Source organism: Streptomyces sp. NPDC052496, assembly GCF_040679095.1.
In the GTDB taxonomy this organism is placed as follows: Bacteria; Actinomycetota; Actinomycetes; order Streptomycetales; family Streptomycetaceae; genus Streptomyces.
Genome location: NZ_JBFAUH010000015.1, coordinates 1 through 57031, shown reverse-complemented (window position 1 = coordinate 57031; position 57031 = coordinate 1). Strand labels below are relative to the sequence as shown.

General features: G+C 72.2%; 53 protein-coding genes and 1 pseudogene (1 of these 54 cut by a window edge). 15 read left to right on the top strand and 39 right to left on the bottom strand.

Annotated elements, in window-relative coordinates:
- The 6 genes from pheS to infC form a co-directional block, all read right to left on the bottom strand.
- A protein-coding gene (pheS, locus tag AB0L45_RS20830) for a phenylalanine--tRNA ligase subunit alpha (protein WP_365841941.1) crosses the window boundary here: on the bottom strand, positions 1–124 show its 5' end (the start). It extends 1001 nt beyond the left edge of the window; only the first 124 of its 1125 coding nucleotides appear in the window; the start codon lies at positions 122–124; the stop codon falls past the left edge of the window.
- 141 nt (positions 125–265) lie between these two features.
- Positions 266–1399, bottom strand: coding sequence for a PAS domain-containing sensor histidine kinase (locus tag AB0L45_RS20825; protein WP_365841939.1), 1134 nt, complete (start codon positions 1397–1399; stop codon positions 266–268).
- A gap of 40 nt (positions 1400–1439) precedes the next feature.
- Entirely contained in the window at positions 1440–2294 is an 855-nt protein-coding gene (locus AB0L45_RS20820) for an RNA methyltransferase (RefSeq protein ID WP_365841937.1), read from the bottom strand.
- A 102-nt stretch (positions 2295–2396) separates the two neighbouring features.
- Positions 2397–2780, bottom strand: a complete 384-nt coding sequence (gene rplT / locus AB0L45_RS20815) for a 50S ribosomal protein L20 (protein WP_030017690.1) — start codon at positions 2778–2780, stop codon at positions 2397–2399.
- Positions 2781–2882: 102 nt separating this feature from the next.
- A complete protein-coding gene (gene rpmI / locus AB0L45_RS20810) occupies positions 2883–3077 on the bottom strand; it encodes a 50S ribosomal protein L35 (protein WP_030017691.1) in 195 nt (64 codons plus the stop codon).
- A 120-nt stretch (positions 3078–3197) separates the two neighbouring features.
- The gene (gene infC, locus AB0L45_RS20805; RefSeq protein WP_360135417.1) at positions 3198–3812 is read right to left on the bottom strand and encodes a translation initiation factor IF-3; all 615 of its coding nucleotides are present in this window, start codon (positions 3810–3812) and stop codon (positions 3198–3200) included.
- Between the two features lie 421 nt (positions 3813–4233).
- On the opposite strand from infC, the gene AB0L45_RS20800 reads away from it, so the two are divergent.
- Positions 4234–4632, top strand: coding sequence for a DUF1844 domain-containing protein (locus tag AB0L45_RS20800; RefSeq protein WP_365841934.1), 399 nt, complete (start codon positions 4234–4236; stop codon positions 4630–4632).
- A 107-nt stretch (positions 4633–4739) separates the two neighbouring features.
- Here the strand turns inward: AB0L45_RS20800 and AB0L45_RS20795 are convergent, their stop codons facing one another.
- From AB0L45_RS20795 to AB0L45_RS20780, 4 genes are all read right to left on the bottom strand, one after another.
- Positions 4740–5468, bottom strand: a complete 729-nt coding sequence (locus AB0L45_RS20795; protein WP_365841932.1) for an MIP family channel protein — start codon at positions 5466–5468, stop codon at positions 4740–4742.
- A gap of 123 nt (positions 5469–5591) precedes the next feature.
- On the bottom strand, positions 5592–6332 hold the full coding sequence (locus AB0L45_RS20790) for an SseB family protein (RefSeq protein WP_365841930.1): 741 nt from the start codon (positions 6330–6332) through the stop codon (positions 5592–5594).
- A 283-nt stretch (positions 6333–6615) separates the two neighbouring features.
- A complete protein-coding gene (mycP, locus tag AB0L45_RS20785) occupies positions 6616–7779 on the bottom strand; it encodes a type VII secretion-associated serine protease mycosin (protein WP_365841928.1) in 1164 nt (387 codons plus the stop codon).
- Positions 7776–9017: a hypothetical protein gene (locus AB0L45_RS20780; protein WP_365841926.1), complete on the bottom strand. Its 1242-nt coding sequence runs from the start codon at positions 9015–9017 to the stop codon at positions 7776–7778. The genes mycP and AB0L45_RS20780 overlap by 4 nt, the downstream gene beginning before the upstream one ends.
- Before the next feature lie 224 nt (positions 9018–9241).
- On the opposite strand from AB0L45_RS20780, the gene AB0L45_RS20775 reads away from it, so the two are divergent.
- Positions 9242–10459, top strand: coding sequence for an amino acid deaminase/aldolase (locus tag AB0L45_RS20775; protein WP_365841924.1), 1218 nt, complete (start codon positions 9242–9244; stop codon positions 10457–10459).
- Between the two features lie 18 nt (positions 10460–10477).
- Here AB0L45_RS20775 and AB0L45_RS20770 read toward each other — a convergent pair whose 3' ends face one another.
- The 4 genes from AB0L45_RS20770 to AB0L45_RS20755 all read right to left on the bottom strand — a co-directional run bounded on the left by AB0L45_RS20770 (position 10478) and on the right by AB0L45_RS20755 (position 15469).
- Complete coding sequence (locus AB0L45_RS20770; protein ID WP_365841922.1) at positions 10478–11779, bottom strand: haloacid dehalogenase-like hydrolase; 1302 nt, start codon at positions 11777–11779, stop codon at positions 10478–10480.
- A 129-nt stretch (positions 11780–11908) separates the two neighbouring features.
- Positions 11909–12721: a 3-oxoacyl-ACP reductase gene (locus tag AB0L45_RS20765; RefSeq protein WP_365841920.1), complete on the bottom strand. Its 813-nt coding sequence runs from the start codon at positions 12719–12721 to the stop codon at positions 11909–11911.
- Positions 12718–14088 carry an aldehyde dehydrogenase family protein gene (locus AB0L45_RS20760; RefSeq protein WP_365841918.1) on the bottom strand — a complete coding sequence of 457 codons (1371 nt, stop codon included), beginning with the start codon at positions 14086–14088 and terminating at the stop codon, positions 12718–12720. The genes AB0L45_RS20765 and AB0L45_RS20760 overlap by 4 nt, the downstream gene beginning before the upstream one ends.
- A 13-nt stretch (positions 14089–14101) precedes the next feature.
- On the bottom strand, positions 14102–15469 hold the full coding sequence (locus AB0L45_RS20755; protein ID WP_365841916.1) for a glutamine synthetase family protein: 1368 nt from the start codon (positions 15467–15469) through the stop codon (positions 14102–14104).
- A gap of 94 nt (positions 15470–15563) precedes the next feature.
- Here AB0L45_RS20755 and AB0L45_RS20750 point away from each other — a divergent pair, with 94 nt between their 5' ends.
- From AB0L45_RS20750 to AB0L45_RS20735, 4 genes are all read left to right on the top strand, one after another.
- A complete protein-coding gene (locus AB0L45_RS20750; RefSeq protein ID WP_365842228.1) occupies positions 15564–16310 on the top strand; it encodes an FCD domain-containing protein in 747 nt (248 codons plus the stop codon).
- A 112-nt stretch (positions 16311–16422) separates the two neighbouring features.
- On the top strand, positions 16423–17892 hold the full coding sequence (gene eat / locus AB0L45_RS20745; RefSeq protein WP_365841915.1) for an ethanolamine permease: 1470 nt from the start codon (positions 16423–16425) through the stop codon (positions 17890–17892).
- A 48-nt stretch (positions 17893–17940) separates the two neighbouring features.
- Positions 17941–18636 (top strand): gamma-glutamyl-gamma-aminobutyrate hydrolase family protein, encoded by a 696-nt coding sequence (locus tag AB0L45_RS20740; RefSeq protein WP_365841913.1) that lies wholly within the window; start codon positions 17941–17943, stop codon positions 18634–18636.
- Positions 18637–18829: 193 nt separating this feature from the next.
- A complete protein-coding gene (locus AB0L45_RS20735; RefSeq protein WP_365841911.1) occupies positions 18830–19360 on the top strand; it encodes a hypothetical protein in 531 nt (176 codons plus the stop codon).
- Between the two features lie 9 nt (positions 19361–19369).
- Here the strand turns inward: AB0L45_RS20735 and AB0L45_RS20730 are convergent, their stop codons facing one another.
- Complete coding sequence (locus AB0L45_RS20730) at positions 19370–20317, bottom strand: LysR family transcriptional regulator (protein ID WP_365841909.1); 948 nt, start codon at positions 20315–20317, stop codon at positions 19370–19372.
- A 70-nt stretch (positions 20318–20387) separates the two neighbouring features.
- On the opposite strand from AB0L45_RS20730, the gene AB0L45_RS20725 reads away from it, so the two are divergent.
- Positions 20388–21557 (top strand): TDT family transporter, encoded by a 1170-nt coding sequence (locus tag AB0L45_RS20725; RefSeq protein WP_365841907.1) that lies wholly within the window; start codon positions 20388–20390, stop codon positions 21555–21557.
- Here the strand turns inward: AB0L45_RS20725 and AB0L45_RS20720 are convergent.
- The 3 genes from AB0L45_RS20720 to AB0L45_RS20710 form a co-directional block, all read right to left on the bottom strand.
- Positions 21529–22272 (bottom strand): helical backbone metal receptor, encoded by a 744-nt coding sequence (locus tag AB0L45_RS20720; RefSeq protein WP_365841906.1) that lies wholly within the window; start codon positions 22270–22272, stop codon positions 21529–21531. The genes AB0L45_RS20725 and AB0L45_RS20720 overlap by 29 nt on opposite strands.
- A 101-nt stretch (positions 22273–22373) precedes the next feature.
- Positions 22374–24971, bottom strand: a complete 2598-nt coding sequence (locus tag AB0L45_RS20715; protein WP_365841904.1) for an ABC transporter permease/substrate binding protein — start codon at positions 24969–24971, stop codon at positions 22374–22376.
- Positions 24964–26265 carry a glycine betaine/L-proline ABC transporter ATP-binding protein gene (locus AB0L45_RS20710; protein ID WP_365841902.1) on the bottom strand — a complete coding sequence of 434 codons (1302 nt, stop codon included), beginning with the start codon at positions 26263–26265 and terminating at the stop codon, positions 24964–24966. The genes AB0L45_RS20715 and AB0L45_RS20710 overlap by 8 nt, the downstream gene beginning before the upstream one ends.
- A 255-nt stretch (positions 26266–26520) precedes the next feature.
- On the opposite strand from AB0L45_RS20710, the gene AB0L45_RS20705 reads away from it, so the two are divergent.
- Entirely contained in the window at positions 26521–27435 is a 915-nt protein-coding gene (locus AB0L45_RS20705; protein WP_365842226.1) for a 5'-3' exonuclease, read from the top strand.
- 48 nt (positions 27436–27483) lie between these two features.
- The gene (locus AB0L45_RS20700) at positions 27484–28341 is read left to right on the top strand and encodes a siderophore-interacting protein (protein ID WP_365841900.1); all 858 of its coding nucleotides are present in this window, start codon (positions 27484–27486) and stop codon (positions 28339–28341) included.
- 487 nt (positions 28342–28828) lie between these two features.
- Here the strand turns inward: AB0L45_RS20700 and AB0L45_RS20695 are convergent, their stop codons facing one another.
- The gene (locus tag AB0L45_RS20695) at positions 28829–30322 is read right to left on the bottom strand and encodes a PLP-dependent aminotransferase family protein (RefSeq protein ID WP_365841898.1); all 1494 of its coding nucleotides are present in this window, start codon (positions 30320–30322) and stop codon (positions 28829–28831) included.
- Positions 30323–30350: 28 nt separating this feature from the next.
- Here AB0L45_RS20695 and AB0L45_RS20690 point away from each other — a divergent pair, with 28 nt between their 5' ends.
- Positions 30351–31235 carry a methyltransferase domain-containing protein gene (locus tag AB0L45_RS20690; RefSeq protein ID WP_365841896.1) on the top strand — a complete coding sequence of 295 codons (885 nt, stop codon included), beginning with the start codon at positions 30351–30353 and terminating at the stop codon, positions 31233–31235.
- A 76-nt stretch (positions 31236–31311) separates the two neighbouring features.
- On the opposite strand, the gene AB0L45_RS20685 is transcribed toward AB0L45_RS20690, so the two are convergent.
- A complete protein-coding gene (locus AB0L45_RS20685; RefSeq protein ID WP_365841894.1) occupies positions 31312–34131 on the bottom strand; it encodes a DEAD/DEAH box helicase in 2820 nt (939 codons plus the stop codon).
- A 270-nt stretch (positions 34132–34401) separates the two neighbouring features.
- On the opposite strand from AB0L45_RS20685, the gene AB0L45_RS20680 reads away from it, so the two are divergent.
- The gene (locus tag AB0L45_RS20680) at positions 34402–34695 is read left to right on the top strand and encodes a hypothetical protein (RefSeq protein WP_365841892.1); all 294 of its coding nucleotides are present in this window, start codon (positions 34402–34404) and stop codon (positions 34693–34695) included.
- Between the two features lie 98 nt (positions 34696–34793).
- On the opposite strand, the gene tatC is transcribed toward AB0L45_RS20680, so the two are convergent.
- The 10 genes from tatC to AB0L45_RS20630 all read right to left on the bottom strand — a co-directional run bounded on the left by tatC (position 34794) and on the right by AB0L45_RS20630 (position 43267).
- Complete coding sequence (gene tatC, locus AB0L45_RS20675; RefSeq protein WP_365841890.1) at positions 34794–35768, bottom strand: twin-arginine translocase subunit TatC; 975 nt, start codon at positions 35766–35768, stop codon at positions 34794–34796.
- Positions 35769–35833: 65 nt separating this feature from the next.
- Entirely contained in the window at positions 35834–36127 is a 294-nt protein-coding gene (tatA, locus tag AB0L45_RS20670) for a Sec-independent protein translocase subunit TatA (protein ID WP_365841887.1), read from the bottom strand.
- 207 nt (positions 36128–36334) lie between these two features.
- Positions 36335–36535, bottom strand: coding sequence for a hypothetical protein (locus tag AB0L45_RS20665; RefSeq protein WP_365841885.1), 201 nt, complete (start codon positions 36533–36535; stop codon positions 36335–36337).
- Between the two features lie 95 nt (positions 36536–36630).
- Positions 36631–36867: a hypothetical protein gene (locus tag AB0L45_RS20660; protein ID WP_365841883.1), complete on the bottom strand. Its 237-nt coding sequence runs from the start codon at positions 36865–36867 to the stop codon at positions 36631–36633.
- Positions 36868–36889: 22 nt separating this feature from the next.
- On the bottom strand, positions 36890–37840 hold the full coding sequence (locus AB0L45_RS20655; RefSeq protein WP_365841881.1) for a WYL domain-containing protein: 951 nt from the start codon (positions 37838–37840) through the stop codon (positions 36890–36892).
- 21 nt (positions 37841–37861) lie between these two features.
- On the bottom strand, positions 37862–38851 hold the full coding sequence (locus AB0L45_RS20650; protein ID WP_365841879.1) for a WYL domain-containing protein: 990 nt from the start codon (positions 38849–38851) through the stop codon (positions 37862–37864).
- A gap of 162 nt (positions 38852–39013) precedes the next feature.
- Positions 39014–39388: an FKBP-type peptidyl-prolyl cis-trans isomerase gene (locus AB0L45_RS20645; RefSeq protein WP_365841877.1), complete on the bottom strand. Its 375-nt coding sequence runs from the start codon at positions 39386–39388 to the stop codon at positions 39014–39016.
- Positions 39389–39445: 57 nt separating this feature from the next.
- Positions 39446–40438 (bottom strand): FKBP-type peptidyl-prolyl cis-trans isomerase, encoded by a 993-nt coding sequence (locus AB0L45_RS20640; RefSeq protein ID WP_365841875.1) that lies wholly within the window; start codon positions 40436–40438, stop codon positions 39446–39448.
- 189 nt (positions 40439–40627) lie between these two features.
- The gene (pafA, locus tag AB0L45_RS20635; protein ID WP_030376106.1) at positions 40628–41989 is read right to left on the bottom strand and encodes a Pup--protein ligase; all 1362 of its coding nucleotides are present in this window, start codon (positions 41987–41989) and stop codon (positions 40628–40630) included.
- Positions 41990–41998: 9 nt separating this feature from the next.
- Positions 41999–43267 (bottom strand): MFS transporter, encoded by a 1269-nt coding sequence (locus tag AB0L45_RS20630; protein ID WP_365841873.1) that lies wholly within the window; start codon positions 43265–43267, stop codon positions 41999–42001.
- A 125-nt stretch (positions 43268–43392) separates the two neighbouring features.
- Between AB0L45_RS20630 and AB0L45_RS20625 the strand changes: the two genes are divergently transcribed.
- Positions 43393–44451 (top strand): LacI family DNA-binding transcriptional regulator, encoded by a 1059-nt coding sequence (locus tag AB0L45_RS20625; protein ID WP_365841871.1) that lies wholly within the window; start codon positions 43393–43395, stop codon positions 44449–44451.
- Between the two features lie 87 nt (positions 44452–44538).
- Here the strand turns inward: AB0L45_RS20625 and prcA are convergent, their stop codons facing one another.
- The 6 genes and pseudogenes from prcA to arc form a co-directional block, all read right to left on the bottom strand.
- A complete protein-coding gene (gene prcA, locus AB0L45_RS20620; protein ID WP_365841869.1) occupies positions 44539–45327 on the bottom strand; it encodes a proteasome subunit alpha in 789 nt (262 codons plus the stop codon).
- 63 nt (positions 45328–45390) lie between these two features.
- Positions 45391–46236, bottom strand: coding sequence for a proteasome subunit beta (gene prcB / locus AB0L45_RS20615; protein ID WP_365841867.1), 846 nt, complete (start codon positions 46234–46236; stop codon positions 45391–45393).
- Positions 46188–46367 (bottom strand): annotated as a pseudogene (locus AB0L45_RS20610) (endonuclease domain-containing protein); the annotation flags it as partial. The gene prcB and the pseudogene AB0L45_RS20610, both read right to left, overlap by 49 nt.
- A 266-nt stretch (positions 46368–46633) precedes the next feature.
- Positions 46634–46852: a ubiquitin-like protein Pup gene (locus AB0L45_RS20605; protein WP_030017432.1), complete on the bottom strand. Its 219-nt coding sequence runs from the start codon at positions 46850–46852 to the stop codon at positions 46634–46636.
- 177 nt (positions 46853–47029) lie between these two features.
- Positions 47030–48541: a depupylase/deamidase Dop gene (gene dop, locus AB0L45_RS20600; RefSeq protein ID WP_365841864.1), complete on the bottom strand. Its 1512-nt coding sequence runs from the start codon at positions 48539–48541 to the stop codon at positions 47030–47032.
- A 276-nt stretch (positions 48542–48817) separates the two neighbouring features.
- Complete coding sequence (gene arc / locus AB0L45_RS20595) at positions 48818–50584, bottom strand: proteasome ATPase (RefSeq protein WP_365841862.1); 1767 nt, start codon at positions 50582–50584, stop codon at positions 48818–48820.
- Between the two features lie 241 nt (positions 50585–50825).
- Here arc and AB0L45_RS20590 point away from each other — a divergent pair, with 241 nt between their 5' ends.
- Positions 50826–51113, top strand: coding sequence for a ferredoxin (locus tag AB0L45_RS20590; protein ID WP_365841860.1), 288 nt, complete (start codon positions 50826–50828; stop codon positions 51111–51113).
- Positions 51114–51128: 15 nt separating this feature from the next.
- On the opposite strand, the gene AB0L45_RS20585 is transcribed toward AB0L45_RS20590, so the two are convergent.
- The 3 genes from AB0L45_RS20585 to AB0L45_RS20575 form a co-directional block, all read right to left on the bottom strand.
- Entirely contained in the window at positions 51129–51716 is a 588-nt protein-coding gene (locus tag AB0L45_RS20585) for a hypothetical protein (RefSeq protein ID WP_365841857.1), read from the bottom strand.
- A gap of 232 nt (positions 51717–51948) precedes the next feature.
- Positions 51949–52857 carry a tRNA (adenine-N1)-methyltransferase gene (locus AB0L45_RS20580; RefSeq protein WP_365841855.1) on the bottom strand — a complete coding sequence of 303 codons (909 nt, stop codon included), beginning with the start codon at positions 52855–52857 and terminating at the stop codon, positions 51949–51951.
- 637 nt (positions 52858–53494) lie between these two features.
- On the bottom strand, positions 53495–54805 hold the full coding sequence (locus AB0L45_RS20575) for a site-2 protease family protein (protein WP_365841853.1): 1311 nt from the start codon (positions 54803–54805) through the stop codon (positions 53495–53497).
- A 192-nt stretch (positions 54806–54997) separates the two neighbouring features.
- Here AB0L45_RS20575 and AB0L45_RS20570 point away from each other — a divergent pair, with 192 nt between their 5' ends.
- The gene (locus AB0L45_RS20570) at positions 54998–56191 is read left to right on the top strand and encodes a PD-(D/E)XK nuclease family protein (protein WP_365841851.1); all 1194 of its coding nucleotides are present in this window, start codon (positions 54998–55000) and stop codon (positions 56189–56191) included.
- A 13-nt stretch (positions 56192–56204) separates the two neighbouring features.
- The gene (locus tag AB0L45_RS20565; RefSeq protein WP_003981597.1) at positions 56205–56876 is read left to right on the top strand and encodes a response regulator transcription factor; all 672 of its coding nucleotides are present in this window, start codon (positions 56205–56207) and stop codon (positions 56874–56876) included.
- The last annotated feature ends 155 nt before the right edge of the window (positions 56877–57031 follow it).

Below are 57031 nucleotides of genomic sequence, written 5' to 3'. Positions count from 1 at the left end.
GGAGCTCCTGGAGGTCACCGGCGGCGGCGATGGCGGCGAGCGCCTCGTCCCGCATGCGGGCGATCTCTTCCGGTTTCAGGGCCTCGACCTCGACAGGGTCGTACGACTTATTGGGTGCGGACATCTCTTCCCGTGCTTCCGATGGGCTTGGCGCGCGGCTTGCCCCCGACGTGTGCAGTGCCAAAGGTGCCAAAGGTGCAGTCTACGGGGCAGGGCGGCCGCGCCTCATCCGAGCCCCGACGGGGGTGGGCCCGCCGGGTGCCGCTCAGGCCATGAAGGCCGGCGTCCCGACGGGCAGGATAAATCGGAACAGGGCGCCGCCTGCGGGCGCCCGGCCGACCGTGATCGTGCCGCCGTGGGCCTCGACGATGCCCTTGACGATGTAGAGGCCCAGGCCCGTGCCGCCGCGCTTGCTGCCCCGCCAGAAGCGGGTGAAGACGCGGCTCATCGACTCCTCGGGGATGCCGGGGCCCTCGTCGCTCACGGTGACGCTCGTCCCTTCCGCTCCGGAGCCGCTCGATGCGGGTGCCACCTCGATGGTGACGGTTCCCGCGCCGTGCCGCACCGCGTTTTCCAGCAGGTTGCCCAGCACCTGGTCGACCTTGTCCGGGTCCGCCCACAGATCGGGCAGCGGCTCGACCGTCCGGATCAGGAAGCGGTCGGGCGCCTGGCCCGCCGTCGTCTGCGCCTGGACGTGCCGGCGTACCGCGGCGGTCATGTCCACCCGCTGGCGGCGCACCTCCAGGCGGCCGGAGTCGATGCGGGAGATGTCCAGCAGCTCGGCGATCAGCCGGGTGACGCGGTTGGCGTCCGCGTCCACGGTCTCCAGCATCAGCCGCTTCTGGTCGTCGGTGAAGCGCTCCCACTTCTGCAGCAGGGTGGCGGTGAAGCCCTTCACCGAGGTGAGCGGCGAACGCAGCTCGTGGGCGACGGTGGCGATCAGCTCGGCGTGGCTCAGTTCGGTGCGGCGCCGCGCCTCGGTGCCGCGCAGCGCGACGACCAGCCGCCGGACCGGGCCGGTGGGGTGGCTGCGCACGTACCGCGCGGAGACCAGCACCTCACGGCCGCCGAGCAACAGGTTGCGCTCCGGCTGGCCGCTGCGGATGGCCAGTCCCCCGTACGGGTCGGTCAGCTGCCACCAGCGGCGGCCCTCGATGTCCTGGAGCGGCAGCGCCTTCTCCAGGGGGCGGCCCAGCGCGTCGTGCGGGTCGATGGCGGTGATCCGGGCCGCGGCGGCGTTGAAGCAGATCACCCGGCCGGTCTCGTCGGCGACGACCAGGCCGTCGGGCAGGTCGTCCGGTTCGAGTCCGGCGCCGGTGAGGCCGGCCGCGCGGGGCAGGGGGCCGCCGTCCGGACAGGGGCCGGCGGCGACCGTCGTACCGGATGCCCTCGTACTCATCCCCGCTACCCCCTTCCGGTCCCCCGGGCACGCAACACTACTAGTGCTGCGAGGCGGAGCGGCACCCTCCGGTGGTGCGCTGGGCGCGGGCGGAGGCGTACAGGCAGACGGCGGCCGCGGTGGCCAGGTTGAGGCTCTCGGCCTTGCCGTGGATGGGGACGCGTACCACGGCGTCCGCCAGTGCGCGGGTCTCCTCCGGCAGCCCCCACGCCTCGTTGCCGAACACCCAGGCCGTCGGGCCGCTCATGGTGCCCGCGTCCAGCTCGGCGTCCAGGTCGGCGGCGCCCGCGCCGTCGGCCGCCACGATGCGTACGCCCGCGTCCCGCAGCCCGCCGACGACCTGCTCGACCGGTACGCCCACGGCGACCGGCAGGTGGAAGAGCGAACCGACCGAGGCGCGTACCGACTTGGGGTTGTACAGGTCCACGGAGGCGTCGGTGAGCACCACCGCGTCGGCGCCCGCGGCGTCCGCGCAGCGCAGCACCGTACCGGCGTTGCCGGGGTCGCGTACGTTGGCGAGCACCGCGACCAGCTTCGGCCGGGCGGCCAGGATCTCCTCGAAGGGCGAGTCCAGGAACCGGCAGACGCCGAGCAGGCCCTGCGGGGTGACGGTCTGGGAGAGGTCGGCGATGGTCGCGTCGTCGGCGAAGCGGACCGGTACGCCGGCCGCCCGTACCGCGGTGACGATCTCCGCGTGCCGCTCGGCGGCCTCGGGGGTGGCGAACAGCTCGACGAGCGTGCGCTCGCCGCCGGAGCGGTGCTCGACGGCTTCCCGTACGGCCTGCGGGCCCTCGGCGATGAACCGGCGCTCCTTGCCGCGGAAGTTACGGCGGGCCAGCCGCCGGGCGGCGGCGACGCGTGCGGAACGCGGGGAGATCAACTCGGGGGTGCCCATGGGCGGCGGCTCACTTCTTCGGTCGGGTGGGGCGTGCGGAAAAGCGGCGGACCCGCAGGCCGGGGCCTGCGGGTCCGTGACAAACGTGCCTCAGGCCGTGGTTCAGGCGGCCTTCGGGGCGTTGACGTCGCTCGGCAGCGCCTTCTGGGCCACCTCGACCAGCGCGGCGAACGCGTTGGAGTCGTTGACCGCGAGCTCGGCCAGGATCTTGCGGTCCACCTCGATGTTGGCGGCCTTCAGACCCTGCACGAAGCGGTTGTAGGTCATGCCGTTGGCGCGGGCAGCGGCGTTGATGCGCTGGATCCACAGCTGACGGAAGTCGCCCTTGCGCTTCTTGCGGTCGTTGTAGTTGTAGACGAGGGAGTGGGTGACCTGCTCCTTCGCCTTGCGGTAGAGGCGGGAACGCTGGCCGCGGTAGCCGCTGGCCTGCTCGAGGATCGCCCGGCGCTTCTTGTGGGCGTTGACTGCCCGCTTGACGCGTGCCACTTGTTAACTCCTTGTAGCGGGGCCGTGGTTGTCTTCACACGGCCCGAATCGAATAGTCCCGGTCCAGGTCCTGTGCCGCGCCGGGGGCGAGGCGGTCAGGACTTACTTGCCGAGAAGCTTCTTGATCTTCGCGGCGTCGCCCGGGGCCATCTCGGCGTTGCCGGTGAGGCGACGCGTCACGCGGGACGACTTGTGCTCGAGCAGGTGGCGCTTGCCGGCGCGCTCCCGCATCACCTTGCCGGAGCCGGTGACCTTGAAGCGCTTGCTGGCACCGCTGTGCGTCTTGTTCTTCGGCATGCGCCGTTCTCTCCTCTTGGATGGCGCCCCCACCGGTCCGGGGACCGGCGCCCGGGGGCGTCAGATGTATCGGTTGCTGTCCGGGGCGACCCCGGCGCAGTCCGGGGTTCGCACCCTGGATCACGCCTCGGCGGGCTCCTCGACGTCCTGCTCCGGGGCAGAACCCTGGCGCTCCGCCTTGCGGGCGGCCTGCGCCTCGCGGGCCTCGGCCATCGCCTCGGTCTTCTTCTTGTGCGGACCGAGGACCATGATCATGTTGCGGCCGTCCTGCTTCGGGTTCGACTCGATGAACCCGAGGTCCTGGACGTCCTCCGCGAGCCGCTGCAGCAGTCGGAAGCCCAGCTCGGGGCGGGACTGCTCGCGACCACGGAACATGATCGTGATCTTGACCTTGTCACCCTGCTTGAGGAACCGGACGACGTGACCCTTTTTGGTGTCGTAGTCGTGCGGGTCGATCTTCGGCCGGAGCTTCATCTCCTTGATGACCGTGTGCGCCTGGTTCTTGCGCGCTTCACGGGCCTTCATGGCCGACTCGTACTTGAACTTTCCGTAGTCCATGAGCTTGCAGACCGGCGGACGGGCGTTCGCCGCCACCTCGACCAGGTCGAGGTCGTACTCCTGCGCAAGCTCCAGGGCCTTGGCAAGCGGCACGATGCCGACCTGCTCGCCACTGGGACCGACGAGTCGCACCTCGGGGACGCGAATCCGGTCGTTGATGCGGGGCTCGGCGCTGATGGATCCTCCTCGGTAGCACCACGCGACGGCCTGGCGGACTGCCGCGTAACGTCTGTTTCGATGTGACCAACCGCGCCGGAAGACGAAAAACGCCCCGGACGGGACACAGGCGGGGCTCCTCAATGGATCGGGAGCACCGCCGCGATGTCACCGCGGGGCGCAGCCAGACCGTTGACCCGCCGACCGTGAGGTCGGTTCGGGTGGGAGATCGGAGCCTCCACTTGTGGGTCGGGCACGTCAGTGCTCGACCGGTCGGAGTCCCAGAATACACGAGCCGGGGGTCGAGCCCCACTCGTACGGGGGGTCGGTGGCGGCGGCGGTCCCCACGCGCGCGTGGGCGAGCCGCGGGGCCGGGCCCCTGCCGCCCGCGGGCGGGCCATAAGGTTGAGCCGACCCCTGAGCAGGAAGTGAAGCGCGAGCCATGAGTGACCAGACCCCGCAGCAGCCCGGACCGGCCGGCCCGGACGGATCCGCCGCCCCCGCGAACCCGGACTTCGACGCCATGACCCGCGACATCGCGGACGTACCGGCGGTCGAGGTGATCACCACGGTGGCCGTGCACCTGATGTCCTCGGCGGCGGTCAACCTCGGGCTCGCCGAGGAAGGCAGCGAGCACAAGGACCTGGACGAGGCCCGCAAGCTCATCCAGGCGCTGGCCGGGCTGGTCACGGCCAGCGCGACCGAGATCGGCTCGTACCATGCCGCTCCGCTGCGGGACGGGCTGAAGTCGCTGCAGCTCGCCTTCCGCGAGGCGTCGCTGGTGCCGGACGAGCCGGGGCAGGGGCCCGGGGAGAAGTTCACGGGACCGGTGTACGGGTAGCGCGTGGCGCAGGTCGGAGGGCCGCTCCCGGTCGGCACCGGGGGCGGCCCTTTCGTTCTGCGCGGGCGGCGGACCGTCCGCCTAGGCGCGGGCGGCGGACCGTCCGCCTAGACGGCGGACCGTTCGTCCGCGACCAGCTTCGGTTCGTTCGGCGGGTGGGTGATCTGGTGCACCACCGCGGCCAGCGCGCCGCCGATCAGGGGCGCCACGATGAACAGCCACAGCTGCGACAGCGCGCCGCCGCCCGCGAACAGGGCCGGGCCGATGCTGCGGGCCGGGTTCACCGACGTACCGGTGAGCGGGATGCCGATCAGGTGCACGACCGCCAGCGCCAGGCCGATCGGCAGGCCGTCGAAGCCGACCACCGCCACCCGGTGCGTGACCGCGAGCACCACGAACACCAGCAGGAACGTCAGCACGATCTCGGCCACGAAGGCGCCGCCGAGATTGATGTGCACGGCCGAGCGGTCACCCCACCCGTTGGACCCGAAGGCCTCGCTGGTCTTCAGGCCCGGCACCTGCTTGGCGACCAGGAACAGCAGCGCGGCACCGACGATGCCGCCCAGCAGCTGGGCGATCCAGTACTCGATCGCCGCACGCAGGGTGATGCGGTGGGCCAGCAGCATGCCGAGCGTCACCGCCGGGTTGACGTGACTGCCCGAGATCGGGCCGATCGCGTACGCCAGGGCCAACAGGGTGAAGCCGAATGCCAGGGCGATGCCGAAGGTTCCGATGTACTCGCCGGCCAGCACGGCGGAGCCGACGGCGAAGAACACCAGGAGCAGCGTCCCGAGGAACTCGGATACGACCGTGCGGGTCTCCGTTGTCGTCTCCATGGGGCCTCCTCGCGCGGATCTTGCTCTTTCTTCGCATTGTGAGCCCCGTCACGGGGATCCGCCTGTCGGCGGGGGCGGCCTGCCGGTCCGGCGCTGATGACCGGGTCGGCCGGGCCGGCCGGGTCAGCGCTCGTAGAAGGGCTCGCCGGCGGGTGCGGAGCCCGGCGGCAGCAGGCCCAGGTCGAGGCCGCGTACGAGCCGGGAGCGCAGGGTCGCGTCGGCGGCCAGCGCCTCGGCCAGGCGCTGCGCGACGGCGGCGGGCGCGGCCTCCGGGGCGAGCCGCAGGGCCAGGGTCGCGTCGGCCTCCGCCGAGGGGTCCAGGCGGGCGGCCAGGACGTCCGGCTCGGCGGCCAGCAGGGCGCGCAGCGCGTCGGTGACGGCCGGGTCGGCGCGCGGGTCGGTGCTCTCCCGGCCCTCCGCGAGGGCGCGCAGCGCGGCGCCGGTGAGCTGGTACGTGGCCGGGCCCGCCAGGTCGATGACGACCGTGTCCGCCTTCTCGTGCGCGGCGGCGAGCAGGGCCTGGCGCATCGGTACGGCCACGGGGCGGGCGTCCGGGCGCCAGCGGTGCAGGGTGTCCATGGACGTGAAGGCGGGCAGGGCGCGGCGGCCGTCGGGGGCCTGGAGCGTCGGCACCGCCATGTCGCTGGTCTTCTCCCGCTTCAGGCCGTCCGGGCCGGTCTCCACCTCACCGAGGACGGCTACGACGGGGACGAGGAGGCGGGCCCGGCTCAGCAGCGGGAGGAGGCGGGCCTCGGTGTCCGCGGCCGGCGCGGCGGCGTGGGCTGCCAGGGCGGCCGACAGTTCCGGATCGGCGGAGCCGTCGTCGTCGGAGAACTCGGAGGTGGGGATGTTCTTGGGCTGCACGGGGCGAGCCTAGCCGCTGGGCTGTTCGGGCCCGGCTTCTGGGCCGGTCGGTACCGGTGCGCTGCGCTGGGCTGCGTCGGGTTCTCGGTGCGGTCCGCTTGCGGGTGCGGGTCCGTTGCGCCTGCGGCGGGCGGTGGCCGCTGCGCGGGGCGGTCAGGTGCGGGGGCGGGCCTGCGCGGCAGGCCGCTCCGGCCCGCCCCCTTCCGTGGGATGGGGGTGGGGAGGGTCGGTGGTGCGGACCGGTGGGTGGCTTGGTGCGGGCCGGTGGGTGGCTTGGTGCGGGTCAGGTGTGGCGTTTGCGCCAGAGGATGGCTGAGGTGGTGATGAGGGCCAGGCCGGTGAGGGTGGCGGTCCACGGGAGCCAGGGGGTGTCGTCCGTGTCCGGGCCCGTGGTCGGGCCGGGGCCGAAGTACGGCTCGGTGTGGCTGGCCGGTTCGGGCTTCTGGGGGGTCGGCTTGAGGGTGGCGGCTTCCGCTATGGCTGCTGCCGGGTCGACCAGGCCGGCGCCCAGTTCGTCGTTGCGGCCGCCTTCCGGGGCGTCCTGGGCGGTGTCGGTGAGGAGCTTCTTGATCTGGGCGGGACTGAGGCCGGGGTGCGCGGAGCGGATGAGCGCCACCGCGCCGGAGACGAAGGCGGACGCGGCGCTGGTGCCCCAGCCCTCGTAGTACTTGCGGTCCGGGTTGGCGATGACGACGCCGACGCCGGGTGCGCAGACCGTGGCGTACCAGCGGCGGGTGGAGAAGTTGGCGCGTGAGCCCCACTGGTCGACGGCGGTCACGGCGATCACGCCGGGGTAGGCGGCGGGGTAGGAGACGTGGTCGCCGTCCTTGCCGCCGTTGCCGGCCGAGGCGATGACCGGGACGCCCTTGCTCAGGGCGTACTGGATGGCGGCGTCCTCGCGGGGTTCGGGGTGGGCGGAGCGGCTGTCGTCGCCGAGGGACAGGTTGATCACGTCGGCGCCGTGGTCGGTGGCCCAGCGGATGCCGTCGGCGAGGGCGCCGGCGCGTTCGGTGCGGGCGCGCTGCCGCTGCGGGTCGCTGTCCTCCAGGATCACCCGGACGGGGAGGATCTTGGCCTCGGGGGCGACGCCGATCACGCCGTCGGCCTGGTCGGCGCCGTGGCCGTGGCCCGCGATGATGCCGGACATGGCGGTGCCGTGCTCGGCCCAGGAGCTGTCGCCGGGGCGGGCGCCGAAGCCGACCAGGTCGTTGGCGGGCAGGACCTGGCCCTGGAGGTCGGGGTGGTCCGCGTCGACGCCGGTGTCCAGGACGGCGACGGTGATGCCGGCGCCCTTGGTGGTCTCCCAGGCCTTGTCGGTGTGCAGGGCGTTCAGCGCCCACTCCTGGGCGCGTATGCCGTCGGCGTGGGCGGGCAGGCCGGGCAGCACGGCCAGCGCGGCGGCGGACAGCGCGACGCCGGCGGCGCGCAGCAGGGGCCTCCTGGTCATCGCGGCTCCGTGGTTCCCTGGGCGGCCTGCTTGCGGAAGGTCTGCTCGACGCGGTCGGCGACGGCCTTGGCGTCGTGGCCGAGTCCGGCTTCGGCGGGGGCGGTGGTGGCGCCGGCGCGGGTGGCTTCGGCGGCGGGCTGCGGGTCGTCGACGGCGCGGCCGTCGGCGAAGCCGGAGACGGCGTAGACGACGACGGGCAGGTCGTCGAGGACGCGGATGCTCCAGCTGGCGCGCTGGGCGGGGCCGAAGCCCGCGGCGGGGGTGCCTTCGGCGGCGTACGGGCGGGGCACCAGGTCCGTACGGGTGTCCAGGTGCTCCTTGGCGAAGCGGCGGCGCAGGTCCTGCATGGCGGTGCGGTCGGCCTTGGTGGAGACGGCGCCGGCGGTGACGACGTTGGTGCGGGTGGCGTCCACGTAGGTGGCGCGTACCAGGCGGTTGCAGCCGACCGGGGCGAGGGCCTTGGCCAGCAGCGGGTCGAACGCTCCGGCGCAGCCGCTGTCGGGGGCGACGGCGATGCGGGTCCAGGTGCGGTCTGCGCCGCCGGGGCCGGTGCCCAGGCCGTGCAGGGTGCGGGGGAAGAGCGTGTCGACGGGTGCGCTGTGCCAGACCTCGCGGCCCTGGGCGAAGACGGCTTCGGCGGCGGGGCTGCCGTCCGGGTCGCCGGCGAGCCAGGTGCCGGCGGTGGCGCCCGCGACGAGGCCCAGGCCGAGGACGAGTCCGGCGGCCGCGAGCGCGGTGCGCCGGGAGGCCTTGGCGCCGTGCGGCGGTGCCGGGGGTGCGGGCGGGCCGGTGAGCGGGGGTCCGGTGGGAGGCGGCGGTGTGGTCTCGGCCGGTGGCTGGGGGGCCGGGCTCTTCGGGCCCGGGCCGTTCCAGAATGCCTCGCTGTTGGCGAGGTGGAAGGCGGCGGTGTCGCGGGGGGCGGGCGTGGCGGAACGGTCCGCCGGGGTCCGGGCGGGGACCGGCGGGGGTGTGGTTGCCGTACGGGGCGGAGTCGGGGGCTGGGCGGGGCGCGGCGGGATGTGGTCCGGTGCCGGGCTGCTGTCGGCCGTCGCGCGCGGGGCCGCCGGAGGCGTGGCGGGCGGCATGGGGCCGGGCACGGGCGGAGCGGGGCGTTCCGCCGGGACGGGGCGCAGGACGGCGGTGTGCGGGTCCTCGGCGGGCGGTGCCGGTACCTGCGGGGCCTGGGGCGGGGTGCGGGGAAGACGGTGCGCGTCGGCGAAGTCGGCTTCGGTGCTCACCCGCGCTCCCCCTCGCGCCTGTGTTCCCCGGCCCGACCAGCAATCGGGGCAGGGTGGTTCGTATCCGGACATCACACCGCTGACCTGCTGGTTGCGGCGTCCGCCACTCTACGGGCTGGCGCCGCCGGTGCTCCAACTCGTCCGCCGGCCCCGGGCGTCCGGCGCCCGGTCTGTCGTGTTCTCTCCCCTACCCACCCGTAGCCCCTTCTGGCAGGCTGCGGGCCATGTCCCGGTACACGTGCGACGCAGTGGGTGACAGGGCTCGGCTCGACCGGGCGACCGCCGGTCTGGACGCGCCGCTGGCCGTCGTCGATCTGGGGGCGTTCGACGCCAACGCCGCCGATCTGGTGCGGCGGGCGCGGGGCAAGCCGGTACGGGTGGCGAGCAAGTCGGTGCGCTGCCGCGCCCTGCTGGAGCGGGCCCTGGCGCGGGACGGCTTCGCGGGGATCATGAGTTTCACGCTGGCCGAGTCGCTGTGGCTGGCCCGGTCGGGGTTCGGGGACGTGCTGCTGGCGTATCCGTCGGCGGACCGGGCCGGGTTCGCGGAGCTGACCGCCGATCCGAAGCTCGCGGCGGCGGTCGCCGTGCTGGTCGATGACGTCGCTCAGCTGGAGCTGATCGACGCGGCCCGTCCGGCGGGCGGTGGCGAGGAGGTACGGGTGTGTCTGGAGTGGGACACCGCGTACCGGCCGCTGGGCGGGCGGGTGCGGGTCGGCGCGCGCCGGTCGCCGGTGCACCGGCCGGAGCAGGTGGCCGCGCTGGCGCGTGCGGTGACGCGCCGTCCGGGGTTCCGGGTGGTGGGTCTGATGGCGTACGAGGGGCATGTGGCGGGCGTGGGGGACGCGGTCGCGGGGCATCCGGTGCGCTCGCGGGCCGTACAGGCGATGCAGGCGGCGGCGCGCCGGGATCTGGCGCGGCGGCGCTGGGAGGTGGTGCGCGCGGTGCGGGCGGAGGCGCCGGACCTGGAGTTCGTCAACGGCGGGGGCACGGGCAGCGTGCAGCACACGGCCGCGGAGGCGGCGGTGACCGAGGTGGCGGCGGGGTCGGGGCTGTACGTGCCGCGGCTCTTCGACAACTTCCGGTCGTTCACGGGCCGTCCGGCGGCGCTGTTCGCCCAGCCGGTGGTGCGGCGGCCGGGTGCGGGCGTGGTGACGGTGCTGGGCGGCGGCTATCCGGCGTCGGGTGTCGCGGGGCGGGACCGGTCGCCGGTGCCGTATCTGCCGGAGGGGCTGCGGTACGACCCGCAGGAGGAGGCCGGTGAGGTGCAGACGCCGCTGCTGGGGCCGGCCGCGGACGGGCTGCGGCTGGGCGACAAGGTGTGGTTCCGGCACGCGAAGGCCGGTGAGCTGTGCGAGCGGTTCGCGGAGCTGCACCTGGTCGAGGGCGACCGGGTGGTGGCGACGGTGCCGACGTACCGCGGGGAGGGCCGCACCTTCCTGTAGCGCGGCCCTCCGGGCGGGTCAGGCGTGGACGCGGTCCCGCTGGTCGGGGACGACCGTGCCGTCGGGGCGGCGGACCGGGCCGGGGCCGCCGTCGGTGTTGGTGTAGCCGGTGGTGGCGCAGGGGTACGTGCCGGACTTCCGCGGCAGCGGCTCGATGAACATGGGGTTGACCACCCAGCGGCCGTCGGCGTTGTCGTAGCCGCGGCACATCAGTTCCGGCTGGTTGCGGTTGATGGCCAGGTGGATGCCGGTGGCGTCGTTGACGAAGGTGACGTCGGTGTTGGCGTCGCCGCCGCCGAGGGCGATGCGGTGGGCGGGGTCCTGGAAGCGCCATGCCTCGGCGCCCTTGATCTTGAAGATCTCCTGGTTGATCAGGCAGCGCTTGCCGTCCATGTACGGCAGTACCTCGCCGTGGCCGTCCTTGACGTCACCGCAGCCGCGGATGCCGGTGGTGAACCGGCCGTTCTTCAGGATGCTGCGGACGCCGATGGTGTGCGCGCGGTCGACGCCGACGCCGCCGGACCACGCCTCGGCGATGGTCTCGGAGGACGCGGAGACGATGTAGACCTGGAAGCCGGCCGCCTTGAGGGTGCGGATCAGGTCCTTCTGCTGGTCGTAGTACCGGATGTAGCCGGCCAGCTCGTGGGTGCCGACGGTCTGCTTCGCGCCGATCGGGGCGGCCAGGTTCTCCGCGCGGGCCTGCTGGGCGTACGAGGTGACCTGGGCCGGGGTCAGGCCGGCGAACAGCTGCGGGATCCAGGCGTACTCCGGCTTGGTACGGCGGTGGTTCCATTCGCCCGCGAAGGCGGCCTTGCCGTCCATGGTGCGGGCCTTGCCGCGGATCTCCATGATCTCGTCGGCGCAGGCGGCGTTCTTCGAGGTGCGCAGCGGGCGGCCGACGGGTACGGAGGTGCCGCACGCCTTGGTCAGGGCGCGGTCGGCGGCGGTGGTCATCCAGGGGCTGGTGGACTTCCAGCTCTTGGGGCGCAGGATCTTGTCGTGCTGGAGCGACCAGGCGAGGGTGGCGTCGGAGATGTCGTTCTTGACGACGGTGTTGTCCCAGTCGAAGGCGGCGACGGGGCGGCCTTCGGGGCCCGGCTTCGGATGGGAACAGCTGCCGCGCTCGTCGATCATGCGCTGGATCTTGGCGCGGTTGTCGCCGTACCACGTGATGTTCTTGGAGAGCTGCGGACAGCTCGTACGCTCCGGGGCCTTCGCGGGGTGCGCGGGCGTCGCGGCGGCCGCGGGTCCGGTGGCCGCGAGGGTGGTGACGGTCGCGGCGGCGGCGAGGCCCAGGGCGAGGGCGTGGCTGGTGCGCATGGTTCTCCGGTGGTGGGGTCGGAAGGTCGGCATTGACGTTCCTGCGGGCAGGGCACCTGCGGGACCGGCGCGCCGGGGCACCGGTCCCTGAGGTGATCTTCGGACTGTAGCCGCGAAGAAGGCTGTGGCCTACACGGGTGTGACGTACGCCCCTGCGATTCCGCCGTCCACCAGGAACTCGGCGGCGTTCACGAAGGAGGAGTCGTCGCTGGCGAGGAAGGCGACCGCGGCGGCGATCTCCTCGGGCTCGGCGAACCGGCCGACGGGTACGTGCACCAGGCGGCGCGCGGCCCGCTCCGGGTCCTTGGCGAAGAGTTCCTTGAGCAGCGGTGTGTTCACCGGCCCCGGGCACAGCGCGTTCACGCGGATGCCCTCGCGGGCGAACTGCACGCCCAGCTCGCGGGACATCGACAGCACGCCGCCCTTGGAGGCGGTGTAGCTGATCTGTGAGGTGGCGGCGCCCATCACGGCCACGAAGGACGCGGTGTTGATGATGGAGCCCTTGCCCTGGCGCTGCATGTACGGCAGGGCGTGCTTGCAGCACAGGTAGACGGAGGTGAGGTTGACCTCCTGGACGCGCTTCCAGGCGTCCAGGCCGGTGGTGAGGATCGAGTCGTCGTCGGCGGGCGAGATGCCGGCGTTGTTGAAGGCCACGTCCACCGAGCCGTACGTGTCGTACGCGGTCTTGAACAGCGCCTCGACCTGGTCGGAGTCGGTCACGTCGACCTGGACGAAGGTGCCGCCGACCTCCTCGGCCGCGGCCTTGCCCGCCTTCTCGTCGATGTCGGCGCAGACCACGTTCGCGCCCTCGGAGGCCAGCCGGCGGACGGTGGCCAGGCCGATGCCGCTGCCGGCGCCGGTGATGACGGCGGTGCGGCCGACGAGGCGGCGGCACACGGGGGTCTTGCCGGCGCCGGTGGCCGCGGGGGTCTGGTCGGTCACTGCTGCTCCTCGGTGCTGATGAAGATGTTCTTGGTCTCGGTGAAGGCGGCGAGCGCGCCGGGGCCCAGTTCCCGGCCGAGCCCGGACTGTTTGTAGCCGCCGAACGGGGTCCAGTAGCGGACGCTGCTGTGCGAGTTGACGGAGAGGTTCCCGGCGGCGACCGCACCCGACACGCGCAGCGCGCGGCCCACGTCGCGGGTCCAGATGGAGCCGGAGAGGCCGTAGTCAGTGGCGTTGGCGAGGCGGACCGCGTCGGCCTCGTCCTCGAAGGGGATCGCGACGGCGACCGGTCCGAAGATCTCCTCGACGGCGGTACGGTCGTCCGGCCGGCCCTCCAGGACGGTCGCCGGGTACCAGAAGCCCTTGCCCTTGGGGGCCTCGCCGCGGATGGCGGCGGGCGCGTCCTCGGAGACGTACGACCGTACGCGCTCGCGCTGGGCGGCGGAGATCAGCGGGCCCATCTGCGTCGCCGGGTCGGCCGGGTCGCCGGCGACGAAGGACTTCACGGCGGGCTCCAGCAGTTCCATGAAGCGGTCGTAGACCGAGCGCTGGACCAGGATGCGGCTGCGGGCGCAGCAGTCCTGGCCGGTGTTGTCGAGGAAGGAGCCGGGGGCGGCGGCCGCGGCCCGCTCGATGTCGGCGTCGGCGAAGACGATGTTGGGGCTCTTGCCGCCGAGTTCGAGGGTGAGCCGCTTGGTCTGCGCGGCGCACTTGGCGGCGATGGCGCGGCCGGTGGCGGTGGAGCCGGTGAAGACGACCTTGGCGACGCCGGGGTGTTCGACCAGGGCGTTGCCGGTGACCGCGCCCTCTCCGGGCAGGACCTGGAACAGGCCTTCGGGCAGGCCCGCCTCCAGCGCGTGCTCGGCGAGCCGCAGCGCGGTGAGCGGGGTGGTCTCGGCGGGCTTGAGGAGGACGGCGTTGCCGGCCGCGAGCGCGGGGGCGGTGCCCCAGGCGGCGATCGGCATGGGGAAGTTCCAGGGCGCGATGACGGCGACGACGCCCAGCGGCTCCTGGACGGTGAGGTTCAGGCCGCCCGCTACGGGGATCTGCTGCCCGGTCAGCCGCTCCACTCCCCCGGCGGCGTAGTGCAGCAGGTCGACGACGTTGTTCGCCTCCCACTCGGCGTTGCCCAGCGGGTGCCCGGCCTCCGCCAGTTCGAGCCGGGCGAGCGACGGGACGTGGTCCCGTACGACCTCGGCGAACCGCCGCAGTACGCGGGCCCGGTCGCCGGGCGGCAGCGCCGCCCACTTCTCCTGCGCCGCGGCGGCCCGCCGGACCGCCGCGTCCACCTCGGCGGGGGTGGTGACGGGGACGACGGCTTCCAGTTCCTCGGTCGCCGGGTTGATGATGCGCAGCTCTTGCAACACGTGGCAGCTTTCCTTACATGCGCTCGAAGGAGCGGAAGCGCTCCCAGTCCGTGACGGCGGCGTCGTACGCGTCCTGTTCGACGCGGGCCATGTGGAGGTAGTGCTCGACGACCTCGTCGCCGAAGGCCTCGCGGGTGATCGGGCTGGCCTCCCACAGGGCGGCGGCCTCGCGCAGGGTGGCGGGCACGTGGTCGGCGTCGCCGGTGTACGCGTTGCCGGTACACGCCTCGGGGAGCTCCAGCTCGTGCTCGATGCCGTACAGACCGGCCGCGACCATGGCGGCGACCGCGAGGTACGGATTGACGTCGCCGCCGGGCAGCCGGTTCTCCAGGCGGTGGCCGGGGCCGTGGCCGATGACGCGCAGCGCGCAGGTGCGGTTGTCCGGGCCCCAGGCGACGGCGGTGGGGGCGAAGGAGCCGGGCCGGAAGCGCTTGTAGGAGTTGATGTTGGGGGCGTAGAAGAGCGTGAAGTCGCGCAGCGCGGCGAGCTGTCCGGCCAGGAAGTGCCGCATGACCTTGGACATGCCGTACGGGCCCGAGTCGTCGGCGAGCACGGGCTGTCCGGCCTCGTCGCGCAGCGAGAGGTGGATGTGGCAGGAGTTTCCCTCGCGCTCGTCGTACTTGGCCATGAAGGTGAGCGCCATGCCCTCCTGGGCGGCGATCTCCTTGGCGCCGGTCTTGTAGACCGCGTGCTGGTCGCAGGTGGTCAGCGCCTCGTCGTAGCGGAAGGCGATCTCGTGCTGGCCGAGGTTGCACTCGCCCTTGGCGGACTCCACGGTCATCCCGGCGGCGCCCATCTCGTTGCGGATGCGGCGCAGCAGCGGCTCGACGCGGCCGGTGCCGAGGACGGAGTAATCGGTGTTGTACTGGTTGGCCGGTGTCATGCCGCGGTAGCCGCGGTTCCAGGCGTCTTCGTAGGTGTCCCGGAAGACGATGAACTCCAGCTCCGTACCCGCGTACGCGCTCCAGCCGCGCTCGGCGAGCCGGTCGAGCTGGCGGCGCAGGATCTGCCGCGGGGAGGCGGCGACCGGTGAGCCGTCGTGCCAGGCGAGGTCGGCGGTGAGCAGGGCGGTGCCGGGGTTCCACGGGGTGCGGCGCAGGGTGGCGGCGTCGCCGTGCATGGCGAAGTCGCCGTAGCCGCGCTCCCAGGAGGACATCGCGTAGCCCTGGACGGTGTTGACGTCCACGTCCACGGCCAGGAGGTAGTTGCAGCCCTCGGTGCCGTGCTCCAGCACCTCGTCGAGGAAGTGCCGGGCGGCGAACCGCTTGCCGGTCAGCCTGCCTTGCATGTCGGTGAAGGCCAGGACGACAGTGTCGATCTCCCCGGTGTCGACGAGCCGTCTCAGCTCCTCGACGGAGAGCGGGGGCGTGCGGTCTGCCACGGTGGTGCCTCCTGTCGCTGCGTCCGGAGGTCATAAGGTAGGCCCGCGAACCATTGGTTGGGAAGGGGTTCCGGTGGACGGTGCGAGGGATGGCGTGGCGGACGGCCGGGGGGAGCGCCCCGCGGACCGGCTGGCGCCGGTACTGCGTCCCGTACGGGCGGGCAACGGCTTCGAGGAGGCGCTGGAGCAGATACTCCAGATCGTCCGGCTGGGCCTGGTACCCGGCGGCGAACGGCTGCCAGCGGAGCGGGAGTTGGCGGACCGGTTGCAGATCAGCCGGGTGACGCTGCGGGAGGTGCTCAAGGTCCTCCAGGACGAGGGGCTGGTGGAGAGCCGGCGCGGCCGGTACGGCGGTACGTTCGTCCGGGCGCGCCGGGAGACCGCGGGCGAGGAGGAGCTGCGGCGCCGCATCGAGAAGGTCGACGTCGAGGACACGCTGCGGTTCCGCGAGGTGCTGGAGGTGGGCGCCGCGGGGCTGTGCGCCGCGCACGGCCTGGACGACGCGCAGGTCCGGCGGCTGCGCGACGCGCTGGCGGCCACCCACGACGCGCCGCTGGCGGACTACCGGCGGCGCGACACGCTGCTGCACCTGACGCTGGCCGAGCTGGCCGGTTCGCCGTCGCTGGCGGCGCAGTACGCCGCGGTGCGGGCGGGCGTCAACGAGCTGCTGGACTGCATCCCGCTGCTGGTACGCAACCTGGAGCACTCCCAGGCGCAGCACACCGCGCTGGTCGAGGCGGTGCTGGAGGGGGACGCGGACGGGGCGCGGGAGGTGATGCGCGAGCACTGCGCGGGCACCGCGGCGCTGCTGCGCGGGTTCTTGACGGCTCCGCCGCCGTAACCAGTCTTTTACGCAGGGGGCTTGCGCTCGGCCGCACCGCGAGGCAAAGGTATGCGGCTGAACCATTACTGCACTTCCCCCTCACTCACCCCCGGCGAGGCAGGAGCGGCTCATGGCCGACAGCACGGACCCCCGTACCGCACCGCCCCCCGCCGCGGCCGGCGCCCCCGCGCCACCGGACGCCTACCTCCAGAAGCGCACCCTGCGGCGCGGCAGCGCGGGCCCGCTCCTGCTCACCGGCCTGGGCGTCGCCTACGTCGTCTCCGGCGACTTCTCCGGCTGGAACAACGGCCTGGCCCAGGGCGGCTTCGGCGGGCTGGCCATCGCCGCCGTCCTGATGGGCGTGATGTACACCTGCCTGGTCTTCGCGCTGGCGGAACTGGCCTCGGTCCTGCCGACGGCGGGCGGCGGCTACGGCTTCGCGCGGCGCGCCCTGGGCACCTGGGGCGGCTTCCTGACCGGCACGGCCATCCTCATCGAGTACGTGCTCGCGCCCGCCGCGATCTCCCTCTTCATCGGCGACTACGTCGAATCCCTCGGCCTGTTCGGGCTGACCTCCAGCTGGCCCGTGTACCTGGCCTGCTTCGTGGTCTTCATCGGCATCCACCTGTGGGGCGTGGGCGAGGCGCTGCGCTTCAGTCTGGCCGTCACCGCCGTCGCGGTGGCCGCGATCGTCGTCTTCGCGTTCGGGGCGCTCAGCGACTTCCACGTCAGCGCCCTGAACGACATCCCCGCGGACCCGGACGCCTTCGGCGCCGGCTCCTGGCTGCCCTTCGGCGTCCTCGGCATCTGGGCCGCCTTCCCCTTCGGCATGTGGTTCTTCCTCGGGGTCGAGGGCGTACCGCTGGCCGCCGAGGAGACCCGGGATCCGGCCCGTACGCTGCCGAAGGCGATGGCCGCCGCGATGGGCATCCTGCTGCTGCTCGCGCTGGTCACCTTCGTCGCCGCGACCGGAGCCCGGGGCTCCGCCGCCATCCAGTCGGTGGGCGACCCGCTGGTGCAGGCACTCCAACCGCACGGCGCGCCGACCACCGTCTCCCGCATCGTCAACTACGCGGGCCTGGCGGGCCTGGTGGCCTCCTTCTTCTCCCTGATCTTCGCCGGGTCGCGGCAGCTCTTCGCGCTCTCCCGGGCCGGCTACCTGCCCCGCTTCCTGTCCCTGACCAGCCGCCGCAAGGCCCCGTACCTGGCGCTGCTGGTGCCCGGCGCGCTCGGCTTCGCGCTGGCCGCCGCGACCGGCGACGGCGCCCGGATGCTCAACATCGCCGTCTTCGGCGCCACCATCTCCTACGCCCTGATGTCCCTCTCGCACATCGTGCTGCGCCGCCGCGAGCCGGAGCTGCCCCGCCCGTACCGCACCCCCGGCGGCGTCCTGACCTCCGCCACCGCCTTCGTGCTGGCCTGCGCCGCACTGGTGGCGACGTTCCTCGTCGACAAGCAGGCCGCCCTGACGGCTCTCGGCGTCTACGGCATCGCCCTGGCGTACTTCGCGTTCTACTCCCGGCACCGGCTGGTCGCGGCGGCCCCGGAGGAGGAGTTCGCGGCGCTCGCGGCGGCCGAGGCCGAACTGGAACGCGACTGACCGGCACCCGCCGGAACCAGCCCCCGCCCCGCACCACCCGGAGGACCCGTGCCCACGCATCCGCCCCTGATCGGTGTCACCACCTATGTCGCCGACGACGCCCGCTGGGGCGTCTGGGCCCTGCCCGCCGCGCTGCTCCCGGCCGGCTACCACCGCCTCGTCCAGCGCTCCGGCGGCCTCGCCGCCCTGCTGCCGCCCGGCGACCCGGGCACCGCGGCCGCGGCCGTCGCCCGGCTGGACGGCCTGGTGATCGCGGGCGGCCCGGACGTGGAACCCGTACGGTACGGAGCCGACGCCGACCCGCGCACCGGCCCCCCGGCCCGCGACCGGGACACCTGGGAACTGGCGCTGATCGACGCCGCGCTCCAGGCGCAGGTGCCGCTGCTCGGCATCTGCCGGGGCATGCAACTGCTGAACGTCGCCCTGGGCGGCACCCTCGTCCAGCACATCGACGGCCATGCGGGCCCCGCCGGGCTCTTCGCCCGCCACGAGGTCAAGCCGGAGCCCGGCACCCTGCTCGGCGGCATCCTGCCCGAGGCCATCTCCGTCCCGACCTACCACCACCAGTCCGTCGACCGCCTCGGCCACGGTCTGCACCCCTCGGCCCATGCGGCGGACGGCACGATCGAGGCTCTGGAACTCCCGGGCGCGGAGCACTTCGTGCTGTCGGTGCAGTGGCATCCGGAGGCGGGGGACGACACACGGGTAATGGAGGCGCTGGTGGATGCGGCACGCGGGGACTGAGGGGGCGCACCCGCGCTCCTGTATGGCCGCATATTCGCGGTGGCAAACCCATCCGATCTGGCGATGCACACCACACAGCGGGGCTGGCTACGCTCGCTGCATCGGCGCCGACCTGCGTCAACGCCGTGTGTCATGGGCTCGGTGCAGCAATGCCCGGCCTCGTGCAGCTTTGCCGACGGAAGTAGGTCCTGCAGTGACATGCCAACGCCACCTCAAGTCCGCCGCCGCCGTGGGGCTGTCCTCCGCACTGGCCCTCGGCTTCCTCGACGGCTCCGCCGCCGTGGCCGCCCCCGGCCAGTGCGGAGGCAGCGCGAACGACTACGTCGAGGCCCCGCAGGAGGGTGCGAGAGCATCGTTCGAGCTGTCCAAGCCGTACACCCAGGACGGCTCCAAAGTGCAGACCGTGCAGTTCAATGCCGACAACTCGCTCACGGTCGTGCCGACGAAAGACTCGTCGACGGCGGACGGCTTCTGGTTCCACGAGCCGCCGAACGGCGGCAACTCCGCCAAGAAGGGCGTGGTCACCTTCATGACGCGGGTGACCACGGCCGACGGCGGGCGGTACCAGACCGTCTTCACCGTCCCGGTCTCCATCTGCAACCCCCGCAACCGGCAACGGCCCACCAATGTCTTCCAGATCAGAGGGGACCGCACCCTCACCTATACCGCCCCCGACGGCAGGACGGCCACCGCCGCGGCCGCGGCGTACCAGGCCGACCGGTGAGGCAGGCGCTCACGGCACCGCCCGCGTCAGCCCCAGCAGCTGGCGCGCAGGCCCCGCCGGGCGCTGGCCGGAGGGCCAGACCGCCCGCAGATCGCGGCCGAAGCGGGTGCCGTGGACGGGGACCTCGACCAGCCGCCGGGCGGCCAGCTCCTCCCCCACGGCCAGTTCGCTCAGTACGGAAGGGCCCGCCCCGCTCACCGCCGCTGCCTTGACCGCCGTGGTGGAGGCCAGTTCCAGCAGGGGGGCGGCCAGGCCGCCGTGACCGGCCAGGGCCGCGTCCAGCACCTGGCGGGTGCCGGAGCCGCGTTCGCGCAGGATCAGCGGGGTCGCGGCCAGTTCGGCGGCCGTCAGGTCCGTACGGCGCCGGGCCCACGGGTGGGTGGGCGCGGCGACGACCACCAGCCGGTCGTGGCCGATGACCGCGCCGTCCAGCCCGGCGGGTACGTCCAGCCCCTCCACGAAACCGAGGTCGGCCTCGCCCGCGAGGAGGCGTTCGGCGACCGCGGCGGAGTTCCCGGCCAGCAGGGACACCGCGGTGTCCGGGCGCTGGGCGCGCAGCGCGATCAGCCAGCCGGGCAGCAGGTATTCGGCGATGGTCATGCTGGCGGCCACCCGCAGCCGCGAGTCCCGGCGCCCGCGCAGCGCCTGCGCGCCCGCGTCGAAGGCTTCGGCGGCCTCCACCACCCGCCGCGCCCAGTCCGTGACCAGCGCCCCGGCGTCCGTCAGGCGCGAGCCGCGCGGCGAGCGCTCGACGAGGGCGACGCCCAGCTGCTGCTCCATGGAGCGGATGCGGCTGCTGGCGGCGGGCTGGCTGATGCCCCGCTCGCGGGCGGCCCGCCCGAGGCTGCCGAGCCGGGCGACGGCGAGCAGCAGCTCCAGCGCGCCGAGGTCCGGTACGCGGTGCGCGAGCGGGGTGACGGGGCCCGCCCCGGGGCGCTCTTCTTTCATGCTGCTCATAACCCCAGCTTATGTCCTCATAGAAACGAGGTCCCTGGTGGGCGGCGGGGCCGGCGGTGAGGCTGGGACCATGGCATCTCCGACGCAGTCCCCCGCCCGCACCGGCCCCCGCATCACCAGCGGTTCCCCCGCCGCGCCCCCGGCGGTCCTGCGTCACCTCGGCCCCAACTGGTACGCCGCCGTCATGGGCACCGCCATCGTCGCCAACGCCGGCGCCGCCCTGCCGCACACCCCGCTCCTGCGCGGCGCGTACGTCGCGGTCTGGGGGCTGTCCGCCGCCCTGCTGGTGATCCTGCTGGCCGCCCGTACCGCCCACTGGCTCCACCACGCCGACCAGGCGCGCCGCCATCTGCTCGACCCGGCGGTGGCACCGTTCTACGGCTGTCTGTCGATGGCGCTGCTGGCGGTCGGCGGCGGGACGCTCGCCGTCGGCACCGATGTGCTCGGCGGGAGGGCCGCGGTCGCGGTGGACGCCGTGCTGTGGTGCGCCGGTACGGCGGTCGGGCTCGCGGCGGCAGCGGCGGTCCCGTACCTGATGGTGACCCGGCACCGGATCGAGCCCGGCACCGCCTCCCCCGTGTGGCTGCTGCCGCTGGTCGCGCCGATGGTCTCGGCGGCGCTCGGCCCCGGCCTGGTGCCGCACCTGCCCGCCGGGCAGTGGCGGGAGGCGATGCTCCTCGCCTGCTACGCGCTGTTCGGTATGTCGCTGCTGGCCACGCTGCTGATGCTGCCGCTGGTCGTGACCCGGCTGATCCACCACGGCCCGCTGCCGCTCGCGCTGACCCCGACGCTCTTCCTCGTCCTCGGCCCGCTGGGCCAGTCCACGACCGCGGTCGGCAACCTCGCCGACGCCGCGCCCGGCGCGGTCGGCGCCGGATACGCGCGGGCGATGAGCGGCTTCGCGCTGCTGTACGGCGTGCCGGTCATGGGCTTCGCGCTGCTGTGGCTGGCGCTGGCGGCGGCGCTGGTCGTACGGGCCTTCCGCGCCGGGATGACGTTCTCGATGACCTGGTGGGCGTTCACCTTCCCGGTCGGTACGTGTGTGACGGGCGCGGCCGGGCTGGCCCGGCACACCGGCCTCGCGGCCTTCACCTGGCTCGCGGTGGGGCTGTTCGCCGTGCTGGTGACGGCCTGGCTGGTGGCGGGGGTGCGGACGGCGCGGGGGCTGGCGGGCGGGCGGCTGCTGGTTCCCGCACCCGCGGCCGCTCCGGTCACCGCGCCGCGTCCAGCGCGACCCTGAGCACCGCCGGCGCCTCCGCCAGCGACGGCCCGTACCAGGTCAGGTGGCGCCCGCTGACCAGTGCGGCCGGCAGCCCGGGGAACGCCTCGGGGCCGTCGTCCGCCGCGAAGCGGTACGGCTCGTCCGGCAGCACCACCAGGTCGGCGCCGCGCGCGTTCAGCTCCTCGACCGGGACGCGCGGATACCGCTCGGCGTGGTCCGCGTACAGGTTCCGCACGCCCAGCCGGGCGAGCAGGTCACCGGCGAAGGTGTCCCGGCCCAGCACCATCCAGGGCCGCCGCCAGACGGGCACCACCGCGCCGCGCGTGTCCGCCGCCCCGGCCCGTAGGTCCCGCCAGGCGTCCGCCGCGTCGTCCAGCCAGCCGGGCCTGGGCAGCCGGCAGCCGCGCACCAGCACCCGTTCCAGCTCGCGCAGCGCCTGGTCCAGGTCCCGGACCTCGGTGACCAGCACGTCCAGCCCGGCGGCGCGCAGCGCGCCGAGGTCCGGCGCGCGGTTCTCCTCCTCGTTGGCCAGCACGAGGCCGGGCGCGAGGGCGGCGATCCGGGCGGTGTCCGGGTTCTTGGTGCCGCCGACGCGCACCACGTCCAGTCCGGCGGGGTGGCTGCACCAGTCGGTGGCGCCGATGAGCAGTTCGGGCGCGGTGGCGGCCACGGCCTCGGTGAGCGAGGGCACGAGGGAGACCACGCGCGGGGCGCGGCGCTGACCGGTCGTCATCACCCCACCGTACGTGGAGCGGAGGCGGAGCGGGCCGCGCAGCCGAAAGCCCCGCCCCCGGCGTACGCCAGGAACGGGGCCCGCGCGGTGCGGTCAGCGCCTCACTTCACCGGCGCCATCCTGTCGACGATGCCCGGGTGAGCGTCGATCCACTTCTCGACACCGTCGTTCTCGTGGCCCTTGCCGGCGTCCTGGACGGCCTGCTCCAGGCTGCCCAGCTCCTCGGGCGACATCTTCCAGTTCTTCAGCCAGCCGTTGAACTCCGGGAACTTCTCCGGGAAGCTCTTGTGACCCAGCGACTTGATCTGGTTGTTGTCGCCCCAGGTGTGCTGCGGGTCGGCGAGCTTGGTCAGGTCGTACTTGCTGTACGCCCAGTGCGGCGACCAGAGCACGACCGCGACCGGCTCCTTCTTGGCGTAGGCGCGGTCCAGCTCGGCCAGCATGGAGCTGGTGCCGGCCTCGGTGATCCGGAAGTCCTCCAGCCCGTACGCGGGGGCGACGGTGTCCTTCAGGCGCTTCATCTGACCGGTGCCCGGCTCGATACCGATGATCTTGCCCTGGAACTCGTCCCGGTGCTCGCGCAGATCGTCCAGCGTCTTGACGCCCTTGACGTAGGACGGCACCGCGATCTCCAGCGACGTCTTGTCGTACCAGGCGCCGAGGTCGACGAGATCGTTCTTGTACTGGTCCCAGTACTGCTTCTGCGCGACCGGCAGCCAGCCGTCGAACTCGACGTCGATCTGCCCGCTGGACAGGCCGGTCCACATCGGCCCGATGTCCAGGTTGCGGATGTTCGGCCGGTAGCCGCGCTTCTCCAGGACGTTCTTCCACAGGTAGGTGGTGGCGATGCCCTCGTCCCACGCCGGGTAGCCGATGTTCGGCGCGGCGCCGGCGTCCTTGCCCTTGGCGTACGAGACGTTCGCCGACGGGGCGAACCTGTCGACCAGGCCCGGGTTCTTCTTCAGCCAGGTGCGCACGCCGTCCTGCTCGTGGCCCTCGCCGGCGCTCTTGACGTCGTTCTCCAGGCTGGTGAGCTGCTTCTCGTCCAGGTGGAAGTTCTTCATCCACGTGGCGACCTGGGGCTCGTCCTTCGCGAAGCCCTTGCGGCCGAGCAGGTGCAGGCTGTCACCGGAGCCGAAGGCGCCCTTGGTGTCCTTGAGCTTGGTCAGCTCGTACTTGTCGTACGCCCAGTGCGGCGACCACAGCGTGACGGCGATCGGCTTCTTCGCCGCGTACGCGCGGTCCAGCTCGGTGAGCATGGACGCGGTGCTGGACTCGGCGACCTTGTACTCACCCTCCAGGCCGTAGTCCTTGAGGACCTTGTCCTTGAGGATCTTCATCTCGCCGGCGCCCGGCTCGATGCCGGTGATCTTGCCGCCGAACACGTCCGCCCGGCCCTTGAGGTCGTCGAGGGTCTTGACGTCCTTCATGTACGACGGGACCGCGATCTCCAGCGACGTCTTGTCGTACCAGGCGCCCAGGTCCTCCAGCTTGTCCTGGTACTTCTTGTAGTACTCGGCGTGCGTGGTGGGCAGCCAGGCGTTGGTCTGCACGTCGATGTCGCCGCGGGCCTGCCCGGTGAACAGCGCCCCGGCCTCCAGGGCCTGCGCCTTCGGCTGGAAACCGCGCTGTTCGAGGATCTCCTTCCACAGGTACGTGGTGGCCTTGCCCTCGTCCCAGTTGACGTACCCGAGGGTGATCGGGCGGCCGCCGCCGTCGGTCTTCGCGCCGTCCTTGCCGAACACGTTCAGACCGCCGGCGACCAGCGCGAGGACGACCACCCCGACCATCGCGACGGACGTGCCGGGCTTCCAGTACAGGAACTTGCTGCGGCCCAGCGCGGCCTGCGCCTTGGCCAGCGCGCGGCGGCCCAGCGGCGAGACCCGCTCGTTGAGGGCGCCGGTCATCCGGTCCAGGTACATGGCGAGGATGACGACGGCGAGACCGGCCTCGAAACCGAGCGCCACGTTCACCGAGCTGACCGCGTTGTAGACCGACGACCCCAGGCCTTCCGCGCCGACCATGCCGGCGATGACGACCATGGACAGCGCCAGCATGATGACCTGGTTGACACCGGCCATGATGGTGGGCAGCGCCAGCGGCAGCTGCACGCGGAACAGGGTGCGGCGCGGGTGGGTGCCGAACGCCTCCGCCGCCTCGACGAGTTCGCCGTCGACCTGGCGGATGCCCAGCTCGGTCATGCGGACGGCGGGCGGCATCGAGAAGATGATGGTCGCCACCATGCCGGGCATCACGCCGATGCCGAAGAACAGGATGCCGGGGATCAGGTAGACCATCGCGGGCATCGTCTGCATCAGGTCCAGGACCGGGCGCAGCGCGCCGCCGACGGCGCGGTTGCGGGCCGCCCAGATGCCGAGCGGGACCGCCACGACGATGGTGATGATGCAGGCGACCAGCACCAGTGACAGGGACTGCATGGTGGCCTGCCACTGCTCGATCGAGTCGATCAGCGCGAAGCCGGCGAAGGTGAGCACCGCGGCGGGCAGGCCGCGCAGCCACCAGGCGAGCACCGCGAAGATGCCCATCAGCAGGAACGGCTGCGGAGCGGTCAGGACCGTCTCGATGCCGTTGTACATGGCCGTCAGGACGTGCGAGACGAAGTCGAAGAGCCACGTGAGGTGGTGGCGCAGCCATTCGACGCAGGTGTTGGCCCAGGAGCCGACGTCGATCCTAGGCACCGGCGGTCACCTTGCCCTCGGACTTGCCGTCGGCGGGGGCGGCGCCCTCGGGGCTGCCGGCCGGGACCTGCGGCGCCTTGCCGTTGGCCTCTGCCTTGCCGTTGGCCTCTGCCTTGCCGTTGGCCTCTGCCTTCCCGTTGGCTTCCGTCCTTCCGGTGGCCTCCGCCTTCGCGGCAGCCTCCGGTTTCCCGGCGCCTTCCGCGTTCCCAGCCGTCCCGTCGTCCTGCTGTCCGCCGTCGCCGAGCACGGACAGCAGCCGCCGCGCCGGCACCGCGCCGACCAGTTCACCGTCCGCGCCGACGACGGCGACCGGTACGTTCCCGGCCGCGCAGGGGGCGAACAGCTCGGCGACCGGCGTGTCCCGGTGGACCGTGGCGGGCGTGGCGGCGAGCAGGTCCTCGGCCGTACGGATCTCCTGGCCGCTGTCCGGCGCGGACCCCAGCACCTGGTCCACGCCGACCATGATGGCCCCGGCGGTGAGCACCCGGGAGCGGTCGACGTCCTGGATGAAGGACGCGACGTAGTCGTTGGCGGGCCGGAGGAGGATGTCCTCGGCGCTGCCGGTCTGCACGATGCGGCCGTCGCGCATGACGGCGATCCGGTCGCCCAGGCGCATGGCCTCGTTCAGGTCGTGGGTGATGAAGACGATGGTCTTCTTCAGCGTCTTCTGGAGCTCCAGGAGCTGGTCCTGCATGTCACGGCGGATCAGCGGGTCGAGGGCGCTGAAGGATTCGTCCATCAGCAGCAGGTCGGCGTCGGTGGCCAGCGCGCGGGCCAGGCCCACCCGCTGCTGCATGCCGCCGGACAGCTCGTCGGGCCAGGACTTCTCCCAGCCCTTGAGGCCGGCGAGGTGCAGTGCCTCGGTGGCGCGCTTCTGGCGTTCGGCCCGCGGTACGCCCTGGACCTCCAGCCCGTACGCGGCGTTCTCCAGCACGCTGCGGTGCGGGAAGAGCGCGAAGTGCTGGAAGACCATGGAGATCTTCTCGGAGCGGACCTTGCGCAGTTCCCTGTCGCTGAGCGAGGTCAGGTCCTGACCGTCGAACCGGACGCTTCCGTGGGTCGGCTCCAGCAGCCCGTTGAGGGTCCGCAGGAGGGTGGACTTACCGGATCCGGACAGCCCCATCACGACGAAGATCTGGCCCTCGTCCACGGAGAACGACGCGTCGATGACCGCGGCGGTCGTGCCGTCGGCCCGCAGCTCCTCGCGGCTCGCACCGTCTTCGAGCCGTCGTACGGCGTCCTCGGGTCGTCTCCCGAACACCTTGTAGACGTGCTCGGCTTGCAGCCTGGCCACATACACCTCTCGAATTGTCTGAGTACGACCCGACTCCCCCGTAGGCAGGTCGTGGCGCGGCACGGGTCGGGCCCGTCGTTAACCGGTGGAAATGTTGAAAATCCACCGGCTCCGCTCCGGCCGCGCGCCTGCCCCCTTTCGAAAATGACAAACACAAAAGTGACGCGGCTCACGCCACGCGCCCGGCTCGCCGTCGCGCACCGTCCGCTCGTGTCACAGGGGTGCGGCATCATGCGGGGTGTGACTCGACGCCTGATGCTCCTCGACACCGCCTCGCTCTACTTCCGGGCCTATTTCGGCGTACCGGAGTCGGTCCGGGCGCCCGACGGCACCCCGGTCAACGCGGTGCGCGGGCTGCTGGACTTCATCGCCCGGCTCGTCCAGGACCACCAGCCGGACGACCTGGTGGCCTGCATGGACTTCGACTGGCGCCCCCAGTGGCGGGTCGACCTCATCCCCTCGTACAAGGCGCACCGCGTCGCCGAGGAGGCACCGGCCGGCTCCGCCGCGCCGGACGCCGAGGAGATCCCGGACACCCTCTCCCCACAGGTGCCGGTGATCGAGGAGGTGCTCGACGCGCTCGGCATCGCCCGGGTGGGCGCCGCGGGTTACGAGGCGGACGACGTCATCGGCACCCTCACCGCCCGCGCCACCGGCCCGGTCGACATCGTCACCGGCGACCGGGACCTGTTCCAGCTGGCCGACGACGCCCGGGGCGTCCGCATCCTGTATCCGCTGAAGGGCGTCGGCACCCTCCAGCTGACCGACGAGGCCCTGCTGCGCGAGAAGTACGGCGTGGACGGCCCGGGTTACGCGGATCTGGCGCTGCTGCGCGGCGATCCCAGCGACGGCCTGCCGGGCGTGCCGGGCATCGGCGAGAAGACCGCCGCCAAACTGCTGGACCGGTACGGCGACCTGGCGGGCATCATGGCCGCGGCCGACGACCCGGCGTCCCAGCTCACCCCCTCGCAGCGCAAGCGGCTGACCGAGGCACGGCCGTACGTCGAGGTGGCGCCGAAGGTCGTCCGGGTCGCCGCCGATGTGCCGGTGCCGGACGTCGACGCCGCGCTGCCCGGCGAGCCGGCCGATCCGGAACGGCTGGAATCGCTCGCCGAGCGGTGGGGGCTGGGCGGCTCCTTGCAGAGGCTGCTCGCGACGCTCCACCCCTGAACTGTTAGGTTAGGTAAACCTAACAAGACCGTGGCAGGGGAGATCGTCGTGGCAGCAGAGCGTCCGGCCCGCAAGAAGCCCAAGCTCATTCACGCCCAGGTACTGCGCACCGAACAGCTCACGCCGCACATGGTGCGGGTGGTGCTGGGCGGTGCCGGCCTGGCGGAGTTCTCGGCGGGCGAGTACACCGATCATTACGTCAAGCTGGTCTTCCCCGTTCCCGGCGTGGACTACCCGCAGCCGCTGGACATCGCGGAGATCCGCGCCGCCTTCCCCCGCGACCAGTGGCCCAGGACGCGTACCTACACCGTGCGCACCTGGGATCCGGACACGCGTGAGCTGGCGGTCGACTTCGTGGTGCACGGCGACAGCGGCCTCGCGGGGCCCTGGGCCGCGCACGCCCGCCCGGGTGACGAGGCGCTCCTGCTCGGCCCCGGCGGCGCGTACGCCCCGGACGCCGGCGCCGACTGGCATCTGCTCGCCGGCGACGAGAGCGCCCTCCCGGCCATCGCCGCCTCCCTGGCCCGGATGCCGGAGGGCGTACCCGTCCACGCCTTCATCGAGGTCGCCGGCCCCGACGAGGAACAGAAGCTCGAAGCCCCGGCCGGCGCCGGGATCACCTGGCTGCACCGCGGCGACACGCCGGTCGGCGAGCGCCTGGTCGAGGCGGTGCGCGCACTGGACTTCCCGGCGGGCCGCGTCCACGCGTTCGTGCACGGCGAGGCCGGCTTCGTGAAGGAGCTGCGCAAACTGCTGCGCGTCGAGCGGGAGATCCCCCGCGAGGACCTGTCGATCTCCGGCTACTGGCGCAAGGGCCATGACGAGGACGGCTGGCAGGCCTCCAAGCAGCAGTGGAACCAGCAGGTCGAGGCCGAGCAGGAAAAGACGCTGCCGACGGCTTCCTGAGGGTCTTCGGGGGCGGTGGGGCCGGGGTTCGGGGACCGGGCGTTGCGGGTAGGCCACCTACGGGCGCGGGTTCACAAGGCGGCGCGCGCCGCGGCCCGTCCCGCCGACCGGTTCGCGACGCCGGCGCGCACGCCGCGCCGAGACCGCACCGGCCTGGGGTTTCCGACACACCGTCACGGCCCGCCCCGGACGGCGTTCCCGCCACGCCGCGCATCCGGCCCCCGGGCCCCGTCGGCCGTGGCCGGGAACGTACACATGACGGCGGCGCGGCGTGTCCCCTCGCGGAACGCTGCTCTGCGGCCCGTACGGCCTGGCATTCCAAGAGCAGGACGGACCCACGGTGGACGTCGGGCCGCCGGGCGCCCACGAGCCCGGCAGCTCCCCGCCCCGTCACCGCAGCAGAACCGGAAGCACGTACGGCGTGTCGGACGGGTGTACGCGCCGCGCGCGACACGCCGCACGCGCCCGGCGCCCTGAGCCTGTGTCATCACCCCAGCACGCTCCCGATGACCGCCACCCCTTCCGCGATCTCGGTGGCCGTGCTCGCGGCGTAGCCCAGGACCAGGCCCGGCCGTCCGGGATCCAGGCGGTGCCAGGACAGTGGCTGCACCTTGACGCCCCGGGCGAGCGCGGCTGCCGCCAGGGCGGTGTCGGGGAAGTCCGCGTCGAAGGTGATCGTCAGGTGCAGGCCGGCGGCGGCTCCCTGCACGGCAGCGCCCGGGAGGTGGGTGGCGATCGCCCGGATCATCGCGTCGCGCCGCGCCCGGTGCCGCTTGCGCAGGTGCCGCAGCCGTCGTTCCAGCTCGCCGGTCTCCATCAGGTCGGCGACCACCAGCTGCGGCAGCGCGGCGTTGCCGAGGTCGGTGAACCGCTTGGCGTCCACGAGTGCGCCGTGCAGCTCCGGCGGCGCGACGATCCACCCCGTACGCAGCGTCGGCGCCAGCAGTTTCGAGACGCTTCCCGCGTGACAGACGTGCTCGGGCAGCATCGAGCGGAGGGCGGGCACCGGCGGCCGGTCGTAGCGGTGCTCGGCGTCGTAATCGTCCTCGATGACCAGGCCGCCCTCCTCGGCCGCCCAGCGCATCAGCTCGCGCCGCCGCCCACCGCCGAGCACCACCCCGGTCGGGAACTGGTGAGCCGGCGTCACCAGCACGGCGGGGGCGCCGGAGGCCCGCAGTTCCCGGACGCGGATGCCGTCCGCGTCGACCGGTACCGGTGGCGTCCGCATCCCCCAGTACTGGAGGGTCTGGCGGGCGCCGAGCGCCCCCGGATCCTCCACCGCCAGCTCACGGACGCCCCGGCCGTGCAGGACCTGGGCCAGCAGGGCGAGCGTCTGCGCGGTGCCGGAGACGATCAGCACCTCGTCGGGGCTGACCGTGATGCCGCGGTTGCGGGCCAGCCACTTCGCGACGGCGAGCCGCAGCTGCGGGGTGCCGCGCGGGTCGCCGTAGCCGAAGCCGGGGGCCGCGAGCGTGCCGAGCACCCGGCGTTCGGCGCGCAGCCACGCCGTACGCGGGAACGAGGCCAGGTCCGGCGTGCCGGGGCTGAGGTCGATCCGGGCCGGTGCGGCCCGTACCGCGTCGAAGACGTCCGCTCCGGGCTCGGCGGTGAACACCGCCTGCGGGGAGGGCCGTTCGGCCGGGCGCTCGGGGGCCGGCGCGGCCGCCGGGACGGGAGCGGCGACGACGACCGTGCCGCCGCGGCCGCGGCCGACCGCGTGGCCGTCCTCGATCAGCCGCTGGTACGCCTCGGTGACCACGCCCCGGGAGACCCGGAGTTCCTCGGCGAGCGTACGGGTGGCGGGCAGCCGGTCGCCCACCGCGAGGCGGCCGTCCGAGACGGCGAGCCGCAGCCGCTGCGCCAGCCAGTCGGACAGGCCGCCTGCGGGCGCGTCGGCCGCTCGGAGCTGGAGGAAGTCGGACCCGGAGGCCGCGGAAGAAGGTATGGACCGGTCAGCCGGAGCATCTTTGGACCTGGGCACCGGACCATTGTGGGCCCAGAGTGACGGCATGAGAACAGCAGCGACGGAGAAGGCGACCGGCGGCACGCGCGAGGACCGCCGCACGCACCCCGCACCCCGCGAACCCGCTTACGTACACGGCTATTCGGACCACGAGGCCCGCCGGCTGACCGACCAGGCGGACACCCTGGCAGCCCTGCTGCACGCGGGCACGGCGTACCCGGCGGGCAGCCGGGTCCTGGAGGCCGGGTGCGGGGTCGGCGCCCAGACGGTGCACCTCGCCGCGTCCAGCCCGGGGGCGCACATCACCGCGGTCGACATCTCCGCGAGCTCGCTGGACCAGGCCCGCGCCCGTCTCGCCGCCCGGCCGCACACGGCGACGGTGAGCTGGCGGCAGGCCGACCTGACCGACCTGCCGTACGCCGACGCCTCCTTCGACCACCTCTTCGTCTGCTTCGTCCTGGAGCACCTGCCCGACCCCGCGCAGGCGCTGGCCGGTCTGCGGCGCGTGCTGCGGCCCGGCGGCACCGTCACCGTCATCGAGGGGGACCACGGGTCGGTGTTCTTCCATCCGGACAGCGACCACGCCCGTACCGTCATCGGCCACCAGGTCCGCCTGCAGGCCGCGGCGGGCGGCAACGCGCTGCTCGGCCGGCAGGTGCAGCCGCTGCTGGCCGCCGCCGGGTACGAGGACGTCGTGGTCCGGCCGCGTACGGTCTACGCCGACACGACGCGGCCCGGCCTGGTCGACAGCTTCACCCGCAACACGTTCATCGCGATGGTCGCGGCCGTGCGGGACGACGCGCTGGCCGCCGGGCTGACGACCGAGGCCGACTGGGAGCGCGGCATCCGCGACCTGAGGCGGACGGCGGAGGCCGGCGGAACGTTTCACTACACGTTCGTCAAGGCCACCGCCGTCAATCCGGGCGGGTGAGGCGGAAGCCCCGTACGCCCGCGGGCCGGGGGCGGGCCGAGGAACAGTCCCGGCCCCCGCCCCCGGCCCGTACCCCTCAGCCCACCGAAGAGTACGCGACCACGCCCCGCAGCACCGCGTCCACGGCCTTGCGGGCGTTGCGTGACACGTCCGCGGGCGCGGCCGCGGCGATCTGGCCGAGGATGTCGATCAGCTGCTTGCACCAGCGCACGAAGTCGCCGGCGGGCATCTCCGCCTCGCGCAGCACCTCGTCCAGGCCGAACCCGGAGGCCCAGCGGTACGCGGCCCAGGCGAAGCCGAGGTCCGGCTCGCGCTGGCCGACGCCCTCGGCCTGGCGGATCTTGTGGTCCTCCTCCAGGGCGTCCAGCCGGCCCCAGATCCGCACCATCTCGCCGAGCGCGTCCCGCGCCTTGCCCGACGGGAGCTTCGGCGCCACCGCGTCGTCCGCCTGGCGGGCCTCGTAGACCAGGGCCGAGGCGCAGGCGGCCAGTTCGGCGGGGCCGAGGCCGTTCCAGACGCCGGCGCGCAGGCATTCGCTGGCCAGCAGGTCCAGTTCGCCGTAGAGGCGCGCCAGCCGCCGGCCCTCGTCCGTGACCGTGTCACCTTCCAGGTAGTCAAGTTCGGTCAGCAGGCCGCAGATCCGGTCGAAGGTGCGCGCGATGGTGTTCGTACGGCCCTCGATACGGCGCTCCAGCTGCCGGGTGTCCCGCAGCAGCCGGTGGTACCGCTCGGCCCACCGCGCGTGGTCCTCGCGCTCGTCGCAGCCGTGGCAGGGGTGCGCCCGCAGCTCCGTACGCAGCCGCGCGATCTCCCGGTCGTCGGCCGCCGCCGACCGCTGCTTGCGGTGCCGCTCCGGCGCGATGTGCCCGGCCTTGGTGCGCAGCGCGGACGCCAGGTCGCGGCGCGACTGCGGGCTGCGCGCGTTGAAGGACTTCGGGATGCGCATCCGGTCCAGCGGCGCCACCGGCACCGGGAAGTCCATCGACGCCAGCCGCTTGACCTGCCGCTCGGCGGTCAGCACCAGCGGCCGGGGGCCGTCGTGCGCGTCGTAGCCGCGGTGGCCGTTCGTCCGCCCCGACGGCATGCCCGGGTCCAGCACCAGCGCCAGCCCCGCGTACTTGCCCGTCGGCACGTGGATCACGTCGCCCGGCTTGAGCTTCTCCAGCGCCGCGGCGGCCGCGGCCCGGCGCTGCGCCGCGCCCTGCTTGGCCAGCTCCGTCTCCCGGTCCTTCAGCTCCCGGCGCAGCCGGCTGTACTCCTCGAAGTCGCCGAGGTGGCAGGTCATGGACTCCTTGTAGCCGTCCAGGCCCTCCTCGTTCTTCTGCACCTGCCGCGAGATCCCGACGACCGACTTGTCCGCCTGGAACTGCGCGAACGACATCTCCAGCAGCTCCCGCGACCGGTGCCGCCCGAACTGCGAGACCAGGTTGACCGCCATGTTGTACGACGGCTTGAAGGACGAGCGCAGCGGATACGTCCGCGTACCGGCCAGGCCGGCGAGCGCGCCCGGGTCCATGCCGCGCTGCCACAGCACCACCGCGTGGCCCTCGACGTCGATACCGCGGCGCCCGGCACGGCCGGTGAGCTGGGTGTACTCACCGGGGGTGATGTCGGCGTGCTGCTCACCGTTCCACTTGACCAGCTTCTCCAGCACGACGGAACGGGCGGGCATGTTGATGCCCAGCGCCAGCGTCTCCGTCGCGAAGACCGCCTTGACCAGCCCCTTCAGGAACAGCTCCTCGACGACCTCCTTGAACGTCGGCAGCATGCCGGCGTGGTGCGCGGCGATCCCCCGCTCCAGGCCCTCCAGCCACTCGTAGTACCCCAGCACATGGAGGTCCTCGTCCGGGATGCCGGCCGTCCGCTCCTCCACGATGGCACGGACCTTCGCCCGCCCCTCCTGGTCGTTGAGCCGCAGTCCCGAATACAGGCACTGCTGGACGGCGGACTCGCACCCGGCCCGGCTGAAGATGAACGTGATCGCCGGCAGCAGGCCTTCCTGGTCCAGCCGGTCGATCACCTCGGCACGGCCCGGCGTCCAGATCCGGCTGCGCTGCCGGCGCTCGCGCTCACGGTCCGCCTCGCGCAGGTTGCGGCCGCGGCGCTTGTCCCGGCCGAACGTCGGACGGCTGTTCTCCATCCGCGCCAGCCGCTCCAGGTCCGGGTTGACCTCCCGGCGCCCGGCCTTGCCCGCGCTCTTGCCCGCCCGCTCCTCGAAGAGGTCGTACATCCGGCGCCCGGCGAGCACGTGCTGCCACAGCGGCACCGGGCGGTGCTCGGAGACGATCACTTCGGTGTCGCCGCGCACCGTGTCCAGCCAGGCGCCGAACTCCTCCGCGTTGGAGACCGTCGCGGACAGGGACACCAGCGTCACGGACTCGGGAAGATGGATGATCACCTCTTCCCAGACGGCGCCCCGGAAGCGGTCGGACAGGTAGTGCACCTCGTCCATGACCACATACCCGAGCCCGGACAGCGACTGCGAGCCCGCGTACAGCATGTTCCGCAGCACCTCGGTGGTCATCACGACCACCGGCGCCTCGGAGTTGACACTGTTGTCACCCGTCAGCAGGCCGACCCGGTCCGCGCCGTAGCGCCGCACCAGGTCCTGGTACTTCTGGTTCGACAGCGCCTTGATCGGCGTGGTGTAGAAGCATTTACGGCCCTGCTCCAGGGCCAGGTGGACGGCGAACTCGCCCACGATCGTCTTGCCGGATCCGGTCGGGGCCGCGACCAGCACGCCCTTTCCGGCCTCCAGGGCCTGGCACGCCTCGATCTGGAACGCGTCCAGCGCGAAGTCGTACATCTCACGGAAAGGGGCGAGTGCGGTGGCCTGCTCCGCCGCCCGCAACTTGGCGGCGGCGTAGCGCTCAGCAGGGGACATGTCCTCGGTCATCGTGCTTACGAGCCTACCGGCCACCTGTGACAACGAGCCGATCATTATGGACGGGCTTTACCGGGGGGCTCTGGCCGATCAGCCCTCACGTCGGCGCGAAAATGACACACCGGGACCTTCGGACCTGAAAACCGAACGACCTCCCTGTTAATCTCGCGGTGATCATCACGCGGCCCTGGCGTCACCTCCCGGCTTGCACCGTTGACCAGGTGTGCCGGTCGCCGGCCGCGCAGTCGAGCGGGGCGATCCGTGCCCCGACGGAGGGGAACAATGAAGAAGATCAAGGCAGCGACGACCGCTGCGACGCTCGCCGTCGTCGCCGTGGGGATGCCGATGGCCGTGGCAGCGCCGGCCTCGGCCGCGAGCTCGGCCGTCGCCAAGTGCGTCACCGCGACGTGGTACCCGAGCAAGAACGCGGTGAACATCTACAACGGCTGCGCGAACACGATCAAGGTGCAGGTGGACGAGCGCTGGTGGTGGGACAGCGACTGCATCACCATCAAGCCGAAGAAGAGCCACTACTACAAGGGCACCGGCACGCTGCGGAGCATCAAATACTGCTGATGCGACGGCTGCCTGACGCCCGCTGACCACAGCAGGCGACAGAAGAGGGGCGGGGAGCCCAGCCGGCTCCCCGCCCCTCTTCCTTGCCCTCTCGGGCGTCAGGTCGCGTCGTCGTACCCGTTGCGCCGCTGCGACCGGTCGCCCGGCGTGTCGGCGCCCGCCTGCTCCGGCAGGAACCGGTGGCCGGTGACGGGCTCCGCCTCGCCGATGTCCTCGGGCGTCAGGTCCAGCTCGGACGCCTCGTCGTCGGCGGGGCCGTCCGCGAGCCGGCGCTGCCTGCGGGAGTCGTTCGCCATGGCGATCGCGACCGCCGCGAAGTACAGGAGGCAGATCGGCGCGGCCAGCGCGATCATCGTCAGCGGGTCGGTGCTGGGGGTGGCGATGGCGGAGAAGACGGTGATGCCCATCACCATGCCGCGCCACCAGCCGCGCATCCGGGCACCGGTCAGGACGCCGCCGAAGTTGAGCATGACCAGCACCAGCGGCAGCTCGAAGGACAGCCCGAAGATCACGAACATCCGGGTGACCAGGTCGAGCAGCTTGTCCAGCGTCAGCAGGTTGTCCACACCGATCGGGGTGAACTCCAGCAGCACCTTGGCGGTGGTCGGCAGCACCGCGTACGCGAAGTACGCGCCCACGACGAAGAGCGGGAAGCCGGTGGCGACGAAGCTGAGCGAGTACTTCTTCTCGTGGCGGTGCAGGCCGGGCGCGAGGAAGGCCCACAGCTGGTACAGCCAGACCGGGCTGGACAGGATCACGCCACTCATCAGCGAGACCTTCAGGGCCAGCGCAAACGGCCCGAGCAGGTCCAGCATGACGATACGGGCACAGGTGCCCTTCTGCTGCTTGGCGAGGTCGGTGAACAGCGCATCACAGCCCACGGCCTGCAGGATGGGCTTGGTGATGAAGTTGATGATCTCGCCGTAGAAGAACGCACAGACGATCGTGGCGATCAAGACGGCCAGGACCGACTTGGCGAGCCGGTTGCGCAGCTCACGCAGATGTTCCACGAGCGGCATACGCCCCTCGGGGTCCTTCTCTTTGCGGTTCTTCTGAAGGGCAGACTTGAGCACCCCACGTCCTCATCTCGTACGAGAGGCAGTGGTGGCCGACACCCCTGCCCCGTCCGGGCCCTCGGTCAGCGCTTGGTGGTCGTGTCGGACGGCTGGGCGACCGGCCGTCCGCTGTTGACGTCACCGGGAGCGGCCTGGATCGTCCGGGGGGCTTCCTGCTGCCCGTTCGGGTTCGGCGGGTCGGACGGCGCCGACTGCGAGTCCGTGCTCTCCGACTTCATCGCCTTGGCCTCGCTCTTGAGGATGCGCGCGGACTTGCCGAGCGAACGGGCCATCTCGGGGAGCTTCTTCGCGCCGAACAGCAGGAGCACCACGACGAGGATGAGGAGGATCTCGGGAACACCGATCTTTCCGAACATTACTGGGTACCTTCTCACCGAGGCGGCTGGGGGTTGGGGCTGCTCGACAGATCGGACATATGTCCGTCTGCCGCGCCAGCAGCGATCGTAACGCGCGGCGGCGAACGCTGGACAATCTCCGCGCATACTCCCGGTTGCGAGCCGGTGCCTCGCTCTTCGGCCCGCCTCAGCAGCGTACCGGTCGCGCGTGCGACTGAGCAGAGCGCGTCATCCCTTTGCTCTCCCGCCCCGGGCGGCCAGCGGCGTCGCCGCGCGCTCCAGGTCCTGGGCGGCCCGCTGGATGCTTTCGGAGGTCTCTCCGACCTGGCGGGCCAGCCGCCGCACCTCCACGAAGACGCGGACGGCGAGGACGCCGAGCACGGCGAGGCCGAGGAAGCCGAGGGCGACAGCGATCATGGGCCAGAGCATGGGACGAGCCTATCGGGGCGGGTGCGGCGAGTGGCGTACGGAGCGGGGCGGGCGGCGGCGCGGTTGCCCGCCGGGACACGGACGAGCGCAGGTTTTCAGCCGGAGTGCAACCGCAACGTCCGCACCCCGCCCCCCGTCAGCAGCTCGATGATCCGTTCCCCCGCCGGCTTGCGGACGGCGTTGCCGCAGTCCGGGCAGGTGAAGGAGTAGAAGGTGGTGCGGCTGCTGGCGCCGATGGCCAGGCGCAGGGCGTCCGAGGCCAGCTCGAAGCGGCCGCGGCAGTCGGGGCAGGCCGCCTTGAAGAGCACCGGGCCGGTGAGGGTCGTCGTCATCGTGCCGCCGCCCTGCCGTGCGCTACTCGCCGTACGCGGCGAGCGCCTGCTGGGACGCCTGCCGCGCGCTGTCGGCCAGTGCCTGCGGGGAGACGATCCGGCCGTCCCGGCCCAGACGCAGCGCGAGCCGCCGCAGCGAGGCGGGCTCGGGGGTGCGCAGGGTGATGCGCAGGCCGCCGTCCGGCAGCTCCTCGGCGCTGTCGTGCGGGTAGTACTCGGCCACCCAGCGCCCGCCGGGCGCCACCTCGATGACGACTTCGGGATCTTCGGCCGCGGGCTGCACCAGCCCTTCGGACAGGTCGCGCAGCTCGACGGGCGGCGGGTCGGAGGGGGCGTCCAGGAGCTTGATCTCGGCCACCCGGTCGAGCCGGAAGGTACGCCGGGCCTCCGAGAGGCGGCACCACGCCTCGACGTAGGTGTGGCCGACCGCGAACAGCCGGATCGGGTCGACCTCGCGCTCGGTCAGCTCGTCGCGCGCGGGTGAGTAGTAGCGCAGCCACAGCCGGCGGCGCTCGGCGATGGCCCGGTCGACGTCGGCGAAGACGCCGCCCTCGGACTCGAAGGTGACCGAGACCCGGGAGCTGGCGCCGGCCGCCTCGCCCGCCGCGGCCTCCAGCTTGGCGGTGGCGCGCAGCAGCGCCTGCCGGTCGCCCTCGCGCAGGCCGGGCAGGGTGGCCACGGCGCGCGCCGCCACCAGCAGGGCGGTGGCCTCGTCGGCGGCCAGGCGCAGTGGTTCGGCGACGTCGTCGGGGTTGTGCCACCAGATGCGGTCGCCGTCGGTGTCGATGTCGAGCAGGTCGCCGCCGCGGAAGCTCGTACCGCACATCGGCAGGACGTCGAGGTCGGCGATCAGCTCGTCCTCGGAGATGCCGAAGGCGCGGGCGACGTCGGAGACGCGGGCGCCGGGGCGTTCGCGCAGGTAGGTCACCAGCGACAGCATCCGCCGGGTCTGGTCGATGGCGTTGGTAGCCATGGAGTGTGCGTCCCGTCCCTCTCAGCCCTTGGCCACGGCGCGCAGCCGGTCCACGACGTCGGCCCGCAGTTCGGCGGGTTCCAGTACGACCATGTCGGGGCCGAACTCGACCAGCCAGGCGTCGAGTCCGTGTCCGTACGGGATCTCCAGCTCGTCCCAGCCGTCGCCCAGCTCACGGACGCTCAGCGCGCGGGCGCGCAGCGGGTAGCCGTGGTCGGTGCGCAGTCTGATGCGGGCGGTGCCGGTGGCGGTCTCGCCCGCCCAGCTCTCGACGGTCTCGCGGACCGTGACGTGGTCGGGCACCTCGGCGGTGAACTTGCCCTGCCGGGAGCGGACCTTGCCGGTGATGCGGGAGAGCCGGAAGACGCGTTCGGCCTGGCGCTCGCGGTCCCAGCCGGCGAGGTACCAGTGGCCGCGCCAGCACTCCAGTATCCAGGGTTCGACCTGCCGCTGTTCGGGGCGGGCCGCGGTGGACTTGCGGTAGTCGAAGACGACGGGCCGGCGGTCGCGGCAGGCGAGCATCAGCGGCTCGAAGGCGGCTTCATGGGCGGGGATGCGGGGTTCGAGGGCACTGTGGGGCTGCTGTGCCTCGAAGGCGTCGTCGTCCTGGAAGGGGACGCCGGCCGCGCGCAGCTTCTGGAGCGCGCCGCTGGCGGCGCCGGCCAGCCGGGCCTGCTGCCAGATCTTGGCGGCGAGTCCGAGGGCGGCGGCCTCGGCCGCGTCCAGGGTGATCGGGGGCAGGCGGTTGCTGTCCCGGCGCGCGAGGTAGCCGGTCTCACCGTCGAGCCCTTCGACGGTCTCGATGACCAGACCCAGTTCGCGCAGGTCGTCCTTGTCGCGCTCGAACATCCGGTTGAAGGAGTCGTCGCTGCCCGTACCGGCGTCCCCGGTGCCGAACGTCTCCACGTACGCCTCGATGGAGGACCGCAGTTCACGTTTGGTCAGCGGGCGACGGGTACCCAGAAGGCACAGCGCCAGATTCATCAGCCGCTCGGCCTTGGCAATGGCCATCGACGCCCTTTCTTGTCGGACTCCCGACCGATGACCGTACCGCTCCGGGGACCTGCGGCAAAGCCGAGGGTCCTGCCGGGGACGGGCGAGGGCCCGTGCCGGGTGGCACGGGCCCTCGGTGCGCGCCGGCCGCCGCTGTGCCGCGGCCGGCTGCCGCCGTCCTCAGACGGACATCAGGTCACAGACGAAGATCAGCGTCTCGCCCGGGGCGATCCGGCCGCCGCCGGCGCCCGCGTCGCCGTAGGCCAGGTGCGGGGGGATGGTCAGCCGGCGGCGGCCGCCGACCTTCATGCCCTGCACGCCCTGGTCCCAGCCGGAGATGACCTGGCCGGCACCGAGCTGGAACTCCAGCGGCCTGCCGCGGTTCCAGCTGGCGTCGAACTCCTCGCCGGAGCTGTAGGAAACTCCGACATAGTGGACCTTGACGAAGTCCCCCGCCTTGGCGGCCGGCCCGTCGCCCTCCCACAGGTCCACGATCTCCAGGTCGGTGGGGACCGGGCCCTCAGGGAAGTCGATCTCGGGCTTGTCGATGTTCACGAAAGTGCTCCTACGAAAGAATCTGCACAGCTACCTGTCCAGTCTGGCAGATCATGGTCAGACGGTGCCGACGATGTCGACGGAGAACACGAGGGTGTTCTTCGCCAGCTCGCTCTGCGGGTTCGCACCGTAGCCCAGCTTCGGCGGGATCACGATCTCCACCCGGTCACCGACGTTCTTGCCGACCAGCGCCTGGTCCCAGCCCTTGACGACGGCGCCGGTGCCGATCTGGAAGGCGGTCGCCCCGCCGTGGTCCCAGGAGGAGTCGAACTTCTTGCCGTCCTCCCACTTCACACCCGTGTACTGCGCGATCAGCCCGTCCCCGGCCTTGACCTTCGGGCCCTTGCCCTTGACGAGGACCTGCTCCTTGAGGTCGGTGGGGGCCTTCTCCCCCTTGGGGATGGTGATCGTCGCGGCCTTCTCGCCCTCGGCCTTCACCTCGGGCATGCCCTCCTCGGGCGCCGCCTGCTCGCCCTCGGCCTTGCCCTTCTTGTCGGCCTTGCCCGCGCCGGCCACGTCCACGACCCACACCAGGCCGTCCTCCGGCTTGATGCCGGACTGCGGGTTCAGGTTGTCGCCGACCAGCGCCTTGGCCGTGCCCTCGATCTCGAAGCGGCTGCCGACCTTCTGGCCCGCGACCGCCTCCATCACCTTCTGCGGCAGCTGCTGCTGGGTCGGCTGGTCACTGATCTCGCCGACGATCTGCGTCCGCGGCGCCTTGGCGTCCGCGCCGGGCTGCTTGGTCCAGGTGCTGCCGAGGTTCTGGCCGGTCTTCATGGTCTGCGCCGCGAAGTCCAGGCGTACGTAGTCGCCCTTCTTGACCGTCGCGCCCTTGCCCTCGGTCAGCGTCTTGGTGACCACCTCGTCGGGCGCCTTGGCGTCCTTCGGTACGGTGATCTTGGGCTGCTCCCCGGGCTTCCCCTCCACCTTGGCGACCGCGGCGGCCGACGAGCCCTTGCCGTCATCGGACCCACAGGCGGCGGTGAACAGCAGGAGGGGCACGGTCAGCGCCGCGGCGGCGGCGCGGCGGGTGTTCTTCGTGAGGTTCATGAAGTCCAACTCGGGGTCGTGGGGTGGGTGGGCAATGTCCGCCACTCTACGACCTGAACCTGGGTCCATTTCCAGAAGCAACACAACGGTGCGACAGCGCGCTGCGCCGGGAGCGGGGGCGCTCCCGGCGCAGCCACGTCCGGCGGTCACCGTATCCGGTGACGCACCGGAAACGGTGACGAACCGGTCTCACATTCCGGCGATCAGTTTCTCCACCCGGTCGTCCACGGACCGGAACGGGTCCTTGCACAGCACGGTGCGCTGCGCCTGGTCGTTGAGCTTCAGGTGCACCCAGTCGACGGTGAAATCGCGGCGCTGTTCCTGCGCTCGGCGGATGAAGTCACCGCGCAGCCGGGCCCGGGTGGTCTGCGGCGGCACCGACTTGCCCTCGAAGATCTTCAAGTCGTTGCAGATACGGGCCGCCTGGCCCTTCCGCTCCAGGAGGTAGTAAAGGCCCCGGCGACGGTGGATGTCGTGATACGCGAGGTCTATCTGCGCGACCCGGGGATGCGACATGGTGATGTTGTTCTTGGCGCGGTAGCGCTCGATGAGCTTGTACTTCATCACCCAGTCGATCTCGGTGTCGATCCGGTCGAGATCCTGCTCGCGTACGGCTTCGAGCGTACGGCCCCACAATTCCAGGACCCGCTCGACCATGCCCGTGCGGATACCGCGCCGTTCGCAGAAGTCCACCGCCTTTTCGTAGTACTCCTGCTGGACCTCCAGGGCCGACGCCTCCCGGCCGCTGGCCAGGCGCACCTTGCGCTGACCGGTTATGTCGTGACTGACCTCGCGGATGGCCCGGATCGGGTTCTCCAGCGTCAGGTCGCGCATGACCGTGCCCGCCTCGATCATGCGCAGCACGAGGTCGGTGGCGCCGACCTTCAGCAGCATGGTCGTCTCGGACATGTTGGAGTCGCCGACGATGACGTGCAGCCGGCGGTAGCGCTCCGCGTCGGCGTGCGGTTCGTCGCGGGTGTTGATGATCGGACGGGAGCGGGTGGTCGCCGAGGAGACGCCCTCCCAGATGTGTTCGGCGCGCTGGCTCACGCAGTAGACGGCCCCGCGCGGTGTCTGCAGGACCTTGCCCGCGCCGCACAGCAGCTGACGGGTCACCAGGAACGGGATGAGGATGTCCGCGAGCCGGGAGAACTCCCCGTGCCGGGCCACGAGATAGTTTTCGTGGCAACCATAGGAGTTTCCGGCGGAATCGGTGTTGTTCTTGAAGAGATAGACGTCGCCCGCGATTCCCTCCTCGTGCAGGCGGCGCTCGGCGTCGACCAGCAGACCTTCGAGAATGCGCTCGCCGGCCTTGTCGTGGGTGACCAGTTCGGTCACGTTGTCGCACTCGGGGGTTGCGTATTCCGGGTGCGATCCCACGTCCAGGTACAGGCGGGCGCCGTTCCGCAGGAAGACATTGCTGCTGCGGCCCCATGACACGACACGGCGGAAGAGGTACCGCGCCACCTCGTCAGGAGACAGTCGGCGCTGTCCCCTGAACGTGCACGTGACGCCGTACTCGTTCTCCAGCCCGAAAATGCGGCGGTCCATGACTGAACATTACGCCTGATGCCCTGCTCTGAAACCGGGTTGGGCGGCCTCGTTCCGATCATTTTCCGCCGTGACCTGCGCAGCACCGCTCACGACACCCCTTCCACCAGGGGAAAGAAAGCGTTTTGTCGACACAAGTACGAGCAGGGCGGCCACGCCGCCCGCCCCCGCCACACCGAACCCGGCGGCCGGACCACCGCTCTCCACCGCGGGCCCGACCACCGTCATCCCCAGCGCGGACCCGACCCCGAACGCCGTCACCAGCCAGGAGAACGCCTCGGTGACCGTCCCCCTGGGCGCGTGCCCGTCCACCACCACGAACGCGCACGCCAGCGCGGGCGCCAGGAACACCCCGGCCACGCCCGTCAGCAGCGTCATCCCCGCCACGCCCGGCGTCAGCGCCAGCGGCAGGTACCCCAGCGCGAGCAGCGCCACCAGCAGCCGCAGCCGGTTCTCCGGGTGCCCCGGCCACTGCCGCGCGCCGTACACCACCCCGCCCAGCAGGGCGCCGACCCCGAGCGCGGACAGCAGGTAGCTGGAGACCATCCCGCCGCCGTGCTCGTCGGCGTACGCGACCGCCGCCACCGCGATCGACCCCAGCGCCAGCCCGACGAAGAAGAACGAGGCGATCAGCACCAGCATCCCGGACGACCGCAGGGCACCGAGCCAGTGCGCCTCGCGCGGCGCGCTGCGCCACTGCCGCGAGGGCGGGGAGACGACCACGGAGAGCGCGCCGAGCACCCCGATCACGTTGATCACCAGCAGCGCCCACCGCTCCGACCAGAGCGCCACGCACGTCGTCACCAGCAACGGGCCCACGGCGAACAGCACTTCCTGCGCCACCGCGTCCAGCGCGTACGCGGCGTGCACCCGGTCCGCGCGCTTGAGCACGCCCGGCCACAGCGCCCGCAGCCCGCCCTCCAGCGGCGGCGTGAAGAACCCGGCGATCACCATGGCCGCGTACGCCACGGGCAGCGGATCGAGGCCGAAGACCGCCAGCAGGGCCATGCCCAGCGCGGAGACCACCGCCGAGGGCAGCATCACGCGCGGCTGCCCGTACACGTCCACCGCCCGCCCCAGGAGCGGCTGGCCGACCGCGTTGGCCACCCCGTACACGGCGGAGAGGGCGCCCGCGAGGACGTAGCTGCCGCCCTCGGCGCGGGTGAAGAGCACGACGGCGAGTGGTCCGGTCGCGTTCGGCAGCCGGCCCACCAGCGTCCCGGCCAGCAGCCGGGCCGCGTGGCGGGTGCCGAGCAGTTGCGCGTATCCAGCGCCCATGCCTGCCCCTTTCCCTCCGGCGCTCCGCCGGGGGTTAGTTTTACGTATAACGTTCGGCGTCATACGTATCATGTCCTCCATTCACCGGTCCACACCGCGACGTCCGACGAGGAGCCCGAACTTCGGTGACCGCCCACGAGCACCCCACCCCCGCCCGCCCCGGCGCCGGCGGTCCCCGCGTCACCAGCCGGGACGTCGCCCGCGCCGCCGGGGTCTCGCAGGCCGCCGTCTCCCTCGTCCTCAGCGACAAGTGGCGCGGCCGGGTCTCACCGCACAAGGCCGAATCCGTCCGCGCCGCCGCGCGTGACCTGGGCTACCGCCCCAACCTCGCCGCCCGCAGCCTGCGCCTGGGCCGCACCCGCACCGCGCTGCTCGTGGTGCCCGCCCTGACCACCGAGTACTTCGCCCGCGTCTACACCGGGGCGGCCCGCGTCGCCGCCGACCACGACTTCGGCGTCGTCCTGTACCCCTCCCCCGAGGGCATCGGCCCGGCGCGCGACCCCTTCGCCTCGGCGCGCGCCTCACTGGACGGCGTGATCGCCGCCGCCATGGCCACCGACGCGCTGGCCGCCCTGCACGGCGAGGAACTGCCGCTGGTCATGCTCGACAGCGACCCGGACGACCCCGGCGCCACCGCGACCGTCAACCTCGACATCGCCGACGGCGTCCGGCGCCTGACGGCGCACCTGCTCGGGCTCGGCCACCGCCGCATCACCCACCTCGCCGCCGACGTCGACTCCTGGACCTTCCGCGTACGGTCCGCGGCGCTCGCCGAGACGCTGCGGGGCGTCGCGGACGCGCAGGTGCGTACGGAGCCCGCCGCGCTCAGCGTCGACGGCGGCCTGCACGCCGCCCACGCCGCGCTGACCGGGCCGGGCCCGCGCCCGACCGCCCTGCTGTGCGACGACGACCTCGTGGCGGCCGGTGCCTGCAAGGCGGCCCGTCGGCTGGGCCTGCGGGTGCCCGAGGACCTCTCCGTGACCGGCCTCGACGACCTGGCACTGGCCACGGCCGTGGAGCCGGAACTGACCACCGTGCGGCTGCCCGCCGAGGAGGTCGGGGCCGCGGGCATGCACGCCCTGATGGCCGCGCTGGAGGGCCGTCCGCCCGCGCCGGTCAGCCTGCCGGTGGAGCTGGTCGTACGGGGCTCCACGGCGCCGGTGCCGCCGGCCGGCCGGGCGTGACCGTAGGCGCCCCGGCCCCACGACGCGGCGCGCCCCGGCAGGTGGTCTCCACCCGCCGGGGCGCGTAAGTGCCCGCGTCGGCCCCCGTTACGAACCGGAGCCCGAGCCGCTTTCGGAACCGGAAGCGCCCTCCGAGTCCGACGACTCCTCCGCCGCCTCCTCGGCGGCCGCCGCGCCGTTCTCCTCCAGCAGCCGGGAGAGCTGACGGCCCAGGATCCGCTTGAACTTCCGCTGCTGCGGACGCGTGCGGTCCAGGGTGGCGACCTCCAACTGGTCGGCGGACAGCGTGCGTTCGCCCCCGTTGTTGTCGCGCGAGAGCGACTCGACGGCCAGCTTCAGGGCCTCGCCCAGCGTCATGCCGTCGCGGTGCCGCTGATCGAGGTAACTGCTGATCTGATCGGCGTTGCCGCCCACCGCGACCGAACCGTGTTCATCCACGATCGAGCCGTCGTGCGGCAGCCGGTAGATCTGGTCGTCCTCGGGGGCGTTGCCCACCTCCGCGACGATCAGCTCCACCTCGTAAGGCTTCTCGGCGGCGCTGGAGAAGATCGAGCCGAGGGTCTGGGCGTAGACATTGGCAAGGCCGCGCGCGGTCACGTCCGCGCGGTCGTAGGTATAGCCGCGCAGGTCGGCGTAGCGCACGCCGCCGATGCGCAGGTTCTCGAACTCGTTGTACTTGCCGACCGCCGCGAAGGCGATGCGGTCATAGATCTCGCTGACCTTGTGCAGGGCACGGGAGGGATTCTCGGCGACGAAGACCACGCCGTCGGCGTACTGCAGCACCACGACGCTGCGGCCGCGCGCGATGCCCTTGCGGGCGTACTCCGCCCGGTCGGCCATGGCCTGCTGGGGTGAGACATAGAACGGCGTCGACACCGGCTATCCGTCCCTTTCTGTCAATGACTCTCTCAGTGGCGCGTGCATGACGGTCTCCCGTCCTCAGAGCAGCGCGGCGCGCGGGCCGTCGGGCTCGTCGAGCCGCCGCTCGTGGACAGCACGGGCGATCTCCGACACCTCGGCCTCGGTGTACCGCTTGAAGCCCTCGTCGGTGATCACCGTGACGATCGGGTAGATCCGGCGCGCCATGTCGGGACCGCCGGTCGCCGAGTCGTCGTCCGCGGCGTCGTACAGCGCCTGGACCACGGCCGTGGCGGCCTGGTTCTCCGTGAGGTCCGCGCGGTAGAGCTTCTTGAGGGCGCCGCGCGCGAAGACCGAGCCGGAGCCCGTCGAGGCGAAGCCGTGCTCCTCCGAGCGCCCGCCGGTCACGTCGTAGGAGAAGATGCGGCCCTTCTCGCGGTCCACGTCCCAGCCGGCGAACAGCGGCACCACGGCCAGGCCCTGCATGGCCATGCCGAGGTTGCTGCGGATCATCGTGGAGAGGCGGTTCGCCTTGCCCTCCAGGGAGAGCTGGGCGCCTTCGACCTTCTCGAAGTGCTCCAGCTCCAGCTGGAAGAGCTTGACCATCTCGACCGCGAGGCCGGCCGTGCCGGCGATGCCGACGGCCGAGTACTCGTCCGCCGGGAAGACCTTCTCGATGTCGCGCTGCGCGATGACGTTGCCCATCGTCGCGCGGCGGTCACCGGCGAGCACCACGCCGCCGGGGAACGACGCCGCGACGATCGTCGTGCCGTGCGGCGCCTCGATGGCACCCTGCACGGGCAGCGGCGGGCGCCGGCCCGGCAGCAGCTCCGGCGAGTGCTCCCCGAGGAAGTCCATGAACGACGAGGACCCGGGCGTCAGGAAGGCAGCTGGTAGATGCCCGGCGTGACGAGTGTTGGCTTCCACACGTTTCCTTCCGGATATTCGGCCGCCCGCCCCAAGACGTCCGGCCGATCCTTGAATTGGCCCAGCGCTGCGTTGCAGCTGAAGCACAGTACGTCCCGGACCTTACCTGTCCTGCGGTCATGATCCACATGCACGCGGGAACGGACGGGCCACGGCCGCGGCGGCCCGTCGCCTTCCGGCCCCCTCGAGCACGCGCCGACCCCGGGGACGGCCTGCTCGTACGCGCTCGGCGAGCGCATACCCGCGGCGCCGGGAACGCGCGGCCGCGTCACGGCCGCGCGCCCCGGAGCCGGAGCCGGCTCCCGTCGGTCCGGGACGGATCGCACGGCGTGCGCGGACCGTGGCCCGCTGCGCCCGCACGCCCCCGCACCGGCTGCCGACGGGGTCCGGCACTCCGTTACTGTCCGCCCTTTTGCACGAAGGACCGCACGAAATCCTCGGCGTTCTCCTCGAGCACGTCGTCGATCTCGTCCAGCACGGAGTCGACGTCGTCCGACAGCTTCTCCTGCCGCTCCTTGAGATCGTCCGCGGCCTGCGCGTCCTGCGACTGCTCCTCGGCCTCTTCGGTCGAACGCGTCGCCTTCTGCTGTCCGCCGCCGGTGTCCTTGGTCGCCATGTCCCTCACCCCGCTCGGTTCGCCCCGCTCGATGTGACTGTCAAGATCAGACCCTACAAGCAAGGTCTGACATCGGCCCTGTTCCTGTTCGTCTTCGTGCAACGTCCGGGAGTCACCCCGATGATTCCCGCCCGGGCAACCTTTAGCCCCGGATCGGGTGCCCGATCGGGGCCACGGTCACCCTCCGGAAAGGACCCGCACCAGGTCCTCGGCCGTACGGCACCGGTCCAGCAGCTCTTTCACGTGGTTACGGGTGCCGCGCAGCGGTTCCAGCGTCGGTACCCGTTGCAGAGAGTCACGGCCCGGCAGATCGAAGATGACCGAGTCCCAGGAGGCCGCGGCCACGTCGTCCGCGTACTGCTCCAGGCACCGGCCGCGGAAGTACGCCCGGGTGTCCTCCGGCGGCGCCTGGGCCGCCCGCGCGACCTCCTCGTCGGTCAGCAGCCGCTTCATCTTGCCGCGGGCCGCCAGGCGGTTGTACAGGCCCTTGTCGGCCCGTACGTCGGCGTACTGGAGGTCGACCAGGTGCAGCCGCGCCGCGTCCCAGTCGACGCCGTCCCGGCGCCGGTAGCCCTCCATCAGCTCCCGCTTGGCCACCCAGTCCAGCTCGCCGGACAGGCTCATCGGGTCGTGCTCCAGGCGCCCCAGCACGTCCTCCCAGCGGGCCAGGACGTCCTTGGTCTGCTCGTCGGCGTCCGCGCCGAGCCGGTCCTCGACGTACTTGCGCGCCAGCTCGAAGTACTCCATCTGGAGTTGTACGGCGGTCAGGGTCCGGCCGCTGCGCAGCGTGATCAGGTGGCGCAGCGACGGGTCGTGGGAAACCTGGTGGAGGGTGCGTACGGGCTGGTCGACGGCGAGGTCGACGGCGATGAAGCCGTCCTCGATCATGGACAGGACCAGCGCGGTCGTACCCAGCTTGAGGTACGTGGAGATCTCGGAGAGGTTCGCGTCCCCGATGATCACGTGCAGCCTGCGGTACTTCTCGGCGTCGGAGTGCGGCTCGTCGCGGGTGTTGATGATGGGCCGCTTGAGGGTGGTCTCCAGGCCGACCTCGACCTCGAAGTAATCGGCGCGCTGGCTGATCTGGAAGCCGTGCTCGTGGCCGTCCTGGCCGATGCCGACCCGGCCGGCCCCGGCGTAGACCTGGCGGGAGACGAAGAAGGGCGTCAGGTGGCGCACGATGTCCGAGAACGGGGTCTCCCGCTTCATCAGGTAGTTCTCGTGCGTGCCGTACGAGGCGCCCTTGTTGTCGGTGTTGTTCTTGTAGAGGTGGATGGGCTGGGCGCCGGGGACCTGGGCCGCGCGCTCGGCGGCCTCGGCCATGATGCGCTCGCCGGCCTTGTCCCACAGCACCGCGTCGCGCGGGTTGGTGACTTCCGGCGAGCTGTACTCCGGATGCGCGTGGTCGACGTACAGACGTGCCCCGTTGGTGAGGATCACATTGGCCAGCCCGATGTCCTCGTCGGTGAGCTGGCTGGCGTCGGCGTTCTCGCGGGCGAGGTCGAAGCCTCGGGCGTCCCGCAGCGGGTTCTCCTCCTCGAAGTCCCAGCGGGCGCGTCGCGCCCGGTGCATCGCCGCCGCGTAGGCGTTGACGACCTGGGACGAGGTGAGCATGGCATTGGCGTTCGGGTGGCCGGGGACGGAGATCCCGTACTCCGTCTCGATTCCCATTACTCGCCGTACGGTCATGCGGCCCTCCTTGCCCGGCGGCGCCCCCGGGTGGGGTCGGCGCTCAAGTACCGCTGCGCTTCCGGTCCGTGTGCGGCCCCCGCTTCCGCAGTGCGCGACGCGGCGGTACCGAAGAGCCTAGAACGCCTTTGCGGCGCTGGGGAGATCATTACAGTCATTGCTCCAGTCCGGTTTTCACCTGCTCCGTCGCCGCCTTCCGGGGATCACCCGCGTGGCCCCGGAAATGCGTCCGGCTGCGGACGCCCCGTGCAGGACATCCGCAGCCGGTCGGCGGTGTTACAGGTATTGGCCGGTATTCGCCACCGTGTCGATGGAGCGGCCGGTGTCCGCGCCCTGCTTGCCGGTGACCAGGGTGCGGATGTAGACGATCCGCTCGCCCTTCTTGCCGGAGATGCGGGCCCAGTCGTCCGGGTTGGTGGTGTTGGGCAGGTCCTCGTTCTCCTTGAACTCGTCCACGCACGCCTGGAGCAGGTGGGAGACGCGAAGGCCCTTCTGGTTGTGTTCGAGGAATGCCTTGATGGCCATCTTCTTGGCGCGTCCGACGATGTTTTCGATCATCGCGCCGGAGTTGAAGTCCTTGAAGTACAGGACTTCCTTGTCACCATTGGCGTAGGTGACCTCCAGGAAGCGGTTCTCCTCGGATTCCGCGTACATCTGCTCGACGACCGACTGGATCATCGCGCTGACCGCGGCCTTACGGGAGTCGCCGTGCTCGCCGAGGTCGTCGGCGTGCAGCGGCAGGCGCTCGGTGAGGTACTTCGAGAAGATGTCCTTGGCGGCCTCGGCGTCCGGACGCTCGATCTTGATCTTCACGTCCAGCCGGCCGGGGCGCAGGATCGCCGGGTCGATCATGTCCTCGCGGTTGGAGGCGCCGATGACGATGACGTTCTCCAGGCCCTCCACACCGTCGATCTCGGAGAGCAGCTGCGGGACGATGGTGTTCTCCACGTCCGAGCTGACCCCGGAGCCGCGGGTGCGGAAGAGGGAGTCCATCTCGTCGAAGAAGACGATGACGGGGGTGCCCTCGCTCGCCTTCTCCCGGGCCCGCTGGAAGACGAGGCGGATGTGCCGCTCCGTCTCACCGACGTACTTGTTCAGCAGCTCGGGGCCCTTGATGTTGAGGAAGAAGCTCTTCCCCGCCGGCTTGCCGGTCACCTCGGCGACCTTCTTGGCGAGCGAGTTCGCCACCGCCTTGGCGATCAGCGTCTTGCCGCAGCCGGGCGGCCCGTAGAGCAACACGCCCTTGGGCGGGCGCAGTTCGTGCTCCTTGAACAGGTCCGGGTAGAGGTACGGGAGCTCGACCGCGTCACGGATCATCTCGATCTGGCCGCCCAGACCGCCGATCTTCGTGTAGTCGATGTCCGGGACCTCTTCGAGGACGAGCTCCTCGACCTCACTCTTGGGGATGACCTCGTAGACGTAGCCGGAGCGCGGCTCCAGGAGCAGGGCGTCGCCGGGACGGATGGTGATGTCCAGCAGCGGCTCGGCGAGCCTCACCACCCGTTCCTCGTCGGTGTGCCCGATGACCAGGGCGCGCTCGCCGTCCTCCAGGATCTCCTTGAGGGTGACGATGTCCCCGGCGTTCTCGTACTCCATGGCCTCGACCACGTTGAGCGCCTCGTTGAGCATGACCTCCTGGCCACGCCGCAGCTCGTCGAGGTCGACGCTCGGGCTGACGTTCACCCGGAGTTTTCGGCCTCCGGTGAAGATGTCGGCCGTACCGTCCTCGTTCGCCTGCAGGAAGACGCCGAAGCCGGCCGGCGGCTGCGCGAGCCGGTCGACCTCTTCCTTGAGGGCCACGATCTGGTCGCGCGCCTCACGCAGTGTGTTGGCGAGACGCTCGTTCTGTGCCGATACACCGGCCAGGTTGGTCTGCAGCTCGACGATCCGCTCTTCGAGAATCCTCGTGTGACGCGGAGAGTCGGCGAGCTTGCGTCGCAGGACGGCGATCTCCTGCTCAAGATAGGCAACCTGGCCGGCAGGGTCGTCAGACCCCCGCCCCGGCCGGATGCCGCGGTTGATGTCGTCGTCGTGGGCTGCCACGGTCCTCACCTCCTCCAAGGGGAGCTGGACGCTTCCTGACCCTACCTGGGCCGGTGCAGGTTGAAACCCCTAGATCGAAAAGACTGTCGGGGTGTGTCCGATCTTCACCCTTGCGCACGTCCTCACCTCAGGGGGATACCCACCCAACAACATCAGAAAGCGGACGGTTGTATCGTCGAGACGGTCAACACCCGTCAGGGTGGGCCCCATTTGATTCACGTACGCAGGAACGGCAGGCGAGATGACGGCGCAGGACGAAGCACTGGAGGTCTGGATCGACCAGGACCTCTGCACCGGCGACGGCATCTGTGCGCAGTACGCGCCGGAGGTCTTCGAACTCGACATCGACGGTCTGGCTTATGTGAAAAGCGCCGACGACGAGCTGCTCCAGGACAAGGGGGCCACCACCCCCGTACCCCTGCCGCTGCTCAATGACGTACGGGACTCCGCCAAGGAGTGCCCGGGCGACTGCATCCACGTACGCCGCGTCTCCGACCAGGTGGAGGTCTACGGCCCGGACGCGGAGTGAGCACGGTGTGACGGTTCACACACCTTCGGTACCGGAAGAGGCGGGAAGTTCGCTCTGGACGAACTTCCCGCCTTTCCATTGCCACTTGATCTGCTCGCGTACGTCCGGGCAGCAGCGCGGCACGCCGGTCGAGGAGTACCCCAGGAGTGTCGCGGCGATCACACCGTCGCGTACGGCGACACCGTCCACGCTGCGCTGCCGCGCGGGCGCCAGCAGGGTCGCGGCGACCCGCGGGGCGCGCCGGCCCTCCGCGGGGCGGGTGAGGACGTACACGCCGCTCGGCGGGGTGCCGGTCTCGGTGTGGCAGCGGACCACGGCGACGGTCTCCGGGCCGCCGTCGCCGTCCAGGTCGCCGGTGGCGCTGTCGACCACGTCGAGGCGGTTCGGGCCGCAGTCCACCGGGTAGGTGGCGGCGCGCGGGTCGGGGGCCGGTCCGGCGGCGGCCGTGCGGGCGCCGGGTGCGGCGTCGGTGGTGGCCGTGGCGTCGGGCGGCTGGACGAAGGACGCGGCCGCTACGACCGCCGCGAGGGCGGCGGCGGTGGCGAGCCAGTGCAGAGCGCGGGTGCGGGTGTGCGGAAGGTCCTGGCCTGCCGAGAGCTGCACGCGGGGTAACTCCTGTGAAGAGCTGTGGCGGTGGGAGTGCCCAGCATCGTTCCACAGGGCGGGCCGCCGGGGAACACGCGGGCCGGGAATCCGGCCGCCGCGTCCCTGAACGAAGCGGCGCCGCCGACCGTTCCCGGCGGGCGGGAACGGGTCGGCGGCGCCGGACGGTTCGAGTGCCGCGTACAGGGGCGCGAACGGCCGCTCGGCCGCGCGACCCCGGTACGTACGGCGGTCAGCCGCGCTCCGCGCCTCCACTGGCACTGCCGGGACCGGTGTAGTCCTCGCCGTACGCGCCCTTGGCCGGGCGGCGCCGGCGCAGCGGCGGCTCGACGCCGTCCGCGAGGCGGCGGGCGGTGAGCAGGAAGCCGGTGTGGCCGATCATGCGGTGGTCCGGACGGACCGCCAGGCCCTCGACGTGCCACGTACGGACCATGGTCTCCCAGGCCGACGGCTCGTTGAAGGTGCCGTGCTCACGGATCGCCTCGACGGTACGGGCCAGCTGCGTCGTCGTGGCCACGTACGCGCACAGGATGCCGCCCGGGACGAGCGCCTTGGAGACGGCCTCCAGGCACTCCCAGGGGGCGAGCATGTCCAGGATGACCCGGTCGACGTCCGTGTCGGACAGGTTGTCCTGGAGGTCACCGACGGTGAGCGTCCACGCCGGGTGCGGACCGCCGAAGTACCGCTCGACGTTCTGCGTGGCGATCTCGGCGAAGTCGGCGCGCCGCTCGTAGCTGTGCAGCATGCCCTGGTCACCGATGGCGCGCAGCAGGAAGCTGCTGAGCGAGCCGGAACCCACCCCCGCCTCGACGACGCGCGCGCCGGGGAAGATGTCGGCCATCGCCAGGATCTGCCCCGCGTCCTTGGGGTAGACCACGGCGGCACCGCGGGGCATGGACAGGACATAGTCGGGGAGCAGCGGGCGCAGCGCGAGGTAGGCGACGTTCCCGGTGGTACGGACAACACTGCCCTCGGGAGCACCGATCAGCTCGTCGTGGGGGAAGGCTCCCTTGTGGGTGTGGAAGCTCTTGCCCTCTTCGAGCGTGAACGTGTAGTGGCGTCCCTTGGGATCGGTGAGCTGGACCTGGTCCCCGACCTTGAAGGGCCCGCGACGGCGGGCGGCACCGGTCGGTTCGGACATGTGACCAGCCTACCGGGCTTGGGGGGTGGTTCGTACCAGGGTGGGGGCGGGGCGGGGGCTGGGGGGGCGGGGGCTGGGCAGGGCGGGGGCCGGGCACGGGGGTGGAGCAGGGCAGGGGTGGGGGGCAGGCAGGGCCGTGCGGGCGGGGGTGGAGGGCAGGCCCGGTGCGGGGCGGGGCACGGGGGTGGGCGGGGCGGGGGCACAGGGCTGGGGCAGGGCGGCCAAGGGGTGGCGGGCCGGGACGCGAGGGAGCCGGGCGTGGGACCGGGGACGCGAGACCAGGGGCGTGGGGCCCGGGAGCGCGAGGCCCGGGGACGCGGGGCGCGGGGCCCAGGGGCGCGGCCCGCGGGGCCCAGGAGCGGGGCCCAGGGCGCGGCGCGCGGAACGCGGGGCTGGGGACGCGAGACCCGGGGCCCGGGACGCGGGCCCGGAACGCGGGCCCAGGACGCAGGGCCCAGGACGCAGGGCCCGCCGCGTTACGGAGCGGTCCGCCGCCCTACGGGGTAAATCGAACGCCCGCGCTCCCCCACCGGGGGGTTACCCAAGGCGGGCGGACGGCAAGCCACGGGGCCGGGGCGAAAGGGGTGGGGTGAGCCGGGTGGGCCAGGCCCGCCAGGCCCGCCACGAAGAGGAACGATCAGGACGGGCGGGCCATGGCGGCCACGAAGGCCCGCTCGACGTCGGCGGTGGACAGGACGCCGTAGATCTCACCGGTCTCCTCGACCACCAGGTACTCGGTGGCGGGGGTGGCGCGCAGGTAGTCCAGGAGGTCTTCGCCGGCCAGTTCGGCGGAGACCCGCATGCCGTCCTTCAGGTCCTGGGCCAGGCCGCTGACGGCCACCCACGGGCGGCGGTGCTCGGGAACGCCGACGATGGCGGTCTCCCGTACGACCGCGGTGGGCCGGCCCACCCGGTCCACGACGACCAGGGCCCGGGCGCCCGCGTCGTTGGCACGGCGCAGCGCCTCGGACAGCGGGGTGTCGGCTTCCACCGGGACGGCGCGCCGGGTCAGGGTGCGGGCCTGGAGGTCCGGGAGACGTTCGCGCAGGCGGGCCATGCGCAGGCTGTTGCCGGCGCCGGTCCAGATGATCGCGGCGAGGATCGCGGCGAGCAGCGCGTCGGTGATCGAGTCGGCGCCGCCGAGGTCGGTGGGCGCGTTGCCCAGGGCGCCGGTGTGGGTGAGCAGCGGCAGCCCGATCAGGACCGAGACGGCGAGCGCGCGGCCGACCCAGGCGGCGGCGACGGTGCCGGTCATCGGCCTGCCGGTGATCTTCCACACGACGGCGCGGAGCATCCGGCCGCCGTCCAGCGGGAGGCCGGGCAGCAGGTTGAAGACGGCGACGATGAGGTTGGAGATCATCAGTCCGGCGAGCAGGACGCCGGGTACGGTGCCGGGCTCGACCAGTTCCATCCCGCCGTAGAAGAGGCCCGCCAGGACGAGGGAGAGCAGCGGGCCGACGAAGGCGAGGACGAATTCGCGGCCGGGGGTCTCGGACTCCTTCTCGATCTCGGAGACGCCGCCGAAGAACTGGAGCTGGATCCGGCGTACGGGGAGTTTGAAACGCAGCGCCGCGATGGTGTGCGCCAGCTCGTGCACCAGCACCGAGGCGTAGAAGGCGACGGCGAAGAAGAGCGAGACGAGGTAGCGGGCGGCGCCCAGCTCCGGCAGGACCCGTTCGAGCTGGCCGCCGAAGACCCAGGTGATCAGGGCGGCGACGACGAACCAGCTGGGGGCCACGTAGACCGGTACGCCGAAGGGGCGGCCCATGAGGATGCCGCCGCCGGTGCGCCTGCCGCGGCCGTCCTTGGCCGGGCGCTGCTGGGAGGGGCGGCCCCCGGACGGCCTGGTGCGGCCGGCGGCGCGGGCCGGGTCGGACGGTCCGGGCGGGTTGGGCGGTCGGTGGTGCGCGGACTCCTCGGGGTCCTGCGGCTTACCACTCTCGTCCACGGCGTCCCCTCGTCGGTTGCGGCCTTCGCTCCTGTCCGTCCGGTTCCTGTCCGGTACGACATGTCGATCATGCAGGGCGAAGGGGTCTGGCGTCGATGGTATGCGGAGTGCTTCGTGACGCCCCGCCTCGGTCTCCCATTGTGATCCCTCGGTTGCGGGGGCTGTCAGTGGCGGGCCGTAGGGTCGGGTGTCATGGGAACGAGCACCGAAGAGGCGGGGCCGGGCGCAGCGGGCGCCGGTAGCAGCGGCGACAGCGCCGGTACCGGCGACGACGGCCGTACCGGCGGTCACGGCATGAGCGGCGGCGTCGGCGAACAGGGCGGCGCGGCCGCCGGGGCGACCGACGCGGCCCCGGCCCCCCGCCCGACCGAGGAGCCCGGCGGGACTGTGACATCCGCCGCAGTCCCCACTCCCCCGGCGCCGCCCGCCACCGCTGCCGGCGCCCCCGCGCCCGCTGCCCCCACACCTTCCGCCACGCCCCCCGGAGACGCCCCCCTGCCCGCCCCTGCCCGCCCCGCCACCCGCCCCGTCTCGCTCTCGCCGTCGCGGGCGGGCGACTTCATGCAGTGTCCGCTGCTGTACCGCTTCCGGGTGATCGACAAGCTGCCGGAGAAGCCGAGCGCCGCGGCCACGCGCGGCACGGTGGTGCACGCGGTGTTGGAGCGCCTCTTCGACGCCCCGGCGGCGCAGCGTACGGCGGGCGGTGCGCGCTCGATGGTGCCGGGCGAGTGGGAGAAGCTGCTGGCGAAGCGGCCGGAGCTGGCCGAGCTGTTCGCGGACGACCCGTCCGGTGAGCGGCTGGCGGCGTGGCTGGCGGACGCCGAGGCGCTGGTGGAGCGGTGGTTCACGCTGGAGGACCCGACGCGTCTGGAGCCCGCCGACCGTGAGCTGTATGTGGAGACGGTGCTGGATTCGGGGCTCCAGCTGCGCGGTTTCATCGACCGGGTGGACGTGGCGCCGACGGGCGAGGTGCGCCTGGTCGACTACAAGACCGGCAAGGCGCCCCGCCCGGAGTACGCGGACGGCCCGCTGTTCCAGATGAAGTTCTACGCGCTGGTGATGTGGCGGCTGCGCGGCCGGGTGCCGCGGCGGCTGCAGCTGGTGTATCTGGGCAGCGGTGACGTGCTGACGTACGACCCGACCGAGGCGGACCTGCGGGGCGTGGAGCGCAAGCTGCTGGCGCTGTGGGACGCCATCCAGCGGGCGACCGCGACGGGTGACTGGCGGCCGCGCCGTACGAAGCTGTGCGGGTGGTGCGACCACCAGGCGGTGTGCCCGGAGTTCGGCGGTACTCCCCCGCCGTATCCGCTGCCGGTGCCGGCGCCCGGCCGGGCTCTCCCTGTGGAGGTGTCCGGGGAGGGGCAGGGCAGAATGGGCCTGGTCTAACGAAGGAGTTCCTGTGGCAATCCGCGTCCTGCTGGTCGACGACCAGCCGCTGCTGCGTACCGGTTTCCGGATGATCCTGGAGGCCGAGCAGGATCTCGCGGTCGTCGGCGAGGCCGGGGACGGTCTGCAGGCGCTGGAGCAGGTGCGGGCGCTGCAGCCCGACGTGGTGCTGATGGACATCCGGATGCCGCGGATGGACGGGGTCGAGGCGACCCGGCAGATCACCGGCCCGGCGAAGGACGGTCCGGCGAAGGTGCTGGTGCTGACCACGTTCGATCTGGACGAGTACGTGGTCGAGGCGCTGCGCGCGGGGGCCAGCGGCTTCCTGCTGAAGGACGCGCCGGCCCAGGAGCTGGTGCAGGCGATCCGGGTGGTGGCGGCGGGCGAGGCGATGCTCGCGCCGAGCATCACGCGCCGGCTGCTGGACAAGTACGCGGGCCATCTGCCGTCGGGCGAGGAGCCGGTGCCGGACACCCTGCACACGCTGACGGAGCGTGAGGTGGAGGTGCTGAAGCTGGTGGCGCGCGGTCTGTCGAACGCGGAGATCGCCGCGGATCTGTTCGTGAGCGAGACGACGGTCAAGACGCATGTCGGGCATGTGCTGACGAAGCTGGGGCTGCGGGACCGGGTGCAGGCCGCGGTGTACGCGTACGAGAGCGGGCTGGTGCGTCCCGGCGCCCAGTGACGCCGGCGAGGCGGAACGCGCCCGGCCCGCCGGCGCAGGCACGAGAACGGCCCGGTCCGCCCCACCCCGGGGAGCGGCGGCACGGGCCCGTGGCGGGTGCGGGGGCCGGGTCAGCCCCTCATCAGCTACCCGAAGCGGAACACCGTGGAGGCGGA

Coding starts and splice junctions, on each gene's coding strand:
- AB0L45_RS20655 (WP_365841881.1), bottom strand. CDS start 37,840: ATGGCTACCAACGCCATCGACCAGACCCGGCGGATGCTGTCGCTGGTG.
- rpmI (WP_030017691.1), bottom strand. CDS start 3,077: ATGCCGAAGAACAAGACGCACAGCGGTGCCAGCAAGCGCTTCAAGGTC.
- AB0L45_RS20640 (WP_365841875.1), bottom strand. CDS start 40,438: ATGAACCTCACGAAGAACACCCGCCGCGCCGCCGCCGCGGCGCTGACC.
- AB0L45_RS20650 (WP_365841879.1), bottom strand. CDS start 38,851: ATGGCCATTGCCAAGGCCGAGCGGCTGATGAATCTGGCGCTGTGCCTT.
- AB0L45_RS20590 (WP_365841860.1), top strand. CDS start 50,826: ATGACGGCGCAGGACGAAGCACTGGAGGTCTGGATCGACCAGGACCTC.
- AB0L45_RS20690 (WP_365841896.1), top strand. CDS start 30,351: ATGAGAACAGCAGCGACGGAGAAGGCGACCGGCGGCACGCGCGAGGAC.
- AB0L45_RS20630 (WP_365841873.1), bottom strand. CDS start 43,267: ATGGGCGCTGGATACGCGCAACTGCTCGGCACCCGCCACGCGGCCCGG.
- AB0L45_RS20795 (WP_365841932.1), bottom strand. CDS start 5,468: ATGGAGACGACAACGGAGACCCGCACGGTCGTATCCGAGTTCCTCGGG.
- AB0L45_RS20730 (WP_365841909.1), bottom strand. CDS start 20,317: ATGAGCAGCATGAAAGAAGAGCGCCCCGGGGCGGGCCCCGTCACCCCG.
- AB0L45_RS20605 (WP_030017432.1), bottom strand. CDS start 46,852: ATGGCGACCAAGGACACCGGCGGCGGACAGCAGAAGGCGACGCGTTCG.
- eat (WP_365841915.1), top strand. CDS start 16,423: ATGGCCGACAGCACGGACCCCCGTACCGCACCGCCCCCCGCCGCGGCC.
- tatA (WP_365841887.1), bottom strand. CDS start 36,127: ATGTTCGGAAAGATCGGTGTTCCCGAGATCCTCCTCATCCTCGTCGTG.
- AB0L45_RS20570 (WP_365841851.1), top strand. CDS start 54,998: ATGGGAACGAGCACCGAAGAGGCGGGGCCGGGCGCAGCGGGCGCCGGT.
- AB0L45_RS20800 (WP_365841934.1), top strand. CDS start 4,234: ATGAGTGACCAGACCCCGCAGCAGCCCGGACCGGCCGGCCCGGACGGA.
- mycP (WP_365841928.1), bottom strand. CDS start 7,779: ATGACCAGGAGGCCCCTGCTGCGCGCCGCCGGCGTCGCGCTGTCCGCC.
- AB0L45_RS20680 (WP_365841892.1), top strand. CDS start 34,402: ATGAAGAAGATCAAGGCAGCGACGACCGCTGCGACGCTCGCCGTCGTC.
- AB0L45_RS20705 (WP_365842226.1), top strand. CDS start 26,521: ATGCTCCTCGACACCGCCTCGCTCTACTTCCGGGCCTATTTCGGCGTA.
- AB0L45_RS20685 (WP_365841894.1), bottom strand. CDS start 34,131: ATGACCGAGGACATGTCCCCTGCTGAGCGCTACGCCGCCGCCAAGTTG.
- AB0L45_RS20770 (WP_365841922.1), bottom strand. CDS start 11,779: ATGCGCACCAGCCACGCCCTCGCCCTGGGCCTCGCCGCCGCCGCGACC.
- AB0L45_RS20775 (WP_365841924.1), top strand. CDS start 9,242: ATGTCCCGGTACACGTGCGACGCAGTGGGTGACAGGGCTCGGCTCGAC.
- AB0L45_RS20725 (WP_365841907.1), top strand. CDS start 20,388: ATGGCATCTCCGACGCAGTCCCCCGCCCGCACCGGCCCCCGCATCACC.
- AB0L45_RS20660 (WP_365841883.1), bottom strand. CDS start 36,867: ATGACGACGACCCTCACCGGCCCGGTGCTCTTCAAGGCGGCCTGCCCC.
- AB0L45_RS20580 (WP_365841855.1), bottom strand. CDS start 52,857: ATGTCCGAACCGACCGGTGCCGCCCGCCGTCGCGGGCCCTTCAAGGTC.
- pafA (WP_030376106.1), bottom strand. CDS start 41,989: ATGGACCGCCGCATTTTCGGGCTGGAGAACGAGTACGGCGTCACGTGC.
- AB0L45_RS20820 (WP_365841937.1), bottom strand. CDS start 2,294: ATGGGCACCCCCGAGTTGATCTCCCCGCGTTCCGCACGCGTCGCCGCC.
- AB0L45_RS20720 (WP_365841906.1), bottom strand. CDS start 22,272: ATGACGACCGGTCAGCGCCGCGCCCCGCGCGTGGTCTCCCTCGTGCCC.
- dop (WP_365841864.1), bottom strand. CDS start 48,541: ATGACCGTACGGCGAGTAATGGGAATCGAGACGGAGTACGGGATCTCC.
- AB0L45_RS20665 (WP_365841885.1), bottom strand. CDS start 36,535: ATGCTCTGGCCCATGATCGCTGTCGCCCTCGGCTTCCTCGGCCTCGCC.
- AB0L45_RS20825 (WP_365841939.1), bottom strand. CDS start 1,399: ATGAGTACGAGGGCATCCGGTACGACGGTCGCCGCCGGCCCCTGTCCG.